This window comes from Anaerocolumna sp. AGMB13025, assembly GCF_029689925.1.
Lineage (GTDB): Bacteria > Bacillota > Clostridia > Lachnospirales > Lachnospiraceae > Anaerocolumna.
The window spans coordinates 4,579,629-4,637,299 of sequence record NZ_CP121445.1 but is presented as its reverse complement, the minus strand read 5'-3'; the positions used below and the strand labels follow the sequence as shown (position 1 = coordinate 4,637,299).

Sequence of the window (57,671 nt, the reverse complement as noted above, 5' to 3'; positions counted from 1 at the left end):
AAGCAATGTGATTTTGCTTTCCTTCATAAAAACCATTGTTTGCAATCGCATATACGTAAATATCTTTTTTTCGCTCTGTCTTCATATACTCTTCGAGAGTAACAAACATTCTGAACAAGTGGGAGGGTATAGCGTCTATATATAAGGGGAAGGCAATAACCAGTATGTCCATTCCGCATAGTTCAAGGTATTGCTCTTCGGTCAGAGGATTTCTGTTAATCGTATAGTGGATTATATCATTACCTGTGGATATAAACGTCTCAAGTCCTTTTAGCATGAAAGCTGAGTTGCTGTTATTTAGTTTAGGACTTCCATTTATCAATGCGATTCTCATAGTAAACCCTCCTTAATCTTTTGCGGATCATTATAGTAATATACCTTGTTGCCTGTGGAGTACAGATTAACACTGTTGGCTTTAACCAAAGCTTCTGATGCGGTTTTCTCAGCTGGGGTTATATCACTGCCATAAAAATGTACAGCCAGAGAGAAGTTATGGTCATAACGTTTTTGGTGATGTGTCTCACCCTTTTTGGTAACGAAATAGGGCAGCAGATAGGATATACTTCTGTCTAAAACATTGCGGACAAAAGGACTGTAACTTCCATAGATACATTTGCTGATAATAATAAGCTCATCGCATTTCGAGAGCAATTCTCCCATATTCTGATAACCATCTTTTAAAACGCAGGTACCCGGCGATTTGACCCAGCATCCAAAGCAGCCAATGCAATTATGGATTTTACCATTGTCGGATATCACGGTTGTATTGGTATCCGGTCCCAGATTAAAGGCAGCGAATTCCTGCTCGCATAAGTCATGAATAATTACTCTCATAAATTTTCCTCCTTTTCATTAATAAAACCTCTGAAAATATCCTGCCAGTCTCCGGAATAGCTGACTCCGTTATTGGAGAGGAGAGATGCGATACCGTGAACTACCGACCATAGGGAGATCAGCATCTTTGAAAAGCCTGTCTCAGACATTCCCCTGCTCCGAAACAGCTGATAAGCAGTGGTACGAAATAAGGCGAAAGGCGGATAATCCTCAGGGCTTTCAGAATCCAAATCAATGGTTATTCCCGAATGATAAAATAGGAACTGAAAATACTGGGGATTCTCAAGGAAAAAGTCAATATATGCCTGCCCGAGCAGTAAGATTGCCTCTGGACTGTTTTCCCGATTCAAAATGGCAGTATGCAGTTTATCCATAAATTGATTTGTTACATGCTCGCCCATAGCACCAATCAACCCGTTAATATCCTTAAAATGGCTGTAGGGTGCGGTATGGCTTACCTCGCATTTGGCAGCAACCTTACGTAGGGAAAAGCCGCTTAAGCCTTCTTCATTAATCAGCTCAATCCCAGATTCAATCAATTGATTCCGTAAGTTGCCATGGTGATATGCTTTTTCTTTCATATTAATGTTCTTCCTTTCCTAATCTTGACACTGTAAAGATTGTAGCATGGAATCTTTACGGTGTCAAGATTGAAATGAGAGTCTATTAATATTTATGAAAGGTGAAAGCTTCGAATTTAGCAGCTTTAAAAATCTCAATAAATTCAGAGACAGCAGAAGATGGGTTTAGCGGATACAAAAGTCCGTAAGGACATGCGAAATTCATGTCGCTGGGTATGGTTATCAAGGCAGGATGAATAGAATCCCAGGCATCCAGGGTCAAAAGAACCTCATTTCCCTGCTCGCACCGGTTAAATACATCAATCGAGTAGTGCTGCCCGGCATCTACGATGTGGATTTCCGGGTGCTGCTCCGTAATGAAATCACGAACAACGTCTATCAGACCGCTGTTACCGCGTTTTACTATAAGTAACTGCTCTCCATGTAAGTCGTTTAGAGAAAGTTCTTTCTTATGGGCTAAGTGATGCCTGATAGACACCGCGAAAGATAAGCGGTACTCCCCGAGTTTTAAAACTTGAAAAGGTCCTTTCCAGTTCACTATAACTTTTGGAGCTACTAAAATGTCAAAGTGTTTGCCCAGATTAAGGTATGTCTTGTCCGGAGCATCCGACTTGTCATCAAAGGGTACAATTTTTATGATGAACTGAGGGTATTGTTCTCGAATTCCATTCCAGATATCTAATAATACTTTGCAAGGATTAAGTAAAGAAGAACCTACACGGATAACATGCTTATTATCCTGAACGGTTTTCCGTGCCCGCAAAACGGCAGCTTCGGTGGAATACAAGATTTCTTTCACATCTTTATAAAAGGATTTCCCGGCATCCGATAACTGTATGCCATGGTTTGTTCGATATAACAGGGGCACCCCAACAGCCGATTCTAACAGATTGATTTGTTTAATTACTGCTGTCGGAGAAATAAACAGCTTTTCCGAAGCCTTGGAAAAACTGCCATTGTCTGCAACCTGGATAAAGGTTTTCATTTGATTTATCATAATGCGTCTACCTTTCTGTTTAAACTTTTAGTTTATGCCATAATAACCGATATGCACTTCATAGTCAAGAAATAATGCGGTATAATAATTCAAAGCCATTTCGAAAAAAGTTAGTACTAAGTTACAAAAGGACAAACGAATAGAACCTGCAAGTGAGGTTCAGAGATAACCAGGAGGTTGATATTGTATGGCATTTTTAGGTGAAAATATTCCGAAGTTAGGTTTCGGTTTTATGAGGCTTCCGATGATAGGGGAAGAAATTGATATGGAACAGACCAAGGAAATGGTGGATCTGTTCATGTCCAAAGGTTTCAGTTATTTTGATTCCTCCTGGGGTTATAATGGCGGTAAATCAGAAGAGGCGATGAAAGCTGCAATCGTTGACCGTTATCCCAGGGAGAGCTTTCAGATAGCAACTAAATGTCCAGTATGGATTGTAAAAACCAAAGAAGAAGCCCAAAACATGATCTGGACTTCCTTAGAGCGCACCGGTGCAGGATATATTGATTACTATCTGCTCCATAATCTGGGAGACAGCCGCACCAAATTTTTTGATGATTACGGAATGTGGGAATATGCCCGTGAACTTAAGGAAAAAGGAGTTGTACGCCATATCGGTTTTTCAATCCATGACAATGCAGAAGCACTGGATAAAGTCTTAACCGAACACCCGGAGGCAGAATTTGTACAATTTCAGTTGAATTATGATGATTGGGAAAGCCCCACTATTCAGGCCAGAAAATGTTATGAAGTAGCGCTTAAGCATCAGAAGCCTATTATTGTAATGGAACCGGTTAAGGGGGGACTATTAGCTAACCCTACCGAGGATATCCGCAAAATATTTGAAGAGGCCAATCCCAATGCTTCCCTTGCATCCTGGGCGATACGGTATGCGGCTTCTCTTGATAACATAATTACAGTACTCAGCGGAATGTCAACTATGGATCAGGTACGGGATAATGTATCCTTTATGGAAGATTTCAAACCCCTTAGTAAAGAGGAACAGGCCGTGATTGAGAAAGCACAGAAAGCACTCAGAGAAATACCGAATATCCCCTGTACGGCATGTCAATACTGTGTAAAAGGGTGTCCGCAGGATATACGGATTCCCAATGTTTTTGCAACCTATAATCGGAAATTAGTTTATAATGACCTGGCAAGCGCTAAAAGCCGTTACGGACTTGAGACCAGAATGAACGGCAAGGCCTCGGATTGTATTGCCTGCGGCAACTGTGAAATGGTCTGTCCACAGCATATTAATATTATTGAAAATTTAAAGATTATAGCTGGGGAGTTTGAATAGCAGGAACTTGAAAAGCAGGAACTCTAAAAGTAGGAATGATAAGCATCAGGCGAATAATAGTTAGGATTTAGTATTAGCAGGCTTTAGTGGCAGTTAATTCTCCACTAGAGCCTGATTTTTTTATTGCATAGGAAACTTCTTCGAACTTACCTATGCAATAAAAAAGCCTTCCAGGCAGGATGCGCATGACGCACTTAAGGAAGATTGTCACTGTCGTGACAGTGCGTCAGCGCTAGAGTCTGGCGAGCCAGACTCTTTGTTCTGCAGAAATTAATGCAGATGTCCGAAAACAGCTAGTTAAGATCCTCTTTTCGTGCTATCCTATACAAAAGAGGTGAAATACTATGAGAAAAGAACATCATTCTGCTGATCTTGACAGAACTGCCTGTTATGCGGCATTAAAGGCTCATGACCCACGCTTTGACGGGCGTTTTTTTACCGGAGTATCTTCTACGGGGATTTATTGCCGGCCAATTTGCCGGGTCAAGCTGCCCAAAGAAGAAAACTGCACTTTCTTTATGAGTGCACCAGCTGCGGAAGCCGCCGGGTACAGACCGTGCCGTCGATGCAGGCCTGAATTGGCACCAGGTTTATCGTTAGTGGACAGTACTTCCTACCTTGCCCAGAAAGCTGCCATGATTATGGAAGAAAATTGCCTGGCAGATATGAAAATCGCAGACCTTGCAGCTATGCTGGACGTTACCGACAGGCATTTACGCAGGGCTTTTACAGAAAGGTTTGGGGTATCCCCGGTTCAATATTTACAGACCCGCAGACTTCTCCTGGCAAAATGCTTACTGGCGGATACGGGACTGTCTATTACAAAAGTAGCTTTGTATTCGGGTTTTGGAAGTATAAGAAGATTTAATGATTTGTTTAAGAAATATTACCGGGCTGCACCAACAGCATTTCGTAAATCGGAAAAGGCCATGACAGAGAATAAAGAAACAATAACTTTAACCCTGGGGTATCGGCCACCTTATGCATGGGATGAACTGATTGAATTTTTGGCTGGACGGGCAATTACAGGGGTGGAGTTAGTCAAAGACGGAATTTACAGCAGGACGGTTGCGGTTCATAACGGGAAGGAACTGTACTGCGGCTGGATCTCAGTTGAAAATAAGCCAAAGAATAATTCTCTTTCAATCACTATGTGCGCTGCTCTTTTGCCGGTTTTGACAAAGATACTTGCAAGGTTAAGAAGACTTTTTGATTTAAATTGTGATCCGATTGAAATATATAAAAAGTTATCTGTATTAGACGAATTGACACCGGGTCTGTGTGTACCGGGACTGCGTCTGCCGGGGTGTTTTGATCCTTTTGAAATATCTGTGCGGGCTGTATTAGGGCAGCAGGTAACTGTGAAAGCAGCCAGAACCCTTGCCATGCGTTTTGCTCATGCCTTTGGAGGGACTATCACTACACCCTTTGAAGAACTCCAATATACATTTCCAACCTCAGAGACTATTTTAAGTCTGAAGCCTCCCATTGAAAATAATCTGGGACCCCTTGGAATAACCGGTGCACGTGGGCGCTCGATTTATGCTTTGGCAGAAGCAATTGAAACCGGTTCAATCCATTTTACATCAGACGCAGATCCTAAGGTTCAGATGGAAAAGCTGCTTAAACTCCCAGGGTTCGGACCCTGGACGGTACAGTACATCGGAATGCGTGCCTTTAGCTGGCCGGATGCATTTCCACATACCGATTATGGCGTGAAAAAAGCACTGTCTAACTTAACGGAAAAAGAGATTTTAGAAAAATCCCAGGAATGGAAGCCCTGGCGATCCTATGCTGTGATGAATTTATGGAATTCACTGAAGGAAAATAAAATGAATCAGGAGGTGTCAAAAAAATGATTTATACCAATATAAAAAGTCCTCTGGGCGAGATAACCGCATCGGCAGAGGATGGTGCGATAAAAGGAGTCTGGTTTGTTGGACAAAAATATTATCCGGCAGCTAAAGATACCTGGAAATATGACCCACAGCATCCCCTATTCATACAACTTGGCAGTTGGCTTGAGGATTACTTTAAAGGCCAAAGGAATATCCCACTCCCGGAATTAAAACCGGAAGGGACAGACTTTCAGAAAGAAATCTGGAACATACTTCTTGAAATACCCTATGGACAGGTTACCACATACGGGGAGATTGCAAAAAAGACAGCAATTTCAAAAGGTCTAACTTCCATGTCAGCTCAGGCTGTCGGCGGAGCGGTGGGACACAACCCAATCTCAATTCTGATTCCCTGCCATCGAGTGATCGGTACAAATGGAAGCCTGACCGGGTATGCAGGAGGACTGGAGAAGAAACAGGCGCTCCTTCGTATAGAAAAAGCAGACTTAAAAAGGATAGAGAACCAGAGCAGAATTTAAGCAGTAAAATCTTTTTCCCTCTTGACTCTTCCGTTAGGGAAGTTTTGACCAATGGTTGTAAGAAAGTGAGGCTATTCTAATCTTTCATTAATTGATTAACGAAATCTGCCATTTTTTCATCACTTTCTGACATACCGGTCTGTGCCCATTCAATCAAAACCTTATAAAGGCCTCCGACTATAAATTCTGCAAAATATTTATGTTTTTCGGGAGAGCATGGTCTTTCACATATTATATTTTTGGAAAGGGCATGGAAGAATTCAACACTGCTTTCAAATATAAGATTGGCCATATTGGAATGAATCAAATTGGTAATTAATGTTTCCTGTTGTCTAAAGCAGGAAAAATAGATACGTGCGCTTTCATAATTATCTAGTTTATTGTTATTAATCAAATGCTTTGAGCAGTCTTCTAAATATTCCATAAGATAAAGAGTAATAACCTCCTCCATCTTATTGTAATTTCTGTAAAAGGCCATGCGTGACACACCGGCTCGTTTCGTTAATTCGGTGATAGTAATTTCACTAAAATTCTTTTGTTTCATTAAAATCATAAGTGCGGTGAATATGCTTTCTTTGGCTATTTGATTCTGTAAGACATTATTTTGGTTCTGCATTACAAACAATCCTCCTTTGTAACGTCCGGGTCATTTTACTTGTATTTTTAGTATTTGAGTATTATTATACATTCAAGACGTTACAAACGCAACGGCAAATAGGGAGGAAATCATATGAAAGTATTATATTTTACAGCTACAGGAAACAATTTATATATTGCGAAACAGTTGGGTGGAGAGTATTACTCTATCCCGAAATTGCTAAAGGAAAATCAGCTTGAGATTGAAGCTGAGAAAATAGGTATTGTTTTCCCGGTCTTTTATAGCGGGGTTCCTAAGGTCGTGGAGGAATTCCTTAATAAATCTAATTTAAAAAGCAAGTATATTTTTGTGATAGGATCCTATGGTTCCTTTTCCTGGGGGACTTCAAGGCATCTTTTGGAAATCGCAGAACGAAATAATATAAAAATATCATATTATAATGAAATACTTATGGTTGATAATTATCTTCCGGTATTTGAAATGAACCGGCAGCTTAAAAAAGAGCCCGGGAAAAAAATCGAAGAAAATCTAAATATTATTAGGAAAGATATTGTAGAAGAGAGAAACTATATTAAGATGAATGCAGCATTTGCCAAAATAATTAGAGCAAGCCAAATGAAACAGTATGATAACCATTTTGACAGTAATTTCAAGGTGAACAGTAACTGTAATGGCTGTAAGGTCTGTGAAAAAGTCTGTCCTGTTGATAACATAAAAGTTAAGGGAAAGCCTGTTTTTCATGATAATTGCGAACATTGCCTCGCTTGCATTCACAATTGTCCTCAGACGGCAATCAGCCTGAAAAAAGAGAAAAGCTTAGCCAGATTCAGAAATCAAAATGTTACTTTGAATGAAATTATAAATGCAAATAACTGATCGTTTCAAGTTCGCGAGAATAAATGGCTGCATTCTCTATCTTGCAGCCATTCGAGCATACTTTCCACAAAATTTCTGCAAAACATAATCCGTATTCTCTCCCAAGTAATTTACATTTTGAATTCTGCAACAGCCTTTTAACTGGTTCTATCGTTGGGCTTGGTAACTGTCTGAGAGGAAATCTTCTATTAATCTAAATGATATTACAGGATGTTTGGGCAAAGCAATTTTTATCCCTTTTTATATTAATTCTAAGTATTCAGCATAAAATAAAAACAGATTCCCCGGTCAGTGTTTTCGACTCCATAGGAGCAGCCATGACCTTCCAGTATGGATTTTACGATGGCAAGACCAAGTCCGGTTCCGTCTGCATCCCGGTTATGAGAGGCATCGGCTTTATAAAAACGGTCCCAGATTCTGCTTAAAACCTCTTCATCTAATGCAGGACAGTCATTTTCAATTCCAATTCTCAGTTCATTCTCAGAGCTTTCGCCGGCAATTCTTATGACAGAACCGGAATTGCAGTATTTTACGGCATTCCCAATGAGGTTTTTTAGTACTCGTTCAATTTTTTTCTCATCCATTATAACAAGACCAAATTCACCGGTAAGTTCAAAGGTCACTTCTTTGTCCAGGGCTTTATCGGAAAAGACTTTGATGGTATTGTCTAATAAGGGTCTAATATCCAGAGGAGACTTGTCGTAGGTTACAACACCGGCATCAAACTTTGATATTTCAAGCATTTCCAGGAGCATTTGATCCATATGGGTAATCTCACTTAAAATTACGTCCATGTAATGGTCCTTTTTCTCTGCTTTTACGCCATCTCGGATTCCTTCGGTATAGCTTCTGATTACTCCCAGTGGAGTCTTTAATTCGTGGGATACATTGGCTACAAATTCTTTCCTTGCTTTTTCCTGGCGCACTTCATTCTCGTAATCTACGGTTAATTTGGCGTTGGCCAGGCTTAAGTCATCCAAAGCATCCTTTAAATTGACAGACAGTGTATTCAGGCTAACAGATAAAGCTCCCAGCTCATCCTTCCGTTTTACATCGGAGGAGATTCCCAGTTCCATATTGGCCATACGGTTTGCCGTGTTGGTTATGCTCATAATAGGTTTTGAAATGGTTCTTGAATATACCACTACCATAATTATGGACAGAAGTATTGACGCACTTATTAAGAATGGAAAGAAGCGGATTAGAAACCGGCTAACCTCATCTACCGATTGGAGGGACAGGTTTACACTGGTGATTTTTATGTCACCGCTTTTTAACGTACTTTGCTTGGTGAAATTAACCTGTCTGTAATTGGTATAAGGTATGGTGCTTATGGTATAAGTTACACCTTTTTTCTCATAGGATTCCATTTTACTTGTGATACCGGAAGCAGAAGCAGTGGCTGCCGGATAGAGAACAAGGCTGCCGTTAATGGCAGCGGTGGATACAGTAGCAAAGGCTGTGGCAGTATCTAACGAGGCATAGGAGATGGATACTCCTGAATTACCGGGAAGAGAATTATCAGGATTTAAGAAACCTGGGCCGATGTATTTAAAGTTCAAGGAAGCATTTATCTTATTGTCAGTTAAGGCATTTAAGGAAAAATCACTATGTATAACAACATAATCGGGAACGGAATAAGTATTCATTAATTCGGCTGGCTTCGTCGTAATCTGGATATATTGAGGTTGTATGCTCATCGTCACATTCTGGTTTTTCATAAACTTTGAAACTTCTGAATAAAGCTGATTGTCTGTCCACTGGCTGTTTTCCAATTCAGAGGTAAATTTATTAATGGAATTTATCATCTGATTGATTTTTTCCGGTTCATAAAAACGGTTGAAATATACATACAAGGACCCAATGATACCAAAGATCAGAAGCAGAAATGATCCCAGAGTTAATAATAACATTTTAACGGATAAAGATATTCTCATTATTTCCTCCTCACTTTCCTTCAAATTTATACCCGATACCAATTACAGTCTGAATATAGTGGGAGCAGTCACCCAGTTTTTTACGCAGGGTTTTAATATTGGTGTCTACCACTCTGCCGTCTCCTAAATAGTCATAACCCCAGATCGCATTGATTAATACATCCCTGCGGTATACTTTCCCCGGATTTTCCATGAACTTTAAAAGCAGTTCATATTCTTTAACCGTTAAGGAAAGTTCCTTACCGGAAAGGACCGCCGAATAGGCTTCTTTGTTAATGGCAATTTCCTTATGGCGTATGATTGATTCGGCGGGAGCACTGTGAATGATACTTCGTTTTAAAAGAGCTGAAATGGCTGCAAGAAGCACTCTGGGACTAAAGGGCTTTGTAATATATTCATCTGCTCCGAGTTCATAACCTAAGAGTTTATCGTCTTCCTCACTGCGGGCACTTAAAATGATAATCAGGACATCGGATTTTTGTCGTATCCGGCGGCATACGGACCAACCGTCCAGTTTCGGTATCATGATGTCTAATATGACCAACTGGATCGTTTCATGGTCAAACAGGGATAACGCTTCGATACCGTCTCTTGCGCTATATACCTGATAACCGTCAGTTTCCAGATAATCCACCAAAATCTCATTCATTTTCATATCGTCCTCAACAACCAGAACATTATAACTCATAAAACTTTAAACCTTCCTCATCCTATATTTTGAACCTTTTTATCTATGGTTAGACCTATTTAATCCTTAACAGTTATAACTCTATCATAACATTTTGATGTGTTGTTTGTGTGAAAGACAGGAAAAACTCATGTTTCATCAAGGTCCCACAGAATTCTCACAGGAATCACACACGGGGACTCTAGAATTTATTACAAGGCCGTGAGCCAATAAAAACAGGAGGAAAGATGTTATGAGAGCAATAAAGCATGCGTTCCTAAGTCTGATTAGGAAACCGACTAAGGCCATAATGATATTTGTCATATTATTTGTTGTGTATGGTCTGGTATTTACAGGAATTATTATAAAGAACAGTGTGAACTCGTCAAAGGTATATGTCCGTAAGGAGCTGGGGGCGGTAGTTGAAATGAAGGCAGATTATATGAAAGCCATGGAAGATCAATTATCCCAGGCGGATTATACCAAGTTAAATCTGTCAGCTTCTTTAGCCAGAGAAATTGCTAAGGATCCGTTGGTAAAGGATTTATATATAACGGAAATAACCAGTGCAGGGAATGAGGATTTAAAAAGTGCTGTGAATTTGGGAGGCGGCAGCGAGGGGGGACAGTTATCTGTTGCAACCGTTGGTTCAGCTTCCGATCTGGGGTCATCCTTTATGGTCATAGGCAGCAGTTCTGACACGCCCCAGGAATTTGACGACGGAACTTATAAAATTACCCAGGGACGGCTTCGGGGTAAGGAAGATGAAGGGAAGGATACGCTTTTGATATCCGAAGAGTTTGCCGGAAAGAATAATTTAGCGGTAGGAGACTCGGTTGAACTGACCTCCAGTGTGGATAAACAGACCTATTCTTTTGAAATTACCGGGATTTTTAAGGGCAGTTCTTCCTTTATGGTGGATCAGATGTATACCTCTTTAGAGAGTGCAAAAAAACTTTCAGGTACCCAGTCCGATGACAGCAAGGCGGCTTCCGTAAGCTTCAGGCTTAAGGATCCAATGGATATTGATAAATTCATTGACCGGCACAAGAAACAGATGCCTAACGATTATATTACCTTATATGCCAGTGATAATGAGTACAAGTCTTTAACCAGACCCTTGGATTTAATCAGTACAGTAATATCGATTCTTCTGGTTGTGGTATTTGCTGCCGGTGCAATTATCATGCTGGCGATTATTACGATCTTTGTCAGAGACCGTAAATTTGAAATCGGTCTGTTATTATCCAGCGGGGAAGGGAAACAAAAGATTTTATCACAATTTTTACTTGAAATCCTTGCAGTTTCCGTAATAGCCTTTACCGTCGCGGCTGCAGCCAGCAGATTTAGTGCAGACTATGCCGCTTCCTGGATCGTAAAAAACCAATTGGTGGAAGAGAATACCAAAAACACCGGCGGAGCCATATCCTTCGCTATCGGCGGAGCTGAAAAAAATCAGGTCAAAATCAGCGATGTGGCCAAAGAGTTTAATGTATCCGTTGATGGCGAAGTGGTTTATAACCTGTTATTGATTAGTTTTGGATTGGTAATTCTTTCGGCAGGTGCACCGTTACTGATCATACTTTCCTATAAACCCAGGGAATCCTTACAGAATTAGAAAGAGAGGCAATAAATGGAGTCAATTATATTTGAATTGGAGAAATTATCTTACGGTTACATAGACGGCGGAAAAAAGAGGATGATTTTAAACGAGCTTTCCTTTCAATTTGAGAAAGGAAAATTTTATACCATACTTGGACCTTCGGGTTCAGGAAAGACTACACTTTTAGCACTGGCCAGTGCCCTGGATGTTCCGGAAAAGGGCAAGGTATTGTACCAGGGCAAGGATATCAAAAGTATTGGATATACAAAATTCAGGCGCAACCACATGGCAATCATATTCCAGAAATATAATCTGACCGATTATTTAACCGGAGTGGAAAATGTGGAAACAAACATGATGATCATGGATCATAAAAGGGGTAAAGGACAAAGGGAGACTGCGTATAAAATCCTTTCCTCTGTGGGAATCGTTCAGTCTAAAGCAGACCGGCTGATTACTAAATTATCCGGCGGTGAGCAGCAAAGGGTGGCAATTGCCAGAGCCCTTGCAAAAGATGTGGATTTAATCCTCGGGGATGAACCTACCGGAGCTCTTGATACGGCTACTGCAAAGGAAATCATCGAATTATTTAAGCAACTGGCCCACGACTATGATAAAACAATAATCTTAGTTACTCATTCCGATGAGGTGGCAGGAAGCAGTGATATTACTTTAAAGCTGTTTGATGGTAAATTAGTAGAAGAACGTGGGGAATAGTATGGATGGACGTAAGAGTTTTCTAGATGATATATCTGAGAAAAAACCGGAAAGCTTTCAGGAAGAGGTGTTTGTACCGGCACAGAAAAGACCCGGACGGTGGATTGTGGCAGGGGCTGCCATTCTGCTCACAGGTCTGGCTATTCTTGTATTTATGCAGTTGGGTAAAGTGACTGTTCCCGATATGTCTGACTGGAAGCTTGAAGAGGTACAGACCTGGAGTTTAAAGGAGCATGAAAATACCGTAATGAATGGAATCTACAGTAAGAAAATTGCTGCTGATAGTGTCATATCCCAGGATATTAAGCCAGGTAAAAGGATTAGTAAAAGCAGTGCTTTAACGGTAACCTATTCTTTAGGTGCAGACCCGGAGGAGGCTGTAGCACTGCCGGATATTCAGAATATGAAATTACCGGAACTAAAAGGTTGGATTGCTGATAATCAAATGTCAGGGATAACCATCAAATTCGAAACCAGCGAAGTAATTCCGAAAGATGAGGTCATCAGCTATGAGTTTGTCGACGGCTCTGTGGAGGAATTCCTCCGGAAAAACAGAATGACCATCTATGTATCAAGCGGTAATGAAGATCTAAGCGCAACAGTTAAAATGCCGGATTTTTACGGAAAGACCAAGACGGATATTCTGCAATGGGAAGAAGACAATGAAATGAAAGTTACAATAAAAGAAGTGTTTAATCCGGATATAGAATACGGTAAGGTATTTAACCAAAGCATAAAAAAAGATACGAAGATTACACGGAAGGATTCCGTTAAAATCAGTATATCCAGAGGAAAAGCGATTTTGGTACCTGATTTTACAGGTATGACCAGAACGGAAGCTTCAGAGTTTGCAACCCTTTATGGAATGAGTGTATTTTTCAAACTGGAGATAAATGATGCCAAAATTGATACGGTAATCGGTCAGGATATTGCGGCGGGAACAGAAATCGATCAGAAACAGATTCTTACCGTAAGAATTGCCAGGGAAGAGGGAAAAATCCTGGTGCCGGATTTTGGAGGTTTATCGAAAGCGGAAGCAACGAGTCTGGCAGGACTTTACGGTATTAAGGTATTCCTTCGTAATGGGGACGAAGTGGGAGAGCAGGGAATCATTACGTCCCAGTCCATCTCATCCGGTGCTAAAATCGGCGCAGACCAGATTATAACTCTGGTACTAAAGGACAAGGAAGATATGGTTGTACTTCCTGATTTTTCGGGTATGACAAAAAGTGAAGCGGAAATTGCAGCGAAAGACTTAAATATTACCCTTAACTATCGTGAAGTAGAGAATGGGAAAGCTCTTAGTCAAACCGTAATCGGTCAGAATGTAAAGCCCAAAAAGCGGGTTAATACCGGGGAAACCATCCTGCTTTCCATTGCCGTCAACAGTGGAATCCGTGCAGAAAGTATGTGGAAACTAACCCTTAATGATGCCAAGGCATGGGCAATGCGAAACGGAATTACTCTTAATGTGATTGACAGTTACTCCAGTGATTATTCCATTGGAAAACTATATAAGCAGGACTGTAGGGCAGGGGATTATATACCCTCTGGTAAGACTCTTACCGTATACCACTCTCTGGGTCTTGTTATGGCAGAAAATTTTATCGGTAAAACTAAATCAGAGATACTAACGTGGAGAGATGACGTAAATCAAAAAGGTGCCCATATCGAACTGACCTTTCTTGCAGATACGGATACAACAAAGGCAAAAGGTGTGATTACAAAGCAAAGCATAGTAGAGGATCTTGTGGATATTGACCAGATAATTGATGTATGGGTGTCAGAAACGGACAATGGAGTACTGATTAAGAATTTCGATGGTCTTGCCAAAGAGGATTTGAAATTATGGTGTGATACCAACGGTGTACCTTATGTCGTTAACGAATGTTACAGTGATACCTATGAAGAAGGAAAGCTGTACGGACAGAATTATAAAGGAACTTATCTGCCCAAGGGGGAAAACTTAAAGATTAATGTGTCTCTTGGAAAAGTATTCCTTAAGGATTTTACCGGTATGTCAAAGTCAGAGATAGTGGGATGGCAGAAAGAGGTTAATAAAAAGAAAGCGGATATTGAACTTGTGTTTACAGACTGGTATTCCTCCGATGTTGTTAAAGGTAAGATAATTGATCAGACAGTAAAGGATCAGGAAGTGGATTTAGATGCTAAGATTTATGTAACGGTATCCTTAGGCTCAGGCGACTGATTTCGTTATCTAGTTGTAGAATAAAAGAAGCAGAACTTTTACCATAATAAGTCTAAAAATAATGGAAAAATATAGTATAATTTGTTGACATGTGACAAAATATGATGTAAAATTTTGCATATATCAAACTTTACATTAAATTTACAAGTCTGGAAAAAAATTACAGACGAGGAGAAAACTTATGAGGACATCAAAGATCAAGGCAACAAGATTCATGGTATTATTGGCAGTAATCTGTTCACTGTTAGCAGGCAATTTAAATCTGCCTGGCTCAGTAGCAGATGCCGCAGTTAAAAAAGCAGCTGTAAGTTCAACAGCGATGACAATACCTGTTGGTAAATTAGACAATAAGGTTTTTTGGAACAGCAGTTCATGGGAAATTGCTGGTGGACAGAAACTTTTCATTAAAAACCCGGTAAAAGGAGCAACCTATCAATTTACCTCCAGCAGCACCGCTGTCGTAAAAATCGGTAAGACCGGAGGATTTTTAACCGGTGTTAAAGCCGGAAGTGCAACAATTACCTGCACACAGACTTATAAGGGTAAAAAAACAACGGTTGGTAAGTGCAAAGTTACGGTAAAAAATGCAGCCTTAACAGTAAGTGATTATGAAAATGAATTCCCGGTAGGAAGCGGTAAATTTGACCTCGCTGACTATTATAGTTCGGAGGATCCTATGTTCAATATTACATACCGCAATCCGAATGCAACCTATTCTGTAACATCAAACAGTGATGACTTTACCGTAAAAGTTGTAAAATATGATGCATCAAAAGTAAAAGAAGTTTCAGACAGTAAAGAATATCAGGATGTTCTTAAGAGTTTTATAGGAGACCGTTATTTTTACGGATATCAGTTCACGGCTAAAAAGGCGGGTACTTACACCGTTACTGTAAAAGAGACCTATAATAAGAAAACCAAAACAGTCGGAAGCTTTAAAATTGAGATAAAAGATACCGGAATTTCCGAGGCTAAAAAAGAATTATTATTAGGAAATAATCTGGATGTACTCAGTTTAATCAGCTATCCAAAAGAGAATACCAATTATTATTTTGCAATCAAAGATTTTGATGAAGCGAATCCGGATAATAATGTATTGCGATTAAGCAAGGACGGAACGAATAATTATCTGTATGCCAATAAAAACGGTACAGCAGATGTTATAGTAAGAGAAGGATCAGAGCAGGGAACTGTAATCGGAACTGTTACTATTGTTGTAACGGAAGCTCCTTGTGAAAGTATTACCTTAGATTCCGAAGAATTTTCAACCTATGTTGGGGATGAATACTTCAATATATATTATAATGTGGAACCTGGGGATACAACAGATAAAGTCACTATTAAATCGGATAAACCGGAAGTTTTAAAAGTAGAATATAATGCAGAAGAGGAATCCTGGGTATATACCCCTTTAAAAGCAGGAGAAGCAAACATTACCATTAAATGCGGTGACAAGTCGGTTGTAGCCAAGGTAGTGGTTGAAAAAGAGTAGTATTTTCAGAAAGAAATTTAAAATAATAAAAAATAGAAAAAGCTGTCTCAAGAACTTTTGAGATGGCTTTTTCTATTGAGGAAGGTTATTTTTTTATGATTCGTATTGCCATAAATTCTTTGCCAGGAAGAGTAATCTTACACTTACCAAGGAAGGGACCCATCTTTTCTATTGTCATATTCCAGGTATCAATCACTTCGACCTCATATTCCTGGTCCGGAGGAAAGGAAAAAGTCCGAAAACCCGGACGAAACAAGCTGTAATAATGAATAGCATATGCTCCACCGTCAGCGATACCTAAGACCTCATCCCATTCCCCTTTGACCGGAATCAAGCCATTACTTGGAGTCTGCTGCATTATTTCTGATAAAAATTTTATTCGGGCAGGACTTTCACCGTGAAGAGTTCCTCCGTGAGACCACCAAAGAAGGTCCTTCGGATGCTGATAGGTTTCACCATGTCCCGGATATCCGCCACGGACAAAACATTCCCAAAAACGTCTGGTCATTTCCTGACCGCTAATGTTGCCCCAGGCATGATTGATGTTACCTTCATAAGCGATTTCGTCCAGTACAACCGGTTTTTTATACTGTAGTCTCCATTCGGTGGTACATTCTGCGGTTTTATACAGATCAAGCCGCTGGATACTGCAGTGGGTAATCCAGGGACGGTTAAAATCATAAAACTCAAAACAGTTGTGTATGGAGCGCAGATGGTTATAAGGGTCATGAGTATAAACTTCTTTCGCATTAGCTTCCCAATCAGCAATGGATTTATGAGTGAATATATCATATTCATTGGCCAGGGACCACCACACATTTCGATAAGCGCTGAATCTGGCAAGGACATATCGAAGATAAAAAGCCTCATTTTCCGGTCCCATGTGGCTAAAACCCCATCGGTCATAGGGGTGCATCAGGATAATATCTGCTTCTATCCCTAAATCTCTTAAGTCTTTTATTCGTTTTTCAAAATTTTGAAAATGAGAGGGGTTAAATCTTTTATAGTCCCACTGATTTCCTTTAAAGGTGTTATTATCACTGAATAAAACAAAATTATCCTCATTCAGGTCCGTGGAATCACAGGGTGTTCCTTCATAAGGGTAAGATACCGGTTCATAAAAATTATAAAGGTAGTGTTTTGGAAAAACGCAAAACCGCAGTTTATTAAAGGCATTTTCCGATAAAGTTTTTAGAGTCTGTTCCTGGAGCGCTGCTGACTGATGGGTCCAGGCATAACAGGTGGTACCAAGACTGTGATAGGGAGTTCCGTCTTCATAAATCAGATGAAGATTAGAAGCAACCCGGACCGGACCATGGTTATCTGCAGAAGGTGAGGTTACACTAAAACTCCCGTTGTATTCCACAGAGGAAAAAGTACCATTAATAATAAATTGATATTCTCCCTCAAAAGATGGCATAAACCGAACAATATAGTTACCATTACCGTCATAAAAACCATCTACGGTTTTAGTTTCGTAACTGGATTTAAAATAGCCAGTAATAGTATAATCTGCAAAAGGATTTCCCTTCGTAAACCCAGGTAGGACTGCTTCAAAGGTATCCCATTTTTCTATGGATGTCGTATATATAAAATCGTTCATAAAATCCCCCATTCTATAAGTTTTTTATATTATATAACATGACAGGAGTTATTGGCTTTAAATATTCTGTCAAATAATAGTACTATTTTGAGATTCTATTAATGAAACTCTGATCTTGTACCTTAATGCTGTGTAGTCCATACAATTAAAAGGCTGATTTTTGACCTTAAGGCAATGGAAGTAATATAATTCTTATAGATATGTTAAGTACAATAATGGGAAGAATTTTTACCTGCCGCATTTCTGCAAAATTATAAGCCGTATCTCATGAGGTTTTAGACTTCCATAATAATGGAGTACGGGTCCGTCAGAAGCAATTTGCGATTTTTTTATGAAAGGTCTTGATAAATCACGTAATGTATTAATTTCTTCCAGTGTAGTTAATGGGGTTGAGCCCATCTCCACCCATTTATCATAACAGCTTCCGTAATGCCTATTGACGATTTTTTCAGTAATTAAGTAAGTTCCCTCTTCCACATCGATTAGTTCCAGATTAAACTGTTTGTCTGCGGCATCGGGGAATACTTCATATCGGTTTTTAAAACTCATATTAAAATTAAAGCCTTCTAAATAAGATTCGGATACATCAAAGTAATTATATAAAAGGATACGGTAAGTTTCACGGTCTTTCGTAATAAAAATTCCTTCCTCTTCTGCCAAAAATTCATCACCAAGTTCTGATAAAAACTGATAAGCATAATAAGCCGGCTTCTTGATACCATTCTTTGTAAAATGCCCAATTCCTCCATGAAATAATTCCTCCGGAAAGTCCAATTCTTCAATCCAATCCGTAAGAGTCCAATGACAGAAACTCTCCGCCAGCTCATGATTCCTGCAAATATTACGGGCAATATAAGCAGAGGCATAGCAGGTATCATTAAGCCATTCTCTGTGGGAGGAACTAAAATTCCATTCCGTAATATAAAGGGGAAGCTTATCCCGATCCGGTAAAGATTCATTTAGCATTTTTAGATATCTGCCAAAGGAATCCGGGTCTTTTGAAAGCATTCCGCTTAAATCCAGGGAAAGTGTGTTAAAGGCCTTGTCGGATACCATGTCTGAATAATTTGGGATTGGATAAAAATGAAACAGGTATGCATCCGGCTTGCAGTAATTTTGTTTGGCGAACTCTAAAAACAGGTTATAGTTTTCAGAAGGAAAGGTATTGCTTACATAAGAAGTGGAGGCAACTAAGAGGTCAGGATTACACTTTTTTACACTTTCATATGTAATTTTATATAACCTCAGGAAAGTATCCATATCAACAAAATCAAAAGGATGTCCCGTCATAGTTTCATTCCAGAAGGTAAATATCCATTGGGATACTTCATGAAAACCGTATCGCGCTAATAAATGGTTAACAAAGTCAGTAACCAGACCTGACCATTTGCTGTCATCTTTTGGTTCACTGATACAGAAGGGAAGAGCAAATATAACCGAATCCGGATTTTTAGCCAGGGCTTTGGGCATAAAGGAAAGTTGTATCAGTGGTTTTAGCCCAATATTTATTAAAAAGTCAAATACCTCGTCCAACATAACAAAATTGTGATAAGGATTTCCTTTTAAATCCTCTCTGTAGACCATAAGTTCATCACTGAATATGTCATGGAATTTAATATACCGAAAGCCTATTTCCGCCTGCTGAATCCGTAACATATTCTGTATACTGCCAATTAATAGCTCTTTTGCCCGGCCGGCGGAACAGAAATTCAGATAGTTTTTGTTTAAAGGTTTTTTTAAACTTACTGTTTTTTTGGTGTCAAAGGTATAACTGACAGTTAAAGCCGGATTGGCAAGTGGTACCGGGGGCTGTGTGTTTAGGTAGGATGAAAGTTTCTCATAAAAATCATATTTCTCCAGATTCAAATACTGGGCGGGTGTATTCATTGGAAGAGAATTCTGTTTCTTTTCAGCGGAAAGATTTGCTTTCCGGTATTGGCTGGGAAGCATACCATATTGCTTTTTGAAAAGCACCGCATAGGATCGTTGATTGGGAAAGCCGCAGATCCCTGCAATCTCTTCAATTGACATCTCTGTGTCCAGCAGATAGGAGAAAGAGTGGTTTAATCTGATTTTAGCAATATAACTTGTCAGTGAGGTATTCATATTCCGTTCAAAAAAAGAAGATAAATAAGGAGGTGTTAAAGCCTCTCTTTCTGCGATTTCTGTAAGGGAGATATCGTTTTGGTAATTCTCTTCTATATAACGGATGATACGTTTTAACCGCTCCATATGCTTTGGAGGACGGCTTCTGTTGGGGCTTTGGGAAAGGAAATTATGCAATAACAGGTATAGGATGTGATAAGCATAAGACAATCTTAGTAATTGAGAATAGGATGAGCCGGAGTTTAGCTGAATTAATCTGGCTATGATTTCTCTGAGCTGGTCAAAGGCTTCATTATTTTTTTTTGTAGTTGAATTGCAGTCAAAATACAATGCTTCTAAATTGAGTCCGTCATAATGAAATCGGGACAGACGCATCTGTAACAATACCAGTATACAATCTTCACTGTTCGTATCATGTACCTGATCGGAATTAATGAGCAGAATATCATCTTCATGCAAGGTATATTTATGGTTTTCTACCCGGACCGTAAGGGTACCGGAGAGAACGAAAAGTAATTCAATACTTCTGTGCCAGTGTTTTTCTACGGTGCCGATTCGTTGACAGAAAAGTTTAATGGGTAAGTTTTTACTGTATTCAATCGTTTCATGCGTATCTTTTAAGCCGTCTGCCATAAGGGTATCCTCCGATTTATATCCTGTATTTTTTCATGTATTAAATTATTATACCAAATTATTTCATTTTACTCAAATACAACTGTAATAATTTAAGATTTATTTTTTTATATCTAATGATTAATGTCGGATAAATAATAAAAAAATACAGAAAACTACGTAAATAAGAGCCTTGTGTGAAACTGTAAAATATTATAATCTATAGATAGCAATTATATTAAAGGAGGTAAAGTGTGCAGGAAAAAGTCAAGGAAAAAGAGATAAAAGGATTATTGTTCGATCTGGATGGTGTGATAGTGGATACCGCAAAATATCACTTTCTGGCGTGGAAAAAGCTGGCTGATGAGTTAAATATAGATTTTACCCTACAAGATAATGAACGGTTAAAAGGTGTCAGCCGTATGCGTTCCTTCGAAATTGTTTTAGAAATCGGCGGGGTAACCATGTCTGAAGAAGAGAAAGAAAAAAATTGTGCGAAAAAGAATGATATTTATCTGGAATATATTAATCAATTAAAAGCAGAAGAAATCCTGCCGGGTGTGAGAGAGTTTTTAACAGATGCCAGAAAGAATGGTTATAAAATAGCCTTAGGTTCTGCCAGTAAGAATTCAAGACTGATTATGGAAAAACTGGGTATTATGGACTTATTTGATGAAATCATAGATGGAACAGTTACCTCAAAGGCAAAACCGGACCCGGAGGTATTCCAAAAAGGTGCAGAATTTTTGAAACTGCCCTATGACAGCTGTATTGTATTTGAAGACGCTGCCGCAGGAATTGAAGCAGCCCATAATGCCGGAATGCTTGCTGTGGGTATTGGAACGGTAGAAAATTTACCGGAAGCGGATCTTTTATTACCAGGTTTTAAAAATATTGTTATAGAAGAAATTCTTAAAAAATTGCAGGAGGTCAAAAATGATTAATTATGATGTATTGAGGAAGAACCCATTTAACTTAACAAAAAAGCAGGCAGAATGGGTTAAAAGTACGTTGGAAGGTCTGACCGTGGAGGAGAAGATCGGACAGTTATTCCATCTTATTATGTATAGCAGTGATGAAGCATATCTGGGTGAGCTGGTACACAAATATAAAATCGGTGGCATTATGGGACGTCCCATGCCATTAGAAGAATGCTGCAAAGCCATTAACTATCTGCAGAAGGAATCTAAAATTCCTATGCTCATTTCTGCCAATTTTGAAGCCGGCGGTGATGGAATGATAGCAGAAGGCACGAATATCGGTCCTAATATGATGATTGGTGCCACCGGTAATCCTGAATTTGCAGGAAAGCAAGGTTATGTCTGCGCCAGAGAAGGACTTGCCGCAGGTGCGAATTATGCCTTTGCACCGGTTATTGATATTGATTACAATTTCCGTAACCCAATTATGGCAACCAGATTATATGGTTCTGACCCAAAACTGGTTCGTGACTGTGGAGTTGCTTATACTAAGGCGGTTCAGGAACAGGGTATGGCCGTTTCCATCAAGCATTTTCCAGGAGATGGTGTAGATGAGAGAGATCAGCATCTGGTAACCAGCATTAACTCCTTATCCTGTGAAGAATGGGACGCTTCTTATGGTGAAGCCTATAAGGCCTGTATAGATGCAGGTGCGCTTACAGTTATGGTTGGTCATATTATGCAGCCGGAATATTCCAGGAAATTAGTGCCAGGTATTAAAGATGAAGATATTATGCCTGCTACTTTAGCTCCTGAATTATTAAACGGGTTATTAAGAGATCAATTAGGGTTTAATGGTTTAATTATAACAGATGCTACCACCATGGCAGGTATGTGTATACCTATGGCCCGTGATAAAGCAGTTCCTTATACCATTGCAGCAGGCTGTGATATGTTCCTCTTTGCTAAGAATCTGGAAGAGGATTATAAGTTCATGGAAGACGGAGTTAAGAATGGTACGATAACTCCAGAAAGACTGGACGAAGCAGTTATGAGAATTCTTGCTACGAAGGCAGCTCTTAAATTACCGGAGAAAAAAGAAGATGGAACATTACTCCCTAATGTAGAAGAAGCGAAAAAGGTAATCGGTTGCAAAGAACATAAGGAGATTGAACTTCAGACTGCGGACTGCGCTCCTACCTTAGTTAAGAATTTGCAGGCAGTTGTTCCTATTGATGTGAATAAATATAAGAGAATCCTTCTTTATCCCATGTTTACCGGTGACAATGCATATATGGGCGGCGGCAATGAAAACATTGAAAAGATAAAAGAGGCTTTTGAAAAAGAAGGCTTTTTAGTAAGCGTATATCAACCAGTAGAAAGCTTCCAGGAAGGTTTCTCCGTATCACACCTTGATATGGTTGATAAATATGACCTGTTGGTTTATGTTGCAAACCTGATTACAAAGAGTAATCAGACCACTGTCCGTATAGAATGGGCGCAGCCTATGGGTGCTAACTGCCCCAACTTCCAGGCAGCTATTCCAACTATCTTTATTTCCTTTGCGAATCCTTATCATTTATTGGATGCGCCAAGAATCAGAACTTTTATCAATGCCTATAAATTAAAAGACAGTACCTTAAAAGCAGTAATTGATAAATTATTAGGTCGTTCCGAATTTAAGGGAATCAGTCCCGTAGATGCCTTTGTTGGAAAATGGGATACAAGATTATAATGAATACAGATATAAGATTACAATGAGAAAACAGATAGGATGGAAAATCAAAAATAAAAATCAATTATTATTGTAAGGGAACATACTATATAAAGGAAAAACAGGTTGTAAAGGATTTGTTCTATAAACAATAATGTAACAGAAGATAAGGATTATGTTCCCGTTGTTATGCAAAATGCATTAACGGGACATAGTCCTTATTACTACTGAAAAAGCTTAAAAAGCAGCTATTAACCTAGATTAAAAAATCTGTGTTTTCTTAATTACTGCAATACCGATTTATCAAGTATATCAACTAACCCAATTCAGCAAAGTACTTAATCGTCCTGACCATTTGGCTGGTGTAGGAATTTTCATTATCATACCAGGATACGGTCTTTACTAAAGTTTTTCCTTCCGAAAGGGGAGTAACTTTGGTCTGGGTAGCATCAAATAAGGAGCCGTAAGTAATGCCAATAATATCAGAAGATACCAGTTCTTCTTCCGTATAGCCAAAGGATTCGTCAGCAGCGGCTTTCATGGCACTATTTACTTCCTCTTTGGTTACCGTTTTATTCACTACAGATACCAACTCGGTTATGGAACCGGTTTTTACCGGTACCCGCTGGGACACACCATCTAATTTACCGGAAAGTTCCGGTATGGCAAGCCCGATTGCTTTGGCAGCACCGGAAGAAGTAGGAACGATGTTGACGGCTGCTGCACGGGCTCTTCTTAAATCCCCTTTGGGATGAGGACCGTCAAGGGTCATCTGATCACCGGTGTAGGCATGTATGGTAGTCATGAACCCTTTTTCAATGGGAGCTAATTTATTCAGTGTGTCTGCCATCGGTGCCAGACAGTTCGTTGTACAGGAAGCCGCGGAGATAATGGTATCTTCTTTGGTTAATATGGCTTCATTAACCCCATATACGATAGTTGGCAAATCATTGCCGGCCGGGGCGGAGATTACTACCTTTTTAGCACCTGCGCTAAGATGGGCGGCTGCTTTGTCCTTAGAAGTAAAGAACCCGGTGCATTCTAAAACAACATCCACATCTAATTCTTTCCAGGGAAGCTCCTTTGGATCCCTGCTGGCATAGATCTGAATCTCTTTCCCATCTACCACGATAGAATTTTCTTTTGCTTCAACTTGATCAGCCAAAGCATATCTTCCCTGACCGGAATCGTATTTTAATAAATGTGCTAACATTTTGGGATTGGTTAAATCATTGATTGCAACTACTTCATAACCGTCTGCCGAAAACATCTGTCTGAAAGCAAGACGCCCAATTCTACCAAATCCATTAATTGCCACTTTTACTGCCATAATTTATTCCTCCTGAAGTTATATTGTTTAGATGAATTGCCGTAAAGCAAGTTCATAGGTTACAGATACTAATGCTAATTACTATTAAGTTTTAGTATATCGCCTTAACACGATAATATTATAATCTTTGGTTTTTTGTGGTACAATGTTAAAAATGAAGTATTTGACTATACTATCTGTCGGGAGGAAATCATGCCACAATTTGACCAATATAAAAACAGAACCGTAAATATTGAATTTATTGCAGCTGAGGATTTTAGCTCAATTCCTTATACACAGAGATTTACACTGATCTTAATTACCAATGGGACCATAAAAGGGATACTTAACCAACGACCCATAAAAGTTAGTGCACCAGGGATTCTCTGCCTGACAGAAGCCGACAGGCTGGAGGTTTCTGAGATGGACAGCATTTCTGCACATTCTTTTTGTTTTGATTCAGATTTTTTAATTTCAGTCCGGACTTCCCAATCACAGGATTTCCTATCAAATAAATTAAGGATTCAAACTGGTCTATCTCTTTTTCATAGAAACAGTATACATTCTGGAGTGACCCAGATAACAGAGAAGTCTTATCCCCAACTGTTTGAATGGTTTTTTGTACTGGGGACAGAGGTAAATGCTCATAGTGATTGCCTCTGGGTATGCAGAATTAAAAGGTATCTTATTCAGATACTGGGACTCCTTGAGAATATAAATCGCCAGAATGGACAAACTCCGGTGGATTTGGTTCTGGAATATATCCATACCAATTATCCCGGTAAAATCACGCTGGAGGATTTAACAAAATGTGCTCATTTAAACCGTGTATCACTAAATAAGCTATTCCAGGAAAGATGTCAAAGTACGGCTATGGGGTATTTGCTTTTGTACCGCCTAAAAGTTGCAGGGGATCTTCTGACCCATACGGATATGAGTCTGGTCGAAATTGCTCGTTCTACCGGATTTGAATATGACACATATTTTATCAAACAATTTACCGCGAAAAGGGGGATGTCACCTACCGCATACCGGAAGGAGACCCGCGAACGTGCAGCGGCTGTATAAGTATCAGGGACTAAACGATTCGGGTGAAATTTAACAAAAGTAACAAAATTAGACAATTTTCTCCATGCAAGAGCTTCACACCACCGTAATTATATGCTAAAATACTCTGTAAGAAAGGGAAAATCTGTTTGAATGGGAAAGAACAATCTTACGGCAGATAAATAATATGGTGGGGAGTAGAGCAGATGAAGAGAGCGTTATTGTTGGGAGGAATATTATTAGTAATTTGTATTATTTCAGCTGGTACGGTAATGCTTATTAAACAAAAAGCCATAGAAGAGCCGGCAGCTGTGTCGTCAGAGTTAGTTCAGAAGCAAGACAGTTTGGATAAACCAACCGGGAATACAATGGAAATAACGGTTGATGCAAACGAGGAAGTCCATGAAACCAGCGGTCAGTCTGGCGAATCAGTTGAGTACAGTCTGGAATCAGATCAGTCTGTGAGGATACTATCAACAGCTATCGATGATGTTGAGAACTGGAATCATCCGGTTAAAAATGTAATTAAGGATTCCGAATATAGTTTTGGTGAACTTGTCAGGGTAGAATTATATGATATTGACACTTACCCGGTGTTTTACCTGAATATTAACGACTGGGATGCCTTTATACATCAGCTGAACAAAGGGGATTTCTTTGAATTTATTAATGAAATTGCCAATGCAAACGGTTACTGGTCCTATGAAATTAAGGATACCGGCAATCGAATTGATATTAAAGTTACCTGTGATACAAATAACAGAACTGTTTCTGATTGTGCAATCAATGGGTATCTAAGCTTTAAAGAATATATGCTTTCGGTGGTAGATAACCCCTTTTCTGAATATCTGAAAGACTTACCCTATGATAAGGTGAAAAAAGAATTATTATGTTCCGGAGATCTCGACGGAGATGGAAAAGAGGAAGGTATACTGAACTTTTCAGGAGACTTATACCTTATTTCTGATATGGATGGCAAAGCCTATCAAAATCTTGGAAGGCTGGTAGATAACTATTCGGTCGGACATAATTATACTGGTGCAGATATCAGGAGTCTTGATCGAACAGGTAAAAAATATATCGTTATAAATATAGTACATGATGCTGAAACGGCCAGTGGTTATTTTATATATGATTATGACGGGTCATTACCGGAATGTATAGTTATCAACTTCCCTGGAGCTACCGCATATGGAAGGTGTGAGTTGTTTGATTATGATAACGATGGTACTCAGGATAATGTTACATACTATGAATATACAGATGTTGAACAGCATACGGTAATCGAATACTCAGACTTTTTATCGGATAAGGTCAGCCGTAAATTAAGTTACGATAATGATAAAAATAGCTTCTTTTATCCTGGCACCCCGGAGGAGGTTATTAAAGCCTATATTGAAGCATCCTGTATGGTTACGGAAGCAGGTATGGAAAGGGATTACTTCCTTTTAGATCCAAAGCTTAAAGGTATTAAATTGGGTTTTAGTGTTAATACATTGACCTATAGGGAGATTGACCTTACAATAACAAAGCTTGATGAAACAGAGGGAGAAGGTGTATATGAGGTTACGGAGGAATCCTTAGAGGGAGATATCGTGAAGTCCCATTTTCATTTGAAGCAATACAGTGGTCAATGGAAGATAGCTGCTATAGAATTGCCATAGATTTTTTACGGTAACTTTACAATTTACATATCCATATTTAATTAATATAAATCATTATTAAATTCATATAAATCCTATAATAAATCGGCTAAAACCTTGGGATTTTATGTGAAAGGTACAAAATACAGAAGATAGTGAACTACGGAATACGTCGGAGGTCAGGTAGATGTCAGAGTACGAAGTAATGTTTTCGAATGAGTTTTTTGCCATTTCTAAAATTTCTAAAGAAGTTTTTCTACAGTCATTTTCTTATGGAATCGCATTAACATATTTTGAAAAAGTTTTGGAAGAATATCCTCAGATTAACATAACAGATTCAACAGCTGTAAAGGAAGTTCTGGGTAAACCTTCAAAAAGATTTGTAAAAATCGGAGAAATCATAGAACGGATACAGATTGAAATCTCCGGGGACAGGTTAAGTGCATATCTGACCCTTTGTGTAAAGGAAGAGGAGCTTAAAACCACCGCACTGGTAAAAGAAATCATAATGAAGTTAAATAAGCTGGGGATTTTATATGGTGTTCAAAAGCAAACCTTGTTGGAAGGTTTATGCAACGGTCGCAGACTGCTTATAGCAAAAGGTATGGTACCGGTAAACGGAAAAGATTCCATAATTACCATGTATCAATTAAAAGAGTATACACCGGAAATTAAAGAAGACGGTACAGTGGATTATTATGAATTAAATTTAATCAATAAAGTGGAGGAAGGCGAATGGCTTGGTTCAAGAACCGATGCAACCAAAGGAACTCCTGGTAAAACCGTAAAAGGTGAGACGGTTCCGGCAGTGCCTGGTAAAACCTATTCCCTCTCCTACGATAGAAAAACGGTAAAGGAAGTATATGAAAACGGCGTTACCTCCCTGTATTCCCTTAGAAAAGGGGCAGTACATTACAGTGGTGATAAAATATTGGTTTCCAATCTGTTGGAGATATCCGGAGATGTGGATTTTAAAACAGGTAATATTGATTTTGATGGTTTTGTAAGCGTAAAAGGTATTGTAGGTGATAATTTCTCCATTTCTGCGGATAAAGATATTGAAATACTTGGGAATCTGGGAGTTGGAAGTGTAAAAGATATTGTAAGCCGGAGCGGCGGAATCTTTATAAAAGGAGGAATTGCTGGCAAGGGCAGATCGGTAGTAAAATCTACTGCTGATTTATATACGAAGTACATATCCGATGCGACAATTATATGTGAAGGTGATGTACATATATCCTCCTATTGTTTTAACAGCAATATAATCGCTAAACAGGTGTTTATTGAATCTCCCAATGGACAAATAGTCGGCGGAATGATACAGGCTGATTTAAGGGTCAGCTCCTCTTATATCGGTAACCCAGGGGAAAAGCGAACGGTAATCGTAGTAAAAGGCTTTGACCGAGTGGTCTTGAAAGAAGAAATAGAACGGCTGCAGGAAAATATGAATACCCTGAAAATCGATATGGCAAAAGTAAAGCAGGAAGCTTTTATCTATTCCCATTCCAATGATTCCGGCAATGATAATACGGAAAAATATGAAGCGGCCATGAATTCTTACCTGGAGATGAAAGAAAGTTATAACCTGATGTATAATGAGTTAAAAACCATTGCCGGATATTTAAAAATTAAAGGTGACGGAGAAATTTCCATACAGAAGAAAGCATATCCCAATACTCGGATCGAATTAAGAAATCAGATACATGAAGTAAGAAGGGATACCTTAAAAACCAGTTTTTATTTACAGAACGGTGAAATAAAAGAAGTCTGAAATAAAAGAGGTCAGAAAATAAAGAAGTCTGAAATAAAAGAGGTCAGAAATAAATGAAGTCTCAAATAAAAGAAGTCTGAAATAAAAGAAGTCAAAAAATAAAGAAGTCTGAAATAAAAGAAGTCTGAAAAAATAGAACCCTGAGATAAAATATGTCGTGTAATCAAGTCTAAAGATAAGGAGGATATTCTGCGATGGATCATTCCCTGCAAAATATTATACAAGAACAGCAAAACAATCATGAAACTTTGGAAAAGTTATTTCGGTATTCCGGTCTTATAGAATCCATTGATTTCTTTTCACAGCAGATGAATTCCGAACAAATAATAGATGCAGTTTTTGATTTTATTAATGAATTGCTGTTGGTAGAGCATTCGGCCCTTTATTATCTGAGCGAGGATAATAAAAGTTATATCAGAAAAAAGGTAAAAGGAAAATTTGGCAAACCTGAGGTCATAACGGCAGAGGAAACCCACGATAATTATGCCAAATTCCATGGAAGCATTCTATATGATAAAAAGGATATGGTAAAATACTTCAAGGAAGACTTAACGCAGCAGTATAATGTAAAACTGGTAATTCCGATTATAGCAGAATACAGTCTGTCGGGATTTATCTTCATCACCAATAAAACTATGGGTGATTTTACGGAAAATGATTATATCATTGCAGAAGTTTTAATGAAGTTATGTAATACGGCCCTTGGTAATTATAAAAGTTACCAGGTGCTTCAAAAGGCAAACTTAAGTCTGGACGAAAAAATCTTTAATCTATTTGCGATAAACCAGTCCTCAAGAGTCCTTCTTAGTGAACTGGATTTAGCTGCTCTATACAACCTTTCCACCGATGTCTTTTCAGAACTTACCCAAAGCTCTGTTACCGGTTTTGTACTCTATGATGAAAAAAGTGAAAACTATACGTTAAAAGCCTTTAAGGATATTTTCCATAATGTAAAAGATATCTGGATAAGCTTAAGTCTGAAAAGCGGCAGTTTTATCGATAGCAATAAAATAATCATCGATGTATCAAAGGAAGGGGACAGAGCGTATTTTAACTCTATCTTTGAGGAAAATATCGACTCTTTAAGTGAGCTTAAGCCCCTGTATCTGATATTGATTGTAAGAAATAATCAAATTCTGGGTTTTGTCTCCCTAAGCAGTACGGTTACCGGTGCAAAGTATAAAAGCAGCATATTTGAACTAATCGAAAGTCTGGCCTCTTCTACCTTCATCTCCCTATCCAATGCCAGACTGTTTTCCCAGGTTACAGAACAGAAAAAATCCATACAAAGGAAGCTTGAGAAACTGGTCAGTCTCAACGAGCTGATTAAGAATATAAATAGTTCCACCCGTACGGATATCCTTCTTGAGATGACCTTAAAGACGTTAAATATATCCTTTGATGTAGAAAAAGCCCTGATAGCCCTCTATGATAAGGAAAAGGGGGAGTTTAAGATTCAGTCCTTATATGGAATCAGTGTGCCGGAGGTTATAATAAAACCGGATTCCAGATGGGAAAAGGTGCTAGAAGGCAATACTTTGATTATAAGCAGTGAAGAGGAAACCAAAGAATTTTTAGAAGAGGATTTCTATAACAGCCTGGGAGAAATATCAGGCCTAAGTATAATGCCGATCTATATTGAGCGGATTGATACAGACCTTCTTGGAGTTATTATGGTGTTTAAATATAAGGAGGCCGGTAACGGGGAAGAAGAGAATATACTGACTCTTGAGAGTATTGCCGGTCATATTGCGCCAGTCCTTAATAATCTTTACACCCTGGAAGAACAGCAGAAGTTTCTTCTTCCAAATCATATAGAGCTTTTTAAAAAGGCTCTAAAAAATGAAATAATGCAGGCAGAAGAGTTTTCTATGGAATTAGAAGTCCTTGAAATAATGGACTGCCGGGATTTCTTGTTTAAAGAAGAGACCCTTGCAGATAAGTTAAAGAATTATTTTACCAGAATATATCCCTTTTCCTATAATAATATCTTTATATTAGACAATGAGATTACAGAAGATGTGGATAATTTCATAAAGGAGATTACAGGTATAGATAATCTTAAAGTTAAGCAGATGGTATATAATAAACATTTTAAGAATTTTGGGGAATTCTTTCAATTGTTTTAATGAAGCCTGGTATATGTTTTATGAAATTCCAGCCGATAGATTTTTATTATAAACTTGATATTAGTTGATTTAATTGCCCCCGACTTACAATATAAGTGGCTGTTAGATTATAATTTATAAAATGAATCATATAATGAAACAAATTGATAAATTGAGGTATTCATGATTATTCATGTAGTACAGCCCGGTGAAACGATTTATACCATAGCCCAGGATTATAATGTATCGGTAACGGGTTTAGTAGAGCAAAACGGGTTAATAAACCCAGAACAACTGGTTACCGGACAAACCATAGTAATTGCATATCCCAATCAGGTTTATATTGCCACTGAGGGAGATACCCTTGAGAGCGTAGCCGCTGCATTTGGTGTTACCAGAATGCAGTTACTTAGGAATAATCCTTTTCTTTCAAACAGGGATGCACTTTATCAAGGTGAAACGATTATTATCCGCTATGAAACCCAAGGCAGTATTTCTGTTAATGCATATGCTTATCCTTTTATAGATCGGGATATACTAAGGAAAACCCTGCCTTTCTTAACCTTTCTAACGATATTTAATTACAGGACGGTAGAGAATGGTGAAATAGAAGGCAGTGATGAGACGGAGGTCATTCAACTCGCCAAGGAGTATAGTGTTGCTCCCATCATGTCATTATCCACCCTAAACTATCAGGGAATAAGCAATGCCGAGGTCGAAAATAGTATCTTGTATAATGAAGAGAATTTAACACGTAATATTAATGCTATCTTAAACATATTAAGAGAAAAAGATTATTATGGATTAAATATTTCACTGGTAAATTTAAATCAGGAAAACAGACTGGCCTATGAAAACTATATTACCAGATTATCCGTACGTTTAAAGGAGGAAGGCTTTGTATTATTTATAACCCTGACTCCAAGGATTTACGTAAGTTCCAGCGAAATTAATTATGAAAAAGTAGATTACACAGTTTTAGGTCAGCTTTCGGATTATATAATAATCTTATCCTATGCCTGGGGGTCCTTTTCCGGACCACCTTCCCCAACTACACCTGCATATTTGTCAAGACAGTTTATTGAGTATGCGGTTGCTTTAATACCGGCAGAAAAAATTTTCAATGGGATTTCTGTCATTGGATACAACTGGCAGACTCCATATGTGATAGGTGTGACCAGAGCGAATTCGCTGACGACGGATGCGGCAATTGAACTGGCCGTGGTGACCGGTTCCACGATACTGTTTGAAGAGAATGCCCAGGCTCCATACTATGAGTATTATACTTTAAATAACGTACAAGTCGGACACATTGTATGGTTCTCCGATGCAAGAACGATTAATACCCTGACGGGGCTTGTGCCGGAATATGGAATTCAAGGAGCTGCAATCTGGAATATTATGAATTATTTTGCTCAGATGTGGCTGGTTATTAACAGCCAATATGGCATAAATAAGGTTTATCCGGAAACTTAACCGTTTATGTTATAACATAAAAACCTGCTAATGAAAGTCAAGTTTATTTTCATTAGCAGGTTTTTAACATATTGAAATTTTAGTTATTCCATAAAGATGTTTGAAATGGATATATCAAAGCTGCAAGTCAGTATAATACAATTATAAAAGCTTTCATTCTTATTGAACATTCTTATTCTTTTTGTGGAAATATTTACTTTTATCGTCTTCTCCGGTTATCTGCTGATAGAAGTTTTCGCAATTCTCGTACTTCTCAGAAGCATCCCAGTTTGGCTGAATATTGCCCCGATTTTTCAAAGTGTCCATATAATAATTTGTGCTGCCAATATACATAATAATATCCTCCTTCATCTTATTTGTGAAATGTGATTCAATCATGTTTAAAAGCTGACAAGGTTACTAGTCCAATCTGATTTACAATTACAGCTTATGATTTATGATATATATCTATAAGCTATCTATAAGTGATGCTTAATTATCTGTTTTAGTCTTCTCTGATTTTGTCTTAATTATACGACAAAACTGATTGTTTGCATATGAACTGCCAAGCTGAATATAGGAATAGAATATGTATTTATAGTACATATAAATATCTGAGGACCTGCTTTAATTCAGTTGATTGGGAATAGAATAAATGTCTTAATTTGTAATATTGCATTTGCAAATAAGCTGTTATATCGAAAAATTTTATAAATAAACTTTGTTTTTTTACTGTTTCAGTGTATAGTAAAAGGAAGAAAGAGGAAGTTTATCAGGGAAAGGAATAACACTATGAAACGGACATTAGTATGGGCACATAGAGGAGCTTCCGGATATGCTCCGGAGAATACCTTGGAGGCATTCCATAAAGCAATTGAGCTAAAAGCCGACGGAATAGAGTTGGATGTACAGATGACAAAGGATGGAGCTCTTGTAATTATCCATGATGAGACGGTTAACCGAGTCAGTGACAGGCGCGGATGGGTAAAGGATTTTACCTTGGAAGAAATTAAGACACTGAATGTCAATAAAAAATTTCCTGAGTATGGTGTGGTTAAAATCCCTACTCTTGAGGAAGTGTATATGCTTATGAAAGAATCCGGGTTACTCATTAATGTGGAGATAAAAAGCGGAATCATATTTTATGATAATATTGAAGAAAAAGTACTGGATTTAACAAAGCAAATGGGACTTGAAGATAAGGTTATTTATTCCTCCTTTAATCATTATTCGGTAATGAAACTGAGTGAATTAAAGCCTACTGTAGAAACGGCTTTTTTATATGAAGACGGCTATATAGATATGCCGGAATATGCCCTAAGGCATGGTGTGAAAGCGTTGCATCCGGCTCTTTATAACCTGCAGTATCCAAATTTTATTAAGGAGTGCAGGGAAAAGAACATTCTATTGCGTCCCTGGACTGTCAACGAGCCGGAATATATGAAAATGGTATGCGAGAACAACCTGGAAGGCATGATTACCAATTATCCGGATATTGGACTTAAAATCGCTGAGGAGCAGCGAAGTAATATTTGAATCCATGTTTATATATTCTTTACTCAATAAAATCAGCCCTAAAGCTAAATTGAAAGCATAATCAATGCTTACTTAATCACCTTCCTTGCTGATTTTATCAAGTATACCAGGACAAAAATAACTGCGAAGTTTGAATTCTTTACATTATTTTTACGTACCATTATAAACTATATGGTATAATTTTATCAATCATAAACACAGGAGGAGTTTTATCTCATGAAATTAACCAGAGAAGAAAGAGCATGGGTATTCGTGGACTGCGGTAATTCGGCGTATTCCATGGCAGTTACAACAGCACTTCTACCAATTATATTTGGTATGTTTGATAATGTAAAAAACAGTATGGATCTTGGGTATTTTAATTCAATAGCAAGTATTCTGGTGGCAGTATTAAGTCCGATTTTAGGAACGATAGCAGATTATAAGGATAAGAAGAAACGCTTTTTTGTGTTCTTTACAGCGCTTGGGGTATTCGCAACGGCAGCCCTGGCTTTTGTATCTCCCTCCAGCGGACAGTGGAAACTCTTGATTCTGTTCTTTGTTTTATCTGCCATTGGTTTTGCAGGCTCCAATATATTCTATGATGCATTTATAGTCGATGTATCAAAGGATGAACGGATGGACAAGGTTTCTTCTTTAGGCTTTGCTTTTGGATATATATCCAGCGTAATTCCTTTTGGCATCAGTCTTGCTTTGATTTTTGTATTGGGAATGGACAAGGCAATCGGATATCAGATTGGGTTTATCATTACGGCCTTATGGTGGGGGCTTTTTACCCTGCCTATGATAAGGGAGGTAAAGCAGAAGCACTACATAGAGCCAGAACCCCGTCCGGTGTATAACAGCTTTAAGCGGTTGGGCTCCACTTTTAAGAATATCAGACAGCACAAAACCGTATTCATTTTTCTCCTTGCCTATTTTTTCTATATAGACGGAGTAGATACTATTATTAAAATGGTGGTACCCTATGCAACTTCTGTCTTAGGAGACAATGCCCTGGATACCTTTACCCTCCTTGGAATCCTGTTGATTATTCAGGTAATCGCATTTCCCTGCGCAATACTCTATGGCAATCTGGCAAAAAGGTTTTCAGCCAGAACCATGATTACGATAGGTATCTTTACTTATATCGTTTCGTGTATTGCGGCATATTTTATATCTTCCGTATGGCATATCTTTATTCTGGGTGCTTTAATTGGTTCAGCACAGGGTGGAGTTCAGGCCCTCAGCAGATCTTATTATGCCAGGATTGTACCAAAAGAGAAATCGAATGAGTTCTTTGGTTTTTACAATATATTCGGTAAATTCTCTGCAATTGTAGGACCGACGGTAATGTCACTGACAACGACTCTTACCGGTAATGCTAAATTAAGTATACTAGGGATTATTCCTTTGTTTTTGATAGGGTTTGCAATTTTTATTACACTGCCGAAGGAGCACAGCTTTAGCAGTGAAGTTTAAGTTATGGAGTGAGGAATCATATGGGGACAGGAAAAGCAAAACATTTAATCGTGATATCCTATGATGCATTTTCAGAGGATAATTGGGAAAAGGCAAAAAGTCTGCCAAATCTATCGAGATTAATAGATAATGGGGTCGGTACACATAAGCTGAAAAGTGTGTATCCAACCCTTACTTATGTGGTGCATACTACGATGGTAACAGGGGTTTATCCGGACAAACACGGGATTTATCACAACAATCCCCTTCAGCCTTTTATACCGGAAAAAGACCAGAACTGGTTTTGGTTTAAGAAGGATGTGAAAGTGCCTGCTATTTATGACCGGCTGAAAGAACAAGGTATGAAATCCGCCGGAATTTTATGGCCCGTAACGGGAAAGGCTGCCATTACTTATAACATACCGGAGATAAGGGCAGTTAAAAATGAAAATCAGGCAATTAAAATATTAAAAAACGGCAGTCCGCTATTTAGCATCGGAATGGAGAGAAAGTTCGGCCATATCAGAAAAGGGATTCAGCAGCCTTATCTGGATGACTTTACTACCAGGTGTGCAGTGGAAGTGATTAAGCAGAAAAAACCGGAACTGCTTTTTCTTCATCTTATTGATCTGGATGATGGAAAGCATGGTTATGGTACGGATAGTACAGAGATTGAGAAAATCCTTATCCGTATGGATAACAGACTGGGAGATATCATAAAGGCAGCAGAAGAAGCAGGCAGCTATAAAGATACGGTATTTCTGGTAGTAGGGGATCACGGACAGATTAATATCCGTTATAAGGTAAAACTAAATCAATTACTGAAAGAAAAAGGTCTGATCTATGAAGAGAAAGGTGAAATGAAATGGCGGGCATATATTCAGAGTGCCGGCGGAGCAGCATATCTTCATCTCAAAGAGAAGGATAGTGAAGCGGAACAGCTGGCATTAGAGGTTATAAATATGGCGGCTGCGAAAGAAAGCTATGGAATCGAGAGAATATATACCGGTAAGGAGTTAAAGGAGCAGCATGTGGTTTCTTCGGTTTCTTATATGCTGGAGGCTAAGGCAGGTTACTGTTTCGATGATAGTCTTAAGGGTTCTGTGGTTACCGATTTGAAGGAACAGGGCATCACTTATGCAACTCACGGCTTTTCACCGGATAAGCCCGGATATCAGTGCAATTTAGTGATATCTGGAGCTTGCATCAAAAAGGGGTATCCCCTGGGTGAAGTTTCCATGGTGGATTTAGCACCTACTATGGCAAGTATTCTGGGAGTCCACTTAGATAACTGTGATGGCAGGGCATTGGAGGAGATTTTTTGCAGCTAAATAGGCGCTTATAGCAGAAGTTATTATACGAAATAAGTTTCAAAAACTGAGAGAAATCTGGTATTATTCTACTGATGGACGAAATCAGACTTAATATATAAGCATTTGTGAAATATAGTTTTTTATGAGGCTAACCAATCAAATTATTAGGTATAAAAACATTTTTATATCGTCATTCCAAATTTCATGTTGTACCTCCTTGAAATATTTGTTATAATTAAATTACCTTTTAATCTGATATATGATAATAAACTAGTATCTAGCGATTAAGTATTCGAATATTAGACTACAAATAAATTAGTAAATTTTAAATAAATTGGACAGGTTGACAAATGTTTATTAACGATTTGAGTATCAAACCTGTTTTTTTACATATAATAATTAATATAAATATGTTTAGAAAGGAGTGATATTATGGTTAAGAAAGATGCAGTATTAAGTATTGGCGGCAGAAAGTCGGTAGCAAATGCTATGACTCAGAAAAAGTCAATGCAGAATAACGGAAATCTTATCGAGGTATTTGGTGTTGCTAAGGATATTGATATAATTGAGATAAGACGTATGATTCAGAATGAGAAAGCAAAAAATAATCCTTTATTGGATAACATAGCTGTAAATCAAGCAAGACCGATTAGAGTGATAGATCATATACCTAGGAAACCCAAAAGTGGCACTAAGCTTAAGGTAAGTAAATGAGAAGATTTTTGTTATAAACATAAGAATAGGGGGAGCTAAAGAATGCAATATGAAAGGCAAACTGATGAGAATTATCGGTTAGTACCAGATAAGATGGGAATTAAGATTTTAAAGTCTCGTCAGTTGGAAAGCGTATTTCCAACTTACACGAATTTAATGGAGCATTTAGAAAAGCATAGGCGTGATATATTCGACAGAAAATCATGGCGAATTGGAGAAGAACGGTATCAATACAATCTGATGTATGATAGCGTTTTTTCTATATTTGGGAAAAGGGGAACTGGTAAGACATCGGCCCTGTTTACCTTAAAACATATGATTGAGCAGAAGAAGAACGGTGATTATGTTTTTCCCGTAATTATGCCGGAAATGATTCCGGGTAACGATAATATATTAGGTTGGATTATGGCATTGTTAGACGAAGTTGTAAATGATGTAGAAGCTAGGATTGAAAAGAAAAACTGCCAAACAGATTCTGATTTTTTTTCAAATTGTAGGTTCCAAAACGGTAATCCTTTGAGAGAACAGTTAAAACTGTTGAATGAACTGTGTTTTTCACAAAATTATAACCCGTATAAGGACAGTTCTTTTTATGATGCAACTGGGAATTCTGCTAAGCAGGCACTTAACAGTTATAAGCTTGCAAAAAACCTTACAAGCTTCTGGACAAAGTTGATTGAGGCTCTTATGGAAGCTGAACCAAGAGGCTCAGCTATATCTAATACAGTCGGTAAGTGTTCCCCCAATTCTGCTGAGGAGCTTCCGTTACTCTATTTTATGTTTGATGATGTCGATCTATCCCCGAAAAAGGCGGTATATCTCTTGTCTGTTATTACCAAATATCTTGCACATCCTAATATTGTGGTCATTATTACGGCGGATGAAGAAATGTTCTTAACAGTCATAGAAAACTATCTTCGTAATGAGATATGGGGCGATTTAAAAATAGATAACAGAAAGGAACTGGAGGCGACACAAGCTTATCAGCAACAATCCCAGCATGAAAACAAGGATAATCTTCAGCAAATGGCCAAGATGTATCTAAATAAGATATTACCACCAGCCTATAGCTACTATCTAGAATGTTTTAAAAATGTAGAACGAAAGAAAAGTTTTATTTACAATGAATTAAATTTGGAAGAGGAACTAAATCGGATGATTAACCGTTTTTTGAATGTATCATCGGGTAAAAGTAATTTTCTATACTACAATAATAATTTTAATAGTTTTTTTATGGATTTTTTGGGAGATACATCGAGACAGATTTCTAATGGTTACTTTATATTGGAAGAGTTCCTCAATTATTTGACATTATATAAAACCAGGTACCTAGACGTTTTAAGCAAACAAGATGCAAACAAGGATACTGAGGTAAAGTATTTTCAAAACCATATCTATAATCAGGTAAAGCATTTCATTTTTAACATATTGAATGCTAATGATAGCATCGGAATTAAACTGACCGAGATTAATGAAATGGTGGATAACCTGTTTTTACACCATCATAATCAATGGAATATGTATTTAAACTACAGCTATCTGGTTAATAGGGTTGATAGTGATTTTGGGATTTATTCAATTGAAGAAGAGAAAAGGATATTTATCCCACAGACCCTCTCTCTTTTTTCCCTATTATTCTTTACTGAAAATGTATTGCTTGAACTGGATAATATGTGCGACAGAATAATATGTCCGAAAAGAACCAGAATACATGGGACAGAAGAACTGTCCATCTTTTTAAACCGTTATGTGTTTGACGGAGGTACTTTTGTTAAAAGTGATTGGACAGGCGGAGCAAGGTATTTCTTTTATCATTATGAGAAAGTCTTACAGGTTGTGGAAAGTTTTTCATATATGGATCTGGATAGTCAGAAATTTACTTATACTTATCTGCATTATTTTTCTTCTAAACTTGCAGATAACGGTATAATTACTAAGGATGATATATTAAATTGGTATGGGAACAATTGGGAATGGCTGCGGAAAATAGTAGTACTATTATTCCGAGCTTACAGTAACTTATACAGTTTCAATTCTAGAGAGGCTGAGCAGTTATTATTACCCGGCAAGGTGAAACTTCCGTATCTGCTTGCCGTAAAAGATGAGATAGATAGGAGTATTGCTAACTTTATCAAGGATTATAATCTGCAGAATAAACCGGCAGAAATCCTTTCACTTGAACTCAAAAAACAAAAGAGAAGCAAGGCTAAGGAATCCAAGCTGCAATCAGAAAAACAGGAATATTGTATGAATATTGTGACAGTATTAAGGGATGCTGTTTTCAAAGATAATGATTATATCCAATTTTCACAGCTTTCACAGAGTATGGAAGAGATATTCTTTGATGAAAACTCAGGACATAACAAGTCAGACAACAAAAGAGAGAATTTAGAGAAATTCTTCTATGGTGAATATATATTTGATGGGAAAACAAACATTTACAGTGTTATAGAGCTTAGACATATACTATCAGATTTGAAATCCCGCATGATGAATATTGAAAAAAAGTTAATTTATGTAACAATTCTTGATATTGAAAAGTTTCTGAAAAGCTTGTCGGAGTTCAAAGACCTGATAAAGGGTCAAACTAATATAGAAATTAACGGTTTTATTGATGAACTTACAGGCAGAGTGGATAAAGTTACTGTGCCAAAGCAAATAATATTTCATCTTCTTGAGGCCGTCAGAAGTTTACTTCTGGACTTAAAAGGTGAACTGGACCAACCAGATTCAGATAGTAATTACAAAAAGTGGAAAACTGCTTATTATGAAGCCGTGAACTGTGTGGATTATGCTATTACATCTGAAAATATAAAAGATGGTTGTTACTATATAATGCACATAGAGTTGTTTAAACTGATTGTTCCAATATATCTTAGTAGCTATATGGAATATAATAAGACAACAGACAGTATGGCAAATGAAGAGTTGAAATATGTTTCATCAGAATCAGTAAAGGAGATAGAATACATAGATCAGTTTTATTACCAGATGTATAAGGTAGTTATGGAAATACTAAGACCTGGTAGAAGTATTAGAATGGAGTCGGGGGAAATTGGAAATAAGATTAGAATAAACAAGACAGCTTTAGAGGAGAGGGAAAGAAGGGAAAGATTCACCTATTTGCAGGAACTTTTAAGTGATACTATAAATGCTGGTTTAAAAGAGTATTACGATGAAGTTATTCTGGGGGTCAGAGATGAACAAGTATAGGTTGAATCAGATATTAAGTATATTACTTATGCCCTATATCCAGAAAGCGTTTTATAAGGATGATTATCTTGCGAAGGTGGGAGCAACTTATTATCGGCTTTATCAAACAAAAGCAGAGGATTATACAGAAAGGAAGAAATATAAGTCTGAGTACGATGGGGCAAGACAAAAGCTTATTGATTTTCTCTGCAGTGATAATACAAGGCTTATGAAATCTGTTGATGATGTGTTGCTGTTTCTTGAACTGTATTATCCTAAGAATGTAATGCTAAAAAATGTGCAGGACTTTGTGCGTAAGGGTGGCAGCAGGATGGAATATACCGATGCCATCTGTGACTGTTATTTTAATAATTTGTTTCGTATAGCCAATTCCCTGCTTACCTTCCGTGACGGTATCCTTTCCATACGCACTTGGAAGAATGCTGAGGATCCATATCTGGGAGCTGATATTCTTGGAGTGAATCATGCATTTGATAAGGTGGAGATATGGAATACAATGAATCGCATAATGGCAACAGATGTTTTGACAGCGGCTTTTTACATTCTGGCAGAGCTGGATCAAAGGCAGATTGCTAGCCAGACGGGGGAGGTTTCTCTAGCTGATAGTTTGCTGGCTGAGATTCTTAAAAAGGGTTTGGCGGAGATACATCTGCATATGAATGCGGGGTTTCGTTATAACTTCCTTTGGATTTTGGAGATGGATCCGGATGTTTGGCGCGAATGGGAATTTAAAGGTGCTAATCAGGATAGGTTATATAAAGCGATGGTCTTTCGTATTATTGTAGCTCAGTATCTGGAATATCTTGATAGAAGTGGGCAGAAAGGTACGAAAGACAGTTTCTGTCGGTTTGTTTTTGATGTATATTCGTCAGAAGGTATAACTGTGTGGAATTTGCTTCTTGATATGAAGGACGGAAAGGTTACGGAACCGTCTCTCCTTTTGCAGATCCGAGATATATTGGGAAGAAAATGGATTCCAGTCGGACAGTACTCGGGTCGTGGAAGAGATTTTTTACTTGATACGGTTTTTGGCAATTTTCGTCATGGAAGAGCATCCTCTGAAATAATACTTCTTTATAAATTAATGAAACATCTGAGGTGCGGCGGGGATTATCTTTTAATGAAGCTTTTTATACAGTATTTAAGAATCAAAAATGATTATTTTAGTGAGTTAGTACAGGAAAGCGCTGTGCTTGGTCTAGATTATTTTCAGCGTTTCTTCAATCGTTCTAAAAAGGAAATGAAACTAGCAGTAGCAAAAGAGGATATTTTCTATAAAATTATTTTAAAGAGTCTTATGGAAATCGAGAATATTCGAAAAATAGAAATGAGGATTGCGCCGGAGATTCCTGAACATTATATCGATGAATTAAATCCAAAGATTTTTCAAGAAGAGGTTAAGAGAGGAATCAAGGATTATATTAGAAAAATACTTAAGGTTTATAGAGATTATATTTATGAGTTATTGCTAGAAAAAGATATTTGTATAAGAATTTGGGATGAGGAGGAGAGTAGGGGTGATTACTTAAAGGTTTTTGAAGAGCAATATGGAATGGAGACATTAAAACGAAAGCTTTTAAAGGAACCTATTGATATACCGGTAGTAGGTATCGTCTTCCATTTTATTAAAATGCGGCATACGGATAATTCTCTTGGTGATGCATGTTGGCTAAAATATGCCGCGGGAGAAATGCAGAATTCGAATCATATAATCGTATGGCGCAGAAAGTTACGCTATGCAGCCTTTGCTATAGAAGAGCTTCGTTATGAAATTCCTTACCTTAATGAATATATTGTTGGAATTGATGCTGCCTCAAATGAAAATGATACAGAACCTTGGATGTTCTCACCAGTTTTCCTCGAAGCCCGTTCAAAAAAAAATACAAAACCATACGTAAAGTATGATAAAACTGTTCAGCCGCAAAGAATCCAAAACTTGGGGTTTACTTATCATGTAGGGGAGGATTATCGTCATGTGATTTCTGGTTTAAGGCATATAGATGAGGTCATTGACAAATTTAACTATAAACCAGGGGATCGATTAGGTCATGCAATTGCATTGGGTGTTGATTTGGAATATTGGTACGCTGAAAATGAAATTGTAGCAATGCCTTTAATTGAATTTCTTGAGGATATGCTGTGGTTATGGGGTATGCTTGTACATCAGAAGAGGCGGCTTTCTATTAATGTAGATGCTTTAGAAGGTCGTATTCTCGGAATTGCCAGAGATATTTATAGGGATATATCCGGTATCAACGCATTTATTCTGTATGAAGTTTATCAGGATAAATTCCTTAAAGAACCAGAGAATATTTTCAAGGAATTTTATTCAAGAATGAAACTTGAACAAACACGAGAAGTAAAGAAGGGTAAGCAATATTATTTTTGTAAAGAGTATGAAGCAGGATTAGAAGAAAGTGCTTTTCTGTGGACAAAGGAAAAGCTTCTTTGCACCCATTTTTGTCCCATCTATGAAGAGATATATAACCGAGTGGTACTTATTGATAAGAATGAGTTCAGCTTGGATTTATTGAAGAACTTACAGAAAGTGCTCATTGATAAAGTTGAATCCCTGGGTATTTATATAGAAACAAATCCTACCTCTAATACTGCAATAGGCGAGGTGGAAAGTCTATATAAGCACTATATCACAAAATTGAATTCAGTTAATTCTTATCGTGATACAAATCAGAAGCAACAAGTTCTAGTAACGGTTAACTCTGATGACCCTGCGGTTTTTAATACTAATGTAGAGAATGAACTTTCTTATATTTACCATGCACTTGTGCATGCGGGATACGGTAAAGAGGATGTGATACTATGGATTGATAAGATCAGACAATATGGCATGTCGGCAAGCTTTATTAAAAAGATTAAAGATCCTGTCCAACTTATATATGAAGTAAACAATCTTTTGGAATTATTGCGCTAAATCATAGAACTTATTATACATAGTAATAAAAGAAAAAAATAAGTAATTTTAGTTTAAGGCTATGAAGCTAAAATCTACTTATAACATGTGAATTACAAAGATGAAATAGCATTATAAACAGAAAGTGAATCAAAAAATTGATAGCATCAACTTAACATAAAGGTATGTCAATATATACATAATTTTGATTCACTTACTGTTTGATAAATTATGAATATAACAGTTCGATTACATAATTAATTCTAAACTTCTATTAAACAGTTATATCCTCCATATTCACATGGTGCCGTCCCTTTGGCACGATAAAAGGGGAACCGGAGACCGGATCTTTGATAACAGCACAATCCAGCCCGAAGACCTGCTTGATTAACCCTTCTGTTATAACTTCTTCCGGTGTTCCTTCACGAATCAACGTTCCTTTTTGCAGGGCAAATATATAGTCTGCATATCGCGCCGATAAATTGATATCGTGAAGTACCATTACAATAGTAGTACCTCTTCTTTTATTAAGGTCTGTCAATAAATCAAGAATTTCAACCTGATAAGTAATATCCAGGAAAGTAGTAGGTTCATCTAACAGAAGAATCTCAGTCTGCTGGGCAAGTGCCATGGCAATCCACACTCTTTGTCTTTGTCCGCCGGAAAGTTCATCCACGCTGCGGTTTGCAAGCTCGGTAATACCCATTATTTCCAACGCTTCTTCTACCGCTTCATAGTCTTTTTTCTCCCAGCCTTTAAAAAATGTCTGATAAGGAAATCTTCCTCTTCCCACCAGATCCCCCACTGCAATCCCTTCCGGCACTACCGGAGATTGGGGAAGAAGCCCTAAAACTTTAGCCAGTTGTTTAGAAGGAATGTCGCGGATTTTTTTATCCTCCAGAAGAATATCACCGGAGACCGGTTTTATGAGTCTGGCAAGGGTTTTAAGCAAAGTAGATTTTCCGCAGGCATTAGCCCCTATAATAACACTTATTTTATTAGCTGGGATGGTTATAGTAATGTCGTCCAGAATTATTTTATTATCATATCCGGCAACGATATTGCTGGCTTTTAATACCGGTGTTTTTTTCATGATGACCCTCCCTTTCGGTTCATACGGATAAGTAAGTAAAGAAGATAAGGAGCTCCAAGAATTCCGGTGATCACGCCTACCGGATATCTGGAAGGAAAAGCAAATTGTCCGAGGAGATCTGCGCCAAGTACTAAGGAAGCACCTACTAAACCGGAGGGCAGTTCATTGGGAGTACCAATACCGACCAGTCTTGCGGCAATCGGTCCTGAAAGAAATGCTGCAAATGCAACAGGTCCTGTAACTGCAGTGGCAAAAGCGATTAAACATACAGAACTAAGTACGAGTAAAAGCCTTGTCACATCAGTCCGAACCCCCAGTGTCAACGCTGTTTGCTCTCCTAATTCCAGTATCTTAAGATGTTTACCCAGGAGAATAATTATAACTCCAAAGATTATGACCACTGTAAAAAGTATTGGGATATCCTTCATCTGTGCCCCGCCAAGACTGCCGCTTAACCATCTGAGAGCTCCCGGCACGTCATATTGGGAGGCCTTTAATAAGAGATAGGAGGTAAAAGCATTAAGCATAGCCTGAATTCCAATTCCAATCAGAATCAAACGTCCGCCGGAAAAACTGCCGCCTTTGGAGAGTAAATAGATCAGAGCAGCCACGAAAAGTCCTGCAATTACTGCTGCAGCCGATACCAAACCTCCGCTTACTTTCAGTACCAATATACAAAAAACAGCTGCCGCACTCGATCCGGAAGTAACACCTATAATATCAGGACTGGCAAGTGGGTTGCGAAGCATTGTCTGAAACGTACTGCCCGCCATACCAAATGCCAATCCTACTAAAAGACCGGAAAGCATCCGGGGAAGTCGGATGGTGCCAATGGCAAAACTGGCTCCGTTTATTTCTTCCCCTAGCAGAACCCGTATAACGACACTAAGGGGATATCTGGTATTGCCAAGTAAGAGCATAGCAATACTAAGGGAAAGGGTAAGTATGACCAGGAAAAGGGTTACCATTAGATACCGGTAATGTCTGCTGCGGTAACCTGTTTTTAGGATAGTAAGATTATTTTTCATCATAGGGACCGCACCTTCGCTCTCATAGCAATACTAATCAGAATCGGAGCCCCTAAAAAGGCGGTTACAATACCTGCTTCCAGTTCACCTGGTGTACCGATAAGCCTTCCGATAACATCTGATATGGTTAAAATTATTGCGCCTCCAATAGCCGACATGGGAATCATAAGGCGTAAATCAGGACCCCAGAGCAGACGCATGATATGGGGGACCATAAGACCGACAAAACCGATGGGTCCAGCCAGAGCGGTAACTGCACCGCAGAGCAGCACTCCTGCCAGGGCACCGGTAATTCGAATAATTCCTGTATTAACGCCTAAGCCTGTTGCAACATCATCTCCTAAGGCAAGGGCATTTAATGCCGGAGCAGAAAGGATACCAATCAGAAGTCCAATAAGCAGCAGGGGAAGTACCTTTGTGATACCCTCCCAGGTGGCACCGCTTATACTACCCACCTGCCAGAATCTATAGGCATTCATAACCTCGGTTCTGGGCAGTATGATTGCACTGACCAAAGAAGATAATGCAGCACTGGTAGCAGCGCCAGCCAGGGCAAGCTTAATCGGTGTAGCGCCGCCAGACCCCATAGAGCCGATTCCATAGACAAATACGGCAGTTAGGGCAGCCCCGGCTAAAGCAAACCAGATATACTGTCCGGCGGTATTGATATGAAAAAATGCGATTCCGCTTACCACAAAGAGAGAAGCCCCGGTATTTACACCTAATATGCTGGGATCTGCAATGGGGTTCCTGGTGATGGCCTGCATAAGAACACCAGATACTCCAAGGGAAGCCCCGGCAATAATGCCAAATACAGTTCTTGGAATACGCTCCCTTACTACCAGTGCATTGATCGAGTCAGCATTGGCAGTCAGCAGAGCGTTTAATACTTCCTGGATACTGATATAACGTGCCCCAAAAGCCAGTGAGGCTAGAATGCATAACACAAGACTGATTAAACTGATGATCAGTACTGTGATCCGTTTTGTATATTTCATTTTACTTTATCAGCTGCCTCTCCGATTATGCTAAGATATTCATCAATCGTTGCCGGAATGGAAAGTGCGCTTGGAGTACCGGAGGCAGCTAAGGGTGTGCCGTCTTCAATCAGCGCTATGGAACCTCTCTTAACCGCCGGAAGGGTTCCGACCAAGGCATCTGCCTGCAAAGCTTTTAATAAGGAATCATCTCCATAGGCAACAATAATATCCACATCCTGCAATATATCTACATTTTCAGCACTAAGTTCTACGGCAAAGCTTTCAGCGCCGTCAGCAAGTTTTGTGACGCTTTCCGGAACCGTCATTCCTAAATCCGTAAGGTAAGCGGCACGGGGATCGGTGGGAAGATAGACATAGAATTTTCCTAAATCAGAAGGATTAAAGTAGAAAAATGCGGCAGATTTCCCTTTGATTTGTGGATAGGCGCTGGTTTTATCTGTAATCAACTGCTCTAAATCACCAACTAACGCTTCTCCTTCTGCCTTCATTCCCATACCTTCTGAATCATTTAGAATCTGATCACGCCAAAAGGTCTCCCAGGGAGCCGTAGGGTAAGCCACAACCGGAGCAATCTGGCTTAAAAGGTCATATTCTTCTTTTGTGATTCCAGAATAAGCAGCAAGGATCACATCTGGCTTGACATCACTGATGGCTTCATAATTAAGACCGTCGGTATCTTTAAAAAGCACTGGATTTTCCTCACCTAATTCCGTAAACTTCTCTGCGGTCCAGGGGAGCAGCCCACTGTCGTCGGTTACACCGTAGTTGGCAGTTGAAACACCTGCCGGTACAATACCAAGTGCCAGAGGGACATCCTGATTACCCCAGGATATCGTAGCAATTCGTTTTGGTTTACTCTCAATGACAGTTTCACCGAAAGCATGTTTTATGGTAATTGGATACTGGGTGTTTGAATCTGTAGTTGTATCTTCTGCCGTATCTGCATTCGCAGTATCGGAAGCTGTGGTTTCTGCAGGATCAGCTGAAACTGCGGTATCTTTTGTATCAGAGGATTTGGCTGGTGAATTCGAGCAGCCGGTCAGTGATATGACCAGGGCAAGGGCTAGTATTGAACTGAATTTTTGTAATTTCATAAGAATGAGTTCCTTTCTTTCATGTGTAATTCATAGCGGTTGGTATCCTACGAGGTTAGCAAGGACTAACTTAGCACATTTTATCCGGAATCCCTTATAGTGTCAAGTTCATCTGCCCACATTTTGCCTTATTGATAATAAACGTACATTAAGCAAATAACAGACCTTCCCGATTTGGCATGTCGATTTTGATGTTAATACAGAATACTAATTGGAGTATTTATTTGAAAATCTTTGCATATATTTATATAAACTTATCATGAATATAACCTGTCTTTTTAAGATTGTTATGGTGAATAATGGTACAAGCTCTGTTAAACAATACAAGAAAAAACTATATTGTTTTTTGATAGGAATGAGCTATGCAGCAGTATTAATCCGGCTGAGCTTAGTAAAAAATTTACTATATATTTACCAGAGCTTGATGATGGTATTATGAAATATTTGCTAATATAAAAATGTTGGTTATTCTTGTTATTAACAGAAATCAGGTTAATAAATCAGGATTAATGGTAGAGACAGTATAATAAGTTAAGGAGGAAAGTGTATGAAAAGGAATGCAAAACGATGTCTGGCAGTGGTGTTAAGTATTATAATGATATTTACCGTAACCCCTGTAGACAGTTATGCAGCTGAAACTGCCGGTACCTATGTACAAGTAACTACGGCAGAAGAACTTACTACAGGTAAATATGTAATGATAGTAAACAGCGGATATGCAGCAGGTACTTTCGACAGTGCTACTAAATGGATTGGTGCTGCTGCGAAAACACCGACGGATGGAATGGTTGTGAACCCGGACAGTGATTTGGTATGGGATATAACCGTTTTAAGTACCGGAGTTACTTTAACGGATAGCAATGGGACAACCGTTAAACCGGCAGGAGGTAATAATAACGGTATCGCTGCCGGAGATTATACCTGGGCCTATGAATTTAACAATGGAACCTTTTCCTTTAAGGGAATAGATCCGGATACAGTTACCTTAGCAAGTAATAAAGGGTCTGAGAATAAATTCAGGGCGTATAAAAATGCTACTGTTAGCGGCAATGCAGCATATCCATGTAACTTTACTTTGTACAAGCTGGAGGATGATGCACCACAGACACCTTTAAAAACGGAAACACCTAAGGCTAGTATGGACTCCGGCAATGTTGTTTCCGGAAGTGCCATTTCACTTACCTGCAAAACGCCGGGATCCAGTATTCATTATAATACGGTATCACCTGGTGCTATTTCGGTGGATTATGTAGATCCTATCATAATTAATTCAGAAACCACCATATATGCACAGGCAACAGCGCCAGGTTATGATGATAGTGATATTGCTCAGTTCCATTATGTACCGGTAGAAGCACCGGATGAAGATCCTGACTTATTTGATCCGATTCCTTCTATTCCGGAGGGAGCAATATCCGTATTGGAGGCAAGTCAGACCGCTGCCGGACAGACGATTTCCGTAGTGGGACAGATTGTATACCGGTATGGTAACTATGATACTGCAAATACGGCAATTTTACAGGATGTAATTAACGGTCAGATCTATGCTTTTCAGATTTATGATGCCCTGGCTCAGTTTAAGATTGGTGATGTTGTAAAGATAACCGGAACCACCTCTGTTTACGGCGGAGTTCCTCAGCTGCAGACCCTTACGGCAAGAGAACTGATAACGCCGGCAGCAGACACAAAGCTGATGAAAGCACAGGAATTTTCATCTTTCAATGAACTAAAAGGGTTAAAGGAATCCCTGCTTTCTGAATGGGTAGTAATAAAAGGGGTAACCCTTGGCACCTATAACAGCAATGGAAGTACCCAGGTAAAAGACAACAGCGGCGGCAGCATGGATATCTACCGAGCAGCGTCTTACCCGGTAGGGGTTTCGGCTGGAGATAAGGTTGATTTGTATGCATGTTTATCCAAATATAACACAACAGATCAGCTTCGGGTCGGTTCTTCAACCGATTATCTTGTAACAAATGATACAAAAGCACCTGTTATCACCTTGCCGGCATTTGAGAATGCCGAACTTGGGAAGGATTATACTGTTTCAGTAACCATTACGGACAATGTAGCAGTAACAGAGGCTGAATTGACCTATGAGATCAATAAAGTACCGGTAAAAGTGGCTTTAGTAAAGAATGCCTCCGACAGTACCAAGTGGGAAGCAGTAATACCAGGAAGTAAGATTACCGCAGGAGTTGACAAATTCAGTGTTTGTGTGACTGCAAAAGACGCTGCGGGGAACGTAGCAGCCAGTGAAGTAAAGGAAATTACAGTTTTAGATGTCCCTCAGGTTACGAAGGTCACACCGGAACGCGGTGCAAAGACCGGAGAGGAAAAGAAACCGTTAATCAGCGTAACAGCAGATAATCTTGGAACCGCACCAACTGCAAAACTTACCTTAAAGGGAGGAGAAACCGTTGTGTTAAATGGAGTTTCCATGAGCTACTCCAATGGAACCTTTTCCTATAAACCAACGGAGAATCTGGCAGACATGCAGTATACGGCTTCTGTAGTAATCACCCGGTCAGACGGTAAGTCCATTACCTATGAGTGGCGGTTTACGGTGGGTACCCCAAACTATAATTTATATTTCGGACAATTACACAGTCATACTACTTATTCCGATGGTTCCGGCTCGTTAGATGATGCCCTTGCCTATATTAATAAAATCAGTAAAAGCGATAATATTGACTTTACTGCATTTACGGATCACTCCAACTATTTTGATACAAAAACGGAGGTGAATCCAGAAGCCTCTTTATATGATAAAAACTTAATGACCCCGGCCAGCCAGCAGATATGGAAGGACTATAAGAGTAAAATTGCTGATTTTAATGCCTCCGCTCAAAACAGAGGGGTAATTGCACTTGGCGGCTTTGAAATGACCTGGTCCGGTGGTCCCGGACATATTAATACCTTTAATACAGAAGGTATTGTAAGCCGGAATAACACAACCTTGAATAATAAATCAAATGATGCCGGAATGAAAGCCTACTACTCTTTACTAAGCCAGCAAGAAGGTGCGGATACGGTGAGCCAGTTTAATCACCCGGGTACGACATTTGGTACCTTCAGTGATTTTGCCTACTGGGATCCGGCTATTGATTCCAGGATTACTTTGGTGGAAGTAGGTAACGGAGAAGGTGCCATCGGCAGCGGCGGATATTTCCCCTCCTATAATTATTATACTATGGCCCTGGATAAAGGCTGGCATGTAGCACCAACGAATAACCAGGATAACCACAAGGGTAAATGGGGAAATGCAAACGATGCCCGTGATGTTATCATTACCGATAACTTTACAGAACAAGGTATTTATGATGCTTTAAGGGACCGTAAAATATATGCCACAGAGGATAAGAACCTGGAAATTAATTACACGGTTAATGGTGAATTAATGGGTACCATTATAAAAGAGGTTCCAGAAAGCCTAACTATTGATCTTGAATTAAATGATCCGGATGATGAGATCCAAAAAGCAGAGGTAATTGCCAACAGCGGACGTGTGGTATACTCCTGGGAGGTGAATGCCCGGAATAAAGTACTAAACACAACTCTTAAGCCGGATTACAGTTATTACTATATACGGATCAAAGAAAAGGACGGAGATATTGCAGTAACAGCACCAGTTTGGGTAGGAAGTACGAAACTCCTTGGAATCTCCAATGTGGAAAGCAGCACAAGTACACCGGTCACCGGAGAAAAGATGACAGTTAAAACAACTCTTTTTAACAGTGAAACTTCCGATGCCTCGGTTAAGTCCCTGACTTATAAATTAGACGGAATCGTAATTGACCAAAAAACGGAGGCCGGTACGGTTGCAAAGGGTACAAATCTGGCCATCAGCTATGACTTTACACCTTCAAAAGCTAAAGTGCAGACGTTAACCGTTGAAGCAGTACTTGTCATCGGAGGTCTTGAATACAGCTTTACAAAGGATCTTTCTCTGGACGTCAGAGATGCGAACAAGCTGGTATACATAGGAATTGACGGAAGCCACTACAATGAATATGTGGCCGGGAACTATAAGGATAACATGGGCAATTTCAGCCTCCTTGCAGCCGGGAGCAATGTCAGATGCGTTATTTTAAATACCAGTGCCGACTTACTAGCAGCTGCTAAGAACCAAGACGGTAAGTATAAGATGCTTATCTTAACGGCACCAAGCCGTCGAAACGGTACAGCACTTAGGGAACCTTATGCGGTTTATAGCGATGAAGAAATAGCAGCGATTAAAGCCTTTGCAGAAGCCGGCGGAAGTTTAGTAGTCTGCGGCTGGTCGGATTTATATGAAAACTACAAAGCGTTCCCGGATGGGGATCATATGGCAGCGCAGCAGAATAAGCTGTTAAAAGCAGTTGGGTCATCTTTACGTATCAGCGATGACGGAGCTTATGATGATGTGTTAAATGCCGGCGGAAGTGAGGCAAATAAAGCAAGATTATACCTAAATACTTATAATTGGGATAATGCATTAACCCAAAATATTATATATGATAAAGATCACCCTAATGATAACATATACACCCAGCAATTCAGTCAATATGGCGGGGCTACTATTTATGCGGTAGATTCAGAGGAAAATCCGACAACCATATTACCAGCTGATATATCACCGGTTGTTTACGGACACAGCTCAACCTATTCAAAAGACTGCGATAACGATGGTCTTGGCGGTGTAAGTACACCAAAATATGAATATGCAGCAGGCGATAACCGTCTGATGGTACTTGCCAGCGAGACAGTTACACATCCAAACGGAATCAAGTCAACGGTTCTTGCAGATGGTGCAGCGTTTATGAGTAACTTTGAAATTCAAGCTACGGTTTCTGATACCAATGCAGAGTTGAACTACTCAAATTATACAATTTTACAAAATCTTATACGGGAGGTCAATCCGTTACAAATCAATACGATAGCAGAGGTACAAAGTGAACCGGAGGAGGGCGTAAAATATACGGTAGAAGGAATCGTAACCTCCAATGCCTCCGGTTATGATAAGTCAACTGCTTTCTTTGACTGTATTTATCTCCAGGATGGAACAGCTGGTATTAATGCCTTCCCTGTAGCCGGAGATTTTAGAATCGGACAGAAGGTACGTATCACCGGAACAACCTCCTCCTATCAGGGAGAAAGACAGCTTAATGTAAGCAGTATATCCCTGGCAGACAGTAATGTTCAGCCGGTAGTGCCTAAAGACGTAATGGCAAAACAGATCAATGACAGAACTTATCTTGGAAGTCTTGTAAAGCTTTCCGGTAAGATAGTAAAGGTTGAGCTGGCAAACGGAGCGGTTCAGACCATTCTGGTTCAGGATAATGCAGGTAATACAGCAAGAATCTTTATAGACGGCTATATAACAACAAATAAGGAGATACAAAACTTAGCTGTCGGCAACCTGATTACCGCAGTTGGTCTATCCTCTTATGATAATACCTTTGACGGTCTCTTCGCCAGAATCCGTATAAGAGACCGGGCAGATATTGTATGTACCCGCAGTACTACACCCAGTAATCCCCCGTCGGATCCTGAAGTTACACCTACGCCGACACCAACACCAACGCAACCTACACCAACACCAACGCCACCTATACCTACACCTACGCCTTTACCATCAGCACCGGGCAAGGAACCAGTCGTAGTGCCGGGGAAAGCAGAAAGTAAGATTAAAAACGGAAAAGCCAGTGTAACAATCGATATCAGTGTAAAAACCCTGGAGGCTCTGGCAAAAGCCGGTAATGCAGATATCAAGGTATCCTTAGGCAAAACTGCTTTGCAGGAAGTTTTAACCGATAAAAGGGTTACGAAAGGTATTGAAATTGACCTATCAATTCCTATTGTGAAGAATGCAGTTGTAAAGACCATTGTTTTGGATACAGAAGCCTTAGTATTAGCAAAAAAATCCGGTCAGAAATTAACGATTCATGTAACGAATGCAGCCGCGAAGGGCTATACAATTAGTATTCCTGCCTCCGAGCTAAAAAAGGTTACAGGTGATTCGAAAGAGCTTAACATAGCCGTTACCCTGGTAAAAGATACAAAAGCAGCTCCGGGAGCAGCAGGTGTTCTTACCATAGGAAAAGAAGGAATATTATCGGCAGGTATGGCAGTTATAGTACCGGTTAAAAATACGCTATCTTTAAAAACAGGTAAAAAGGTATATGTATATCAAAAGAACGCCAAGTCCGGTGTCTTGGAAGAGATACCGAATAATCCTAAAACCATAACAGCAGATGGCACCTTAAATCTACCTGCCCTAAAGGGAGGAAAGTATGTAATTTGTACGGAGCGGTCAAAGGATGCGGTCAGATTGGTTGATAAGGTTACTGTTTCTGCAAAGACTTCTGTTACAAAGGGTCAAAAATTTAAGATTACTGTAAAATTTCCCTTGGAATTAGCAAAGGTTACTGCCTTTACCAAAGCTGATCCCTTTGGACAAGAGGAAGCAAAAGTAACTTATATTGTAAGTAATAAGGAGATAGCGACCATATCCGGTAATGGAACAATTACTGCCAAGAAGAAAGGAACCGTTAAGATAACAGTTACGGTTACCCTGGAAAATGGCCAGAAGAAGAGTTTTAGCAAAAATATTACGGTTAAATAACTAATATCAGTCAAAAAAATATGCTTACCTGAACATGGAAAGAGATGTGCAAAGAGAACGTGATTTGCAGTCTCTTTCCTGATTCGGTAGGAATTGTTTTTTATTTTACAAGGAAAGTTCGCTGAGCTTTCCTGTAAAATTAAAACACGACCTGCAGGATGCGATGCGCATGACGCTTAATAGGAAGGTGTCACTGATGTGACAGCGCGTCAGTGCTAGAGTCTGGCGAAAAACACTTGATAAAATCAGCCCTAAAGCTAAATTGAAAGCATGATTATGCTATGTTTCATAAGCGCTTTATTCTGAGTCTGATCATTCACTTATGACTTTTTCAGGTGGTTTAGACTCAAAATGCACACTGTTTGACGAGCATAGCGAGGAGTTTGTGCTTTTTGGGTCTTGCTTTACCACCTGAAAAAATCATTAGTGAATTCCAGGCTCAGAATCTTAAGCTTATGAAACATAGCATAATCAATGCTTTCTTAATCACCTTCCTTGCTGATTTTATCAAGTATACCAAGATAAAAATAACTGCGAAGTTTTGAATAATAAAGTTATGAATTAATTCGGTAACCAGAGAGGAATACTTTATGAAAAAGAACCTGAAGTTAAAAATTTTAACAGTACTGATCATGCTGATTCTTTTTGTCGGAGCAGTTGTAGTTTTAAACCGGCCGGATCCAAATGATGTGCTGTCTTCTGCTCAAAAAAGGATGTTTGCAGTTGCAAAGGTCACAGATGTATTAAGTGATAACGCAGCACCGGATGACTGGACGGAGGGAAGACGTATTGGTGAGCAGAATTTAGAGGTTACCGTACTTACCGGCAAGCATAAAGGCGCAGTACTGGAGGCTGTTAATTATGTAAATGCCTACTTTAATGTGGATGCAAAGTTTGGAACCCGGGTTATTGTAAGGCTGGATTATAATGATGCCGGAGAGCTGTATGTAGTGTCCATACCAAGTTATGACCGAAGCAGTGTACTGATGATAGCTTTGGCTGCTTTTGCTGTATTTATGATTATAGTCGGTGGGAAACAGGGGGCGAGGGCTTTATTCGGACTGGTGTTTACCCTGCTAAATCTTTGGCTTATTTTAATTCCTTTGGTTCTAAAAGGTGTTTCTCCGGTTTTAGCCACTATTCTGATTGCAGCCTATACCAGTGCCGGAGCATTACTTATGCTGACCGGATATACGAAAAAGACTCTTTGTGCCTTCTTAGGCTGTGTCGGCGGAGTTTTAGCTGCCGGTTTATTTGCCTGGATTATTACGAGGTTGACACCGATTAATGGCTTTAATATGTCGGAGGCAGAGGAACTGGTAATCCGTGCCTCGGATTCACCAATGAAAATCAGCGGTTTGTTAGTAAGCGGTATCCTTTTGTCCGCTCTTGGTGCATTAATGGATACTTCTATGTCCATTGTTTCTGCACTCCATGAGGTCTATGAGCAGAATCCCTCCATATCAAGAAAGCAGATTTTCCGCTCCGGCATGAATATCGGCCGGGATGCCATGGGAACCATGGCCAATACCTTGATACTGGCCTTTGTCGGATCAGCGTTTAATCTTTTAATATTATTCCAAATCTATGAGTATCCGTTAATCCAAATATTAAACAGTGATATGATAGTCATAGAAATCTTACAGGGAATAGCAGGTTCGGTTGGGATTATTACTACTACGCCATTAGTTTCTGCTCTGTGCGCTGTGATTTTTCAACTAAAGCAGAAAGAAAAAGTAAGTAGAAAGAAAAGTAAGTAGAATGAAGCAATAATGCATAAGGGTTATTAGAAATATGTTAATATTTTAAATATCCTTCGTTGATTTGACGAAATCGAAACTATTAATAAGTGTTTCGATTTCTTTTTTTATACATTACTTAAAGACATACAGTACCATGTAGATATTTTATACGCTTTTTAGAGATATTAAGAAAATAATAATAATTACTTGAAGCTGGCAGGTAGTATGATACAATAATAAATAAAAATGCGAACCATAGCTTATTACTATAAATGGGAGGACTTTCAGTGAAAAAAATTCTTGTAATTGACGATGAAATTGCAATCAGAGACCTGGTTGAACTGGTGCTTAAGAGAGAAAATTATGAGGTGAAGACTGCTGAAAACGGTACGGTCGGACTTAGGGAGATAACTGCGTTTAAGCCTGATTTGGTACTGCTGGATTTAATGTTGCCGGATTATTCGGGCTATGATCTTTGCAGGGAAATTGTAAATAAGTCCACGATACCTGTTATTATGCTGTCTGCAAAGAATGAAACCATAGATAAGGTGTTAGGACTGGAACTTGGGGCAGAAGATTATATGACGAAACCATTTGATAATAGAGAACTCCTTGCCAGGGTTAAAGTAGTTTTACGCAGATATGATTCCGGTGATCCGGCTAAAAATGATGAAATGGAGCCGATACAGTATAAAGAGCTGGAAATTAATTTTGAAACCAAGCGGGTTTTAAAGGCCGGAAAACAGATTTCCCTCACGGCAAAAGAATTTAAAATCCTTGAAACCCTTTCAAAAAGACCTCTAAAGATTTTTACCAGGGAGGAACTTCTTGAAATCATATGGGGATATGATTTCCTCGGTGACAGCCGCAGTGTTGACATGACCATTATGCGACTTAGAAAGAAATTAGAGGAGGATACGGAAAACCCTAGATATGTAAGGACCATCTACGGCTTTGGATATCAGTTTGGAGGTGGCACGGATTGAAGTATGCAACCAGGCTTTTAGTAACCTATCTGTTTTTCTCCATACTGTCCTTTTCCATCATTATTATTTCAGTTAATAAAGCGATTGATTACTACAGCTTTGTTACAATAGAAAAGCAAATGATAGAAAAAGCAGATATTAGTGAGCTGTCATTTAGAGAAATACTGACAAGGTATGAAACGGAAACCGAAAAGGTAAAGCCGGATGAATTAGCACAAGCTGTTCTTGAGGTTTTAAAAGCCTCCGGCGTGGAAGTCAGAATCTATGATAGTAACTCGAAGCTAATCGGTTCGGCTAAGAACGGCATAATCGTTAATAATGGTTCTCCAAAGATTTATAAAGGGAATATAAAAAATGCTTTAAAGGGAAATTATTCTTATCTGGTCACGGATAATAAATTAATATATTTTGCAATTCCGGTTCAAGATAAATACTATCAAAATGTTTACGTATTTGAGATTGTCGAAAACATATCTTATTATTATGATATTATGCATAAGGTAAGAACTGTTTT

The 57,671-nt window shown here is 38.8% G+C and carries 40 protein-coding genes (2 of these 40 cut by a window edge); 25 read left to right on the top strand and 15 right to left on the bottom strand.

The features are described from left to right. The 4 genes from QA584_RS19160 to QA584_RS19145 form a co-directional block, all read right to left on the bottom strand. A protein-coding gene (locus QA584_RS19160) for a hypothetical protein (protein ID WP_278270710.1) crosses the window boundary here: on the bottom strand, positions 1–334 show its 5' portion. Its footprint begins 305 nt before the window's first position; only the first 334 of its 639 coding nucleotides appear in the window; the start codon lies at positions 332–334; the stop codon falls past the left edge of the window. Continuing rightward, positions 331–834 carry a flavodoxin family protein gene (locus tag QA584_RS19155; protein WP_278270709.1) on the bottom strand — a complete coding sequence of 168 codons (504 nt, stop codon included), beginning with the start codon at positions 832–834 and terminating at the stop codon, positions 331–333. The genes QA584_RS19160 and QA584_RS19155 overlap by 4 nt, the downstream gene beginning before the upstream one ends. Next, on the bottom strand, positions 831–1,415 hold the full coding sequence (locus tag QA584_RS19150) for a TetR/AcrR family transcriptional regulator (protein ID WP_278270708.1): 585 nt from the start codon (positions 1,413–1,415) through the stop codon (positions 831–833). The genes QA584_RS19155 and QA584_RS19150 overlap by 4 nt, the downstream gene beginning before the upstream one ends. An 85-nt stretch (positions 1,416–1,500) precedes the next feature. Beyond that, entirely contained in the window at positions 1,501–2,412 is a 912-nt protein-coding gene (locus tag QA584_RS19145; RefSeq protein ID WP_278270707.1) for a LysR family transcriptional regulator, read from the bottom strand. 187 nt (positions 2,413–2,599) lie between these two features. Between QA584_RS19145 and QA584_RS19140 the strand changes: the two genes are divergently transcribed. From QA584_RS19140 to QA584_RS19130, 3 genes are all read left to right on the top strand, one after another. Continuing rightward, positions 2,600–3,715, top strand: coding sequence for an aldo/keto reductase (locus QA584_RS19140; protein ID WP_278270706.1), 1,116 nt, complete (start codon positions 2,600–2,602; stop codon positions 3,713–3,715). 344 nt (positions 3,716–4,059) lie between these two features. After that, positions 4,060–5,574, top strand: a complete 1,515-nt coding sequence (locus QA584_RS19135; protein ID WP_278270705.1) for an AlkA N-terminal domain-containing protein — start codon at positions 4,060–4,062, stop codon at positions 5,572–5,574. Beyond that, on the top strand, positions 5,571–6,092 hold the full coding sequence (locus QA584_RS19130) for a methylated-DNA--[protein]-cysteine S-methyltransferase (RefSeq protein WP_278270704.1): 522 nt from the start codon (positions 5,571–5,573) through the stop codon (positions 6,090–6,092). The genes QA584_RS19135 and QA584_RS19130 overlap by 4 nt, the downstream gene beginning before the upstream one ends. 76 nt (positions 6,093–6,168) lie before the next feature. Here QA584_RS19130 and QA584_RS19125 read toward each other — a convergent pair whose 3' ends face one another. After that, positions 6,169–6,708 (bottom strand): TetR/AcrR family transcriptional regulator, encoded by a 540-nt coding sequence (locus QA584_RS19125; protein WP_278270703.1) that lies wholly within the window; start codon positions 6,706–6,708, stop codon positions 6,169–6,171. A gap of 114 nt (positions 6,709–6,822) precedes the next feature. Here QA584_RS19125 and QA584_RS19120 point away from each other — a divergent pair, with 114 nt between their 5' ends. Then, positions 6,823–7,566, top strand: a complete 744-nt coding sequence (locus QA584_RS19120) for an EFR1 family ferrodoxin (RefSeq protein ID WP_278270702.1) — start codon at positions 6,823–6,825, stop codon at positions 7,564–7,566. Between the two features lie 251 nt (positions 7,567–7,817). Here the strand turns inward: QA584_RS19120 and QA584_RS19115 are convergent, their stop codons facing one another. After that, positions 7,818–9,503: a sensor histidine kinase gene (locus QA584_RS19115; protein WP_278270701.1), complete on the bottom strand. Its 1,686-nt coding sequence runs from the start codon at positions 9,501–9,503 to the stop codon at positions 7,818–7,820. Between the two features lie 10 nt (positions 9,504–9,513). Then, the gene (locus tag QA584_RS19110; RefSeq protein WP_278270700.1) at positions 9,514–10,191 is read right to left on the bottom strand and encodes a response regulator transcription factor; all 678 of its coding nucleotides are present in this window, start codon (positions 10,189–10,191) and stop codon (positions 9,514–9,516) included. A gap of 232 nt (positions 10,192–10,423) precedes the next feature. Here QA584_RS19110 and QA584_RS19105 point away from each other — a divergent pair, with 232 nt between their 5' ends. From QA584_RS19105 to QA584_RS19090, 4 genes are all read left to right on the top strand, one after another. Beyond that, a complete protein-coding gene (locus QA584_RS19105; RefSeq protein ID WP_278270699.1) occupies positions 10,424–11,788 on the top strand; it encodes an ABC transporter permease in 1,365 nt (454 codons plus the stop codon). A gap of 15 nt (positions 11,789–11,803) precedes the next feature. Next, entirely contained in the window at positions 11,804–12,490 is a 687-nt protein-coding gene (locus tag QA584_RS19100) for an ABC transporter ATP-binding protein (RefSeq protein ID WP_278270698.1), read from the top strand. Between the two features lies 1 nt (position 12,491). After that, a complete protein-coding gene (locus QA584_RS19095; RefSeq protein ID WP_278270697.1) occupies positions 12,492–14,699 on the top strand; it encodes a PASTA domain-containing protein in 2,208 nt (735 codons plus the stop codon). A gap of 181 nt (positions 14,700–14,880) precedes the next feature. After that, the gene (locus QA584_RS19090; protein ID WP_278270696.1) at positions 14,881–16,191 is read left to right on the top strand and encodes a hypothetical protein; all 1,311 of its coding nucleotides are present in this window, start codon (positions 14,881–14,883) and stop codon (positions 16,189–16,191) included. Between the two features lie 85 nt (positions 16,192–16,276). Here the strand turns inward: QA584_RS19090 and QA584_RS19085 are convergent, their stop codons facing one another. Together QA584_RS19085 and QA584_RS19080 are read right to left on the bottom strand one after the other, a co-directional pair. Further along, on the bottom strand, positions 16,277–17,794 hold the full coding sequence (locus QA584_RS19085; protein ID WP_278270695.1) for a DUF5605 domain-containing protein: 1,518 nt from the start codon (positions 17,792–17,794) through the stop codon (positions 16,277–16,279). Positions 17,795–18,022: 228 nt separating this feature from the next. Continuing rightward, on the bottom strand, positions 18,023–20,533 hold the full coding sequence (locus QA584_RS19080) for a GH39 family glycosyl hydrolase (RefSeq protein WP_278270694.1): 2,511 nt from the start codon (positions 20,531–20,533) through the stop codon (positions 18,023–18,025). Positions 20,534–20,766: 233 nt separating this feature from the next. Between QA584_RS19080 and pgmB the strand changes: the two genes are divergently transcribed. Next, the gene (pgmB, locus tag QA584_RS19075; RefSeq protein WP_278270693.1) at positions 20,767–21,456 is read left to right on the top strand and encodes a beta-phosphoglucomutase; all 690 of its coding nucleotides are present in this window, start codon (positions 20,767–20,769) and stop codon (positions 21,454–21,456) included. Then, positions 21,449–23,167, top strand: coding sequence for a glycoside hydrolase family 3 protein (locus tag QA584_RS19070; RefSeq protein ID WP_278270692.1), 1,719 nt, complete (start codon positions 21,449–21,451; stop codon positions 23,165–23,167). The genes pgmB and QA584_RS19070 overlap by 8 nt, the downstream gene beginning before the upstream one ends. Positions 23,168–23,462: 295 nt before the next feature. Here QA584_RS19070 and gap read toward each other — a convergent pair whose 3' ends face one another. Beyond that, positions 23,463–24,476 carry a type I glyceraldehyde-3-phosphate dehydrogenase gene (gene gap, locus QA584_RS19065; RefSeq protein ID WP_278270691.1) on the bottom strand — a complete coding sequence of 338 codons (1,014 nt, stop codon included), beginning with the start codon at positions 24,474–24,476 and terminating at the stop codon, positions 23,463–23,465. A gap of 192 nt (positions 24,477–24,668) precedes the next feature. Between gap and QA584_RS19060 the strand changes: the two genes are divergently transcribed. The 5 genes from QA584_RS19060 (at position 24,669) to QA584_RS19040 (ending at position 32,500) form a co-directional block, all read left to right on the top strand. Beyond that, positions 24,669–25,523, top strand: a complete 855-nt coding sequence (locus tag QA584_RS19060; protein WP_278270690.1) for a helix-turn-helix domain-containing protein — start codon at positions 24,669–24,671, stop codon at positions 25,521–25,523. Between the two features lie 185 nt (positions 25,524–25,708). Continuing rightward, positions 25,709–27,166 (top strand): hypothetical protein, encoded by a 1,458-nt coding sequence (locus QA584_RS19055; RefSeq protein WP_278270689.1) that lies wholly within the window; start codon positions 25,709–25,711, stop codon positions 27,164–27,166. A gap of 166 nt (positions 27,167–27,332) precedes the next feature. After that, positions 27,333–28,916, top strand: coding sequence for a DUF342 domain-containing protein (locus QA584_RS19050; RefSeq protein ID WP_278270688.1), 1,584 nt, complete (start codon positions 27,333–27,335; stop codon positions 28,914–28,916). 194 nt (positions 28,917–29,110) lie between these two features. Continuing rightward, positions 29,111–31,045, top strand: coding sequence for a GAF domain-containing protein (locus QA584_RS19045; protein WP_278270687.1), 1,935 nt, complete (start codon positions 29,111–29,113; stop codon positions 31,043–31,045). Between the two features lie 162 nt (positions 31,046–31,207). Continuing rightward, on the top strand, positions 31,208–32,500 hold the full coding sequence (locus QA584_RS19040) for a LysM peptidoglycan-binding domain-containing protein (RefSeq protein WP_278270686.1): 1,293 nt from the start codon (positions 31,208–31,210) through the stop codon (positions 32,498–32,500). 159 nt (positions 32,501–32,659) lie between these two features. Here the strand turns inward: QA584_RS19040 and QA584_RS19035 are convergent, their stop codons facing one another. Next, on the bottom strand, positions 32,660–32,833 hold the full coding sequence (locus tag QA584_RS19035) for a hypothetical protein (protein ID WP_278270685.1): 174 nt from the start codon (positions 32,831–32,833) through the stop codon (positions 32,660–32,662). A 438-nt stretch (positions 32,834–33,271) separates the two neighbouring features. Between QA584_RS19035 and QA584_RS19030 the strand changes: the two genes are divergently transcribed. From QA584_RS19030 to QA584_RS19005, 6 genes are all read left to right on the top strand, one after another. Then, positions 33,272–34,015 carry a glycerophosphodiester phosphodiesterase gene (locus tag QA584_RS19030; protein ID WP_278270684.1) on the top strand — a complete coding sequence of 248 codons (744 nt, stop codon included), beginning with the start codon at positions 33,272–33,274 and terminating at the stop codon, positions 34,013–34,015. 216 nt (positions 34,016–34,231) lie between these two features. Beyond that, positions 34,232–35,476 carry an MFS transporter gene (locus tag QA584_RS19025; RefSeq protein WP_278270683.1) on the top strand — a complete coding sequence of 415 codons (1,245 nt, stop codon included), beginning with the start codon at positions 34,232–34,234 and terminating at the stop codon, positions 35,474–35,476. 20 nt (positions 35,477–35,496) lie between these two features. Further along, positions 35,497–36,786, top strand: coding sequence for an alkaline phosphatase family protein (locus tag QA584_RS19020; RefSeq protein ID WP_278270682.1), 1,290 nt, complete (start codon positions 35,497–35,499; stop codon positions 36,784–36,786). Positions 36,787–37,200: 414 nt separating this feature from the next. Next, positions 37,201–37,482, top strand: a complete 282-nt coding sequence (locus tag QA584_RS19015; RefSeq protein WP_278270681.1) for a hypothetical protein — start codon at positions 37,201–37,203, stop codon at positions 37,480–37,482. Between the two features lie 42 nt (positions 37,483–37,524). Further along, positions 37,525–40,695: a hypothetical protein gene (locus QA584_RS19010; protein ID WP_278270680.1), complete on the top strand. Its 3,171-nt coding sequence runs from the start codon at positions 37,525–37,527 to the stop codon at positions 40,693–40,695. Continuing rightward, positions 40,682–43,627 (top strand): hypothetical protein, encoded by a 2,946-nt coding sequence (locus QA584_RS19005; protein ID WP_278270679.1) that lies wholly within the window; start codon positions 40,682–40,684, stop codon positions 43,625–43,627. The genes QA584_RS19010 and QA584_RS19005 overlap by 14 nt, the downstream gene beginning before the upstream one ends. Positions 43,628–43,880: 253 nt before the next feature. Here QA584_RS19005 and QA584_RS19000 read toward each other — a convergent pair whose 3' ends face one another. The 4 genes from QA584_RS19000 to QA584_RS18985 are packed head-to-tail and all read right to left on the bottom strand — an operon-like array spanning position 43,881 to position 47,822. After that, the gene (locus QA584_RS19000; protein ID WP_278270678.1) at positions 43,881–44,699 is read right to left on the bottom strand and encodes an ABC transporter ATP-binding protein; all 819 of its coding nucleotides are present in this window, start codon (positions 44,697–44,699) and stop codon (positions 43,881–43,883) included. Beyond that, positions 44,696–45,730, bottom strand: a complete 1,035-nt coding sequence (locus tag QA584_RS18995; protein ID WP_278270677.1) for a FecCD family ABC transporter permease — start codon at positions 45,728–45,730, stop codon at positions 44,696–44,698. The genes QA584_RS19000 and QA584_RS18995 overlap by 4 nt, the downstream gene beginning before the upstream one ends. Further along, complete coding sequence (locus QA584_RS18990; protein WP_278270676.1) at positions 45,727–46,725, bottom strand: FecCD family ABC transporter permease; 999 nt, start codon at positions 46,723–46,725, stop codon at positions 45,727–45,729. The genes QA584_RS18995 and QA584_RS18990 overlap by 4 nt, the downstream gene beginning before the upstream one ends. After that, a complete protein-coding gene (locus QA584_RS18985) occupies positions 46,722–47,822 on the bottom strand; it encodes an iron-siderophore ABC transporter substrate-binding protein (RefSeq protein ID WP_278270675.1) in 1,101 nt (366 codons plus the stop codon). The genes QA584_RS18990 and QA584_RS18985 overlap by 4 nt, the downstream gene beginning before the upstream one ends. Before the next feature lie 547 nt (positions 47,823–48,369). Between QA584_RS18985 and QA584_RS18980 the strand changes: the two genes are divergently transcribed. The 4 genes from QA584_RS18980 to QA584_RS18965 all read left to right on the top strand — a co-directional run. Continuing rightward, on the top strand, positions 48,370–54,429 hold the full coding sequence (locus tag QA584_RS18980; protein ID WP_278270674.1) for a CehA/McbA family metallohydrolase: 6,060 nt from the start codon (positions 48,370–48,372) through the stop codon (positions 54,427–54,429). Between the two features lie 590 nt (positions 54,430–55,019). Beyond that, positions 55,020–56,189 (top strand): YibE/F family protein, encoded by a 1,170-nt coding sequence (locus QA584_RS18975; RefSeq protein ID WP_278270673.1) that lies wholly within the window; start codon positions 55,020–55,022, stop codon positions 56,187–56,189. 269 nt (positions 56,190–56,458) lie between these two features. Then, complete coding sequence (locus QA584_RS18970) at positions 56,459–57,157, top strand: response regulator transcription factor (RefSeq protein WP_278270672.1); 699 nt, start codon at positions 56,459–56,461, stop codon at positions 57,155–57,157. Then, positions 57,154–57,671 carry the beginning of a sensor histidine kinase gene (locus tag QA584_RS18965; RefSeq protein ID WP_278270671.1) on the top strand. The gene runs 895 nt beyond the window's last position, so only the first 518 of its 1,413 coding nucleotides appear in the window; the start codon lies at positions 57,154–57,156; its stop codon lies off the right edge, out of view. Before QA584_RS18970 ends, QA584_RS18965 begins: the two co-directional genes overlap by 4 nt.

Bases quoted from the DNA above. Each gene is read 5' to 3' on its own strand.
- QA584_RS19080 (WP_278270694.1), bottom strand. From the start codon at position 20,533: ATGGCAGACGGCTTAAAAGATACGCATGAAACGATTGAATACAGTAAA.
- QA584_RS19055 (WP_278270689.1), top strand. From the start codon at position 25,709: ATGAAGAGAGCGTTATTGTTGGGAGGAATATTATTAGTAATTTGTATT.
- QA584_RS18980 (WP_278270674.1), top strand. From the start codon at position 48,370: ATGAAAAGGAATGCAAAACGATGTCTGGCAGTGGTGTTAAGTATTATA.
- QA584_RS19050 (WP_278270688.1), top strand. From the start codon at position 27,333: ATGTCAGAGTACGAAGTAATGTTTTCGAATGAGTTTTTTGCCATTTCT.
- QA584_RS19010 (WP_278270680.1), top strand. From the start codon at position 37,525: ATGCAATATGAAAGGCAAACTGATGAGAATTATCGGTTAGTACCAGAT.
- QA584_RS19085 (WP_278270695.1), bottom strand. From the start codon at position 17,794: ATGAACGATTTTATATATACGACATCCATAGAAAAATGGGATACCTTT.
- QA584_RS19130 (WP_278270704.1), top strand. From the start codon at position 5,571: ATGATTTATACCAATATAAAAAGTCCTCTGGGCGAGATAACCGCATCG.
- QA584_RS19155 (WP_278270709.1), bottom strand. From the start codon at position 834: ATGAGAGTAATTATTCATGACTTATGCGAGCAGGAATTCGCTGCCTTT.
- gap (WP_278270691.1), bottom strand. From the start codon at position 24,476: ATGGCAGTAAAAGTGGCAATTAATGGATTTGGTAGAATTGGGCGTCTT.
- QA584_RS19095 (WP_278270697.1), top strand. From the start codon at position 12,492: ATGGATGGACGTAAGAGTTTTCTAGATGATATATCTGAGAAAAAACCG.
- QA584_RS19120 (WP_278270702.1), top strand. From the start codon at position 6,823: ATGAAAGTATTATATTTTACAGCTACAGGAAACAATTTATATATTGCG.
- QA584_RS19035 (WP_278270685.1), bottom strand. From the start codon at position 32,833: ATGTATATTGGCAGCACAAATTATTATATGGACACTTTGAAAAATCGG.
- QA584_RS19090 (WP_278270696.1), top strand. From the start codon at position 14,881: ATGAGGACATCAAAGATCAAGGCAACAAGATTCATGGTATTATTGGCA.
- QA584_RS19005 (WP_278270679.1), top strand. From the start codon at position 40,682: ATGAACAAGTATAGGTTGAATCAGATATTAAGTATATTACTTATGCCC.
- QA584_RS19040 (WP_278270686.1), top strand. From the start codon at position 31,208: ATGATTATTCATGTAGTACAGCCCGGTGAAACGATTTATACCATAGCC.
- QA584_RS19110 (WP_278270700.1), bottom strand. From the start codon at position 10,191: ATGAGTTATAATGTTCTGGTTGTTGAGGACGATATGAAAATGAATGAG.
- QA584_RS19015 (WP_278270681.1), top strand. From the start codon at position 37,201: ATGGTTAAGAAAGATGCAGTATTAAGTATTGGCGGCAGAAAGTCGGTA.
- QA584_RS19045 (WP_278270687.1), top strand. From the start codon at position 29,111: ATGGATCATTCCCTGCAAAATATTATACAAGAACAGCAAAACAATCAT.
- QA584_RS19145 (WP_278270707.1), bottom strand. From the start codon at position 2,412: ATGATAAATCAAATGAAAACCTTTATCCAGGTTGCAGACAATGGCAGT.
- QA584_RS19030 (WP_278270684.1), top strand. From the start codon at position 33,272: ATGAAACGGACATTAGTATGGGCACATAGAGGAGCTTCCGGATATGCT.
- QA584_RS19125 (WP_278270703.1), bottom strand. From the start codon at position 6,708: ATGCAGAACCAAAATAATGTCTTACAGAATCAAATAGCCAAAGAAAGC.
- QA584_RS19000 (WP_278270678.1), bottom strand. From the start codon at position 44,699: ATGAAAAAAACACCGGTATTAAAAGCCAGCAATATCGTTGCCGGATAT.
- QA584_RS19100 (WP_278270698.1), top strand. From the start codon at position 11,804: ATGGAGTCAATTATATTTGAATTGGAGAAATTATCTTACGGTTACATA.
- QA584_RS18985 (WP_278270675.1), bottom strand. From the start codon at position 47,822: ATGAAATTACAAAAATTCAGTTCAATACTAGCCCTTGCCCTGGTCATA.
- QA584_RS19105 (WP_278270699.1), top strand. From the start codon at position 10,424: ATGAGAGCAATAAAGCATGCGTTCCTAAGTCTGATTAGGAAACCGACT.
- QA584_RS19025 (WP_278270683.1), top strand. From the start codon at position 34,232: ATGAAATTAACCAGAGAAGAAAGAGCATGGGTATTCGTGGACTGCGGT.
- QA584_RS19150 (WP_278270708.1), bottom strand. From the start codon at position 1,415: ATGAAAGAAAAAGCATATCACCATGGCAACTTACGGAATCAATTGATT.
- QA584_RS19135 (WP_278270705.1), top strand. From the start codon at position 4,060: ATGAGAAAAGAACATCATTCTGCTGATCTTGACAGAACTGCCTGTTAT.
- QA584_RS18995 (WP_278270677.1), bottom strand. From the start codon at position 45,730: ATGATGAAAAATAATCTTACTATCCTAAAAACAGGTTACCGCAGCAGA.
- QA584_RS19060 (WP_278270690.1), top strand. From the start codon at position 24,669: ATGCCACAATTTGACCAATATAAAAACAGAACCGTAAATATTGAATTT.
- QA584_RS18990 (WP_278270676.1), bottom strand. From the start codon at position 46,725: ATGAAATATACAAAACGGATCACAGTACTGATCATCAGTTTAATCAGT.
- QA584_RS18975 (WP_278270673.1), top strand. From the start codon at position 55,020: ATGAAAAAGAACCTGAAGTTAAAAATTTTAACAGTACTGATCATGCTG.
- QA584_RS19020 (WP_278270682.1), top strand. From the start codon at position 35,497: ATGGGGACAGGAAAAGCAAAACATTTAATCGTGATATCCTATGATGCA.
- QA584_RS19140 (WP_278270706.1), top strand. From the start codon at position 2,600: ATGGCATTTTTAGGTGAAAATATTCCGAAGTTAGGTTTCGGTTTTATG.
- QA584_RS19070 (WP_278270692.1), top strand. From the start codon at position 21,449: ATGATTAATTATGATGTATTGAGGAAGAACCCATTTAACTTAACAAAA.
- QA584_RS19115 (WP_278270701.1), bottom strand. From the start codon at position 9,503: ATGAGAATATCTTTATCCGTTAAAATGTTATTATTAACTCTGGGATCA.